51 protein-coding genes (1 of these 51 running past the window's edge) are annotated in these 57,671 nt (G+C 37.9%); 12 read left to right on the top strand and 39 right to left on the bottom strand.

All coding sequences use genetic code 11. The features are described 5' to 3' along the window. Positions 1 to 123 precede the first annotated feature (123 nt). Positions 124 to 1,476 carry an allantoinase gene (locus ADA55_RS26605; protein WP_048689595.1) on the bottom strand — a complete coding sequence of 451 codons (1,353 nt, stop codon included), beginning with the start codon at positions 1,474 to 1,476 and terminating at the stop codon, positions 124 to 126. Positions 1,477 to 2,211: 735 nt separating this feature from the next. On the opposite strand from ADA55_RS26605, the gene ADA55_RS26610 reads away from it, so the two are divergent. Beyond that, on the top strand, positions 2,212 to 3,864 hold the full coding sequence (locus ADA55_RS26610; RefSeq protein ID WP_048689596.1) for a PucR family transcriptional regulator: 1,653 nt from the start codon (positions 2,212 to 2,214) through the stop codon (positions 3,862 to 3,864). Between the two features lie 343 nt (positions 3,865 to 4,207). Here ADA55_RS26610 and ADA55_RS26615 read toward each other — a convergent pair whose 3' ends face one another. The 14 genes from ADA55_RS26615 to ADA55_RS30190 form a co-directional block, all read right to left on the bottom strand. Then, positions 4,208 to 5,452 (bottom strand): allantoate amidohydrolase, encoded by a 1,245-nt coding sequence (locus ADA55_RS26615; protein ID WP_048689597.1) that lies wholly within the window; start codon positions 5,450 to 5,452, stop codon positions 4,208 to 4,210. Between the two features lie 201 nt (positions 5,453 to 5,653). Further along, positions 5,654 to 6,592: a sugar phosphate isomerase/epimerase family protein gene (locus ADA55_RS26620; protein ID WP_048689599.1), complete on the bottom strand. Its 939-nt coding sequence runs from the start codon at positions 6,590 to 6,592 to the stop codon at positions 5,654 to 5,656. A gap of 125 nt (positions 6,593 to 6,717) precedes the next feature. After that, the gene (locus tag ADA55_RS26625; RefSeq protein WP_048689601.1) at positions 6,718 to 8,475 is read right to left on the bottom strand and encodes a thiamine pyrophosphate-binding protein; all 1,758 of its coding nucleotides are present in this window, start codon (positions 8,473 to 8,475) and stop codon (positions 6,718 to 6,720) included. Further along, positions 8,476 to 9,930: a four-carbon acid sugar kinase family protein gene (locus ADA55_RS26630; protein ID WP_048689604.1), complete on the bottom strand. Its 1,455-nt coding sequence runs from the start codon at positions 9,928 to 9,930 to the stop codon at positions 8,476 to 8,478. Positions 9,931 to 9,963: 33 nt separating this feature from the next. Next, positions 9,964 to 10,911 (bottom strand): transketolase family protein, encoded by a 948-nt coding sequence (locus ADA55_RS26635; RefSeq protein WP_048689607.1) that lies wholly within the window; start codon positions 10,909 to 10,911, stop codon positions 9,964 to 9,966. Between the two features lies 1 nt (position 10,912). Next, positions 10,913 to 11,737, bottom strand: a complete 825-nt coding sequence (locus tag ADA55_RS26640) for a transketolase (protein ID WP_034314956.1) — start codon at positions 11,735 to 11,737, stop codon at positions 10,913 to 10,915. Between the two features lie 272 nt (positions 11,738 to 12,009). Beyond that, positions 12,010 to 12,765, bottom strand: a complete 756-nt coding sequence (locus ADA55_RS26645) for an IclR family transcriptional regulator (protein WP_048689611.1) — start codon at positions 12,763 to 12,765, stop codon at positions 12,010 to 12,012. A gap of 167 nt (positions 12,766 to 12,932) precedes the next feature. Then, positions 12,933 to 14,315, bottom strand: coding sequence for an allantoinase AllB (gene allB, locus ADA55_RS26650; RefSeq protein ID WP_048689614.1), 1,383 nt, complete (start codon positions 14,313 to 14,315; stop codon positions 12,933 to 12,935). Between the two features lie 132 nt (positions 14,316 to 14,447). Next, positions 14,448 to 15,845, bottom strand: a complete 1,398-nt coding sequence (locus ADA55_RS26655) for an NCS1 family transporter (RefSeq protein ID WP_048689617.1) — start codon at positions 15,843 to 15,845, stop codon at positions 14,448 to 14,450. Positions 15,846 to 16,189: 344 nt separating this feature from the next. Beyond that, complete coding sequence (locus ADA55_RS26660; RefSeq protein ID WP_226990553.1) at positions 16,190 to 16,855, bottom strand: GntR family transcriptional regulator; 666 nt, start codon at positions 16,853 to 16,855, stop codon at positions 16,190 to 16,192. Positions 16,856 to 17,438: 583 nt separating this feature from the next. Continuing rightward, positions 17,439 to 17,969 (bottom strand): thiol peroxidase, encoded by a 531-nt coding sequence (gene tpx, locus ADA55_RS26665; RefSeq protein WP_048689622.1) that lies wholly within the window; start codon positions 17,967 to 17,969, stop codon positions 17,439 to 17,441. A 148-nt stretch (positions 17,970 to 18,117) separates the two neighbouring features. After that, positions 18,118 to 19,035, bottom strand: coding sequence for a class II fructose-bisphosphate aldolase (locus tag ADA55_RS26670; protein ID WP_048689625.1), 918 nt, complete (start codon positions 19,033 to 19,035; stop codon positions 18,118 to 18,120). A gap of 300 nt (positions 19,036 to 19,335) precedes the next feature. Continuing rightward, positions 19,336 to 20,640 carry an MFS transporter gene (locus tag ADA55_RS26675; protein ID WP_048689630.1) on the bottom strand — a complete coding sequence of 435 codons (1,305 nt, stop codon included), beginning with the start codon at positions 20,638 to 20,640 and terminating at the stop codon, positions 19,336 to 19,338. A gap of 1,058 nt (positions 20,641 to 21,698) precedes the next feature. Then, the gene (locus ADA55_RS30190) at positions 21,699 to 21,839 is read right to left on the bottom strand and encodes a hypothetical protein (protein WP_153246179.1); all 141 of its coding nucleotides are present in this window, start codon (positions 21,837 to 21,839) and stop codon (positions 21,699 to 21,701) included. A 593-nt stretch (positions 21,840 to 22,432) separates the two neighbouring features. Between ADA55_RS30190 and ADA55_RS26690 the strand changes: the two genes are divergently transcribed. Next, the gene (locus ADA55_RS26690; RefSeq protein ID WP_048689638.1) at positions 22,433 to 23,656 is read left to right on the top strand and encodes a chromate transporter; all 1,224 of its coding nucleotides are present in this window, start codon (positions 22,433 to 22,435) and stop codon (positions 23,654 to 23,656) included. A 482-nt stretch (positions 23,657 to 24,138) separates the two neighbouring features. Here the strand turns inward: ADA55_RS26690 and ADA55_RS26695 are convergent, their stop codons facing one another. From ADA55_RS26695 to ADA55_RS26760, 13 genes are all read right to left on the bottom strand, one after another. Continuing rightward, entirely contained in the window at positions 24,139 to 25,038 is a 900-nt protein-coding gene (locus tag ADA55_RS26695; RefSeq protein WP_048689900.1) for a carbon-nitrogen hydrolase, read from the bottom strand. Positions 25,039 to 25,072: 34 nt separating this feature from the next. Further along, positions 25,073 to 26,698, bottom strand: coding sequence for an amidohydrolase (locus ADA55_RS26700; RefSeq protein ID WP_048689642.1), 1,626 nt, complete (start codon positions 26,696 to 26,698; stop codon positions 25,073 to 25,075). Positions 26,699 to 26,725: 27 nt separating this feature from the next. Next, the gene (locus ADA55_RS26705) at positions 26,726 to 28,081 is read right to left on the bottom strand and encodes an APC family permease (protein ID WP_048689647.1); all 1,356 of its coding nucleotides are present in this window, start codon (positions 28,079 to 28,081) and stop codon (positions 26,726 to 26,728) included. A gap of 502 nt (positions 28,082 to 28,583) precedes the next feature. Further along, positions 28,584 to 29,927, bottom strand: coding sequence for an MFS transporter (locus ADA55_RS26710; RefSeq protein WP_226990554.1), 1,344 nt, complete (start codon positions 29,925 to 29,927; stop codon positions 28,584 to 28,586). Between the two features lie 375 nt (positions 29,928 to 30,302). Continuing rightward, on the bottom strand, positions 30,303 to 31,082 hold the full coding sequence (locus tag ADA55_RS26715; protein ID WP_048689651.1) for an IclR family transcriptional regulator: 780 nt from the start codon (positions 31,080 to 31,082) through the stop codon (positions 30,303 to 30,305). Between the two features lie 146 nt (positions 31,083 to 31,228). After that, positions 31,229 to 31,690 (bottom strand): flavin reductase family protein, encoded by a 462-nt coding sequence (locus ADA55_RS26720; protein ID WP_048689908.1) that lies wholly within the window; start codon positions 31,688 to 31,690, stop codon positions 31,229 to 31,231. After that, positions 31,690 to 32,511: an FAD synthetase family protein gene (locus ADA55_RS26725; protein WP_048689654.1), complete on the bottom strand. Its 822-nt coding sequence runs from the start codon at positions 32,509 to 32,511 to the stop codon at positions 31,690 to 31,692. Before ADA55_RS26725 ends, ADA55_RS26720 begins: the two co-directional genes overlap by 1 nt. 485 nt (positions 32,512 to 32,996) lie before the next feature. Continuing rightward, a complete protein-coding gene (locus ADA55_RS29775; RefSeq protein ID WP_105718789.1) occupies positions 32,997 to 33,713 on the bottom strand; it encodes a hypothetical protein in 717 nt (238 codons plus the stop codon). Between the two features lies 1 nt (position 33,714). Next, the gene (locus tag ADA55_RS26740) at positions 33,715 to 34,392 is read right to left on the bottom strand and encodes a DUF2848 family protein (protein WP_194719360.1); all 678 of its coding nucleotides are present in this window, start codon (positions 34,390 to 34,392) and stop codon (positions 33,715 to 33,717) included. Then, entirely contained in the window at positions 34,389 to 35,180 is a 792-nt protein-coding gene (locus ADA55_RS26745; RefSeq protein WP_048689657.1) for a carbon-nitrogen family hydrolase, read from the bottom strand. The genes ADA55_RS26740 and ADA55_RS26745 overlap by 4 nt, the downstream gene beginning before the upstream one ends. A gap of 28 nt (positions 35,181 to 35,208) precedes the next feature. Next, a complete protein-coding gene (locus tag ADA55_RS26750; protein ID WP_048689660.1) occupies positions 35,209 to 36,675 on the bottom strand; it encodes a 4-hydroxyphenylacetate 3-hydroxylase family protein in 1,467 nt (488 codons plus the stop codon). Between the two features lie 486 nt (positions 36,676 to 37,161). After that, positions 37,162 to 37,833 carry a GntR family transcriptional regulator gene (locus tag ADA55_RS26755; protein ID WP_048689664.1) on the bottom strand — a complete coding sequence of 224 codons (672 nt, stop codon included), beginning with the start codon at positions 37,831 to 37,833 and terminating at the stop codon, positions 37,162 to 37,164. A 282-nt stretch (positions 37,834 to 38,115) separates the two neighbouring features. Further along, positions 38,116 to 38,478 carry a group I truncated hemoglobin gene (locus ADA55_RS26760; protein WP_048689667.1) on the bottom strand — a complete coding sequence of 121 codons (363 nt, stop codon included), beginning with the start codon at positions 38,476 to 38,478 and terminating at the stop codon, positions 38,116 to 38,118. 384 nt (positions 38,479 to 38,862) lie between these two features. Here ADA55_RS26760 and ADA55_RS26765 point away from each other — a divergent pair, with 384 nt between their 5' ends. Both ADA55_RS26765 and ADA55_RS26770 read left to right on the top strand, forming a co-directional pair. After that, on the top strand, positions 38,863 to 39,609 hold the full coding sequence (locus tag ADA55_RS26765; protein WP_235443539.1) for an ABC transporter ATP-binding protein: 747 nt from the start codon (positions 38,863 to 38,865) through the stop codon (positions 39,607 to 39,609). Beyond that, complete coding sequence (locus ADA55_RS26770; RefSeq protein ID WP_048689670.1) at positions 39,606 to 41,570, top strand: ABC transporter permease; 1,965 nt, start codon at positions 39,606 to 39,608, stop codon at positions 41,568 to 41,570. Before ADA55_RS26765 ends, ADA55_RS26770 begins: the two co-directional genes overlap by 4 nt. A gap of 21 nt (positions 41,571 to 41,591) precedes the next feature. Here the strand turns inward: ADA55_RS26770 and ADA55_RS31605 are convergent, their stop codons facing one another. Both ADA55_RS31605 and ADA55_RS26780 read right to left on the bottom strand, forming a co-directional pair. Then, a complete protein-coding gene (locus ADA55_RS31605) occupies positions 41,592 to 42,590 on the bottom strand; it encodes a sensor histidine kinase (RefSeq protein ID WP_048689674.1) in 999 nt (332 codons plus the stop codon). Beyond that, positions 42,587 to 43,261 (bottom strand): response regulator transcription factor, encoded by a 675-nt coding sequence (locus ADA55_RS26780; protein ID WP_048689676.1) that lies wholly within the window; start codon positions 43,259 to 43,261, stop codon positions 42,587 to 42,589. The genes ADA55_RS31605 and ADA55_RS26780 overlap by 4 nt, the downstream gene beginning before the upstream one ends. A 466-nt stretch (positions 43,262 to 43,727) precedes the next feature. Here ADA55_RS26780 and ADA55_RS26785 point away from each other — a divergent pair, with 466 nt between their 5' ends. The 4 genes from ADA55_RS26785 (at position 43,728) to ADA55_RS26800 (ending at position 46,914) form a co-directional block, all read left to right on the top strand. Then, positions 43,728 to 43,937 carry a hypothetical protein gene (locus ADA55_RS26785; RefSeq protein ID WP_048689679.1) on the top strand — a complete coding sequence of 70 codons (210 nt, stop codon included), beginning with the start codon at positions 43,728 to 43,730 and terminating at the stop codon, positions 43,935 to 43,937. Between the two features lie 547 nt (positions 43,938 to 44,484). Beyond that, positions 44,485 to 45,357, top strand: a complete 873-nt coding sequence (locus ADA55_RS26790; RefSeq protein WP_048689680.1) for a DMT family transporter — start codon at positions 44,485 to 44,487, stop codon at positions 45,355 to 45,357. Positions 45,358 to 45,775: 418 nt separating this feature from the next. Beyond that, on the top strand, positions 45,776 to 46,363 hold the full coding sequence (locus ADA55_RS26795) for a chromate transporter (RefSeq protein WP_048689682.1): 588 nt from the start codon (positions 45,776 to 45,778) through the stop codon (positions 46,361 to 46,363). Continuing rightward, positions 46,363 to 46,914 (top strand): chromate transporter, encoded by a 552-nt coding sequence (locus ADA55_RS26800; RefSeq protein WP_048689685.1) that lies wholly within the window; start codon positions 46,363 to 46,365, stop codon positions 46,912 to 46,914. Before ADA55_RS26795 ends, ADA55_RS26800 begins: the two co-directional genes overlap by 1 nt. A gap of 34 nt (positions 46,915 to 46,948) precedes the next feature. On the opposite strand, the gene ADA55_RS26805 is transcribed toward ADA55_RS26800, so the two are convergent. Then, positions 46,949 to 47,425 carry an Lrp/AsnC family transcriptional regulator gene (locus ADA55_RS26805; protein ID WP_034315019.1) on the bottom strand — a complete coding sequence of 159 codons (477 nt, stop codon included), beginning with the start codon at positions 47,423 to 47,425 and terminating at the stop codon, positions 46,949 to 46,951. A gap of 1,018 nt (positions 47,426 to 48,443) precedes the next feature. On the opposite strand from ADA55_RS26805, the gene ADA55_RS26810 reads away from it, so the two are divergent. From ADA55_RS26810 to ADA55_RS26820, 3 genes are read left to right on the top strand one after another with little or no spacing between them, the layout of a single operon-like run. Continuing rightward, positions 48,444 to 49,769, top strand: coding sequence for a HAMP domain-containing sensor histidine kinase (locus ADA55_RS26810; protein WP_250697464.1), 1,326 nt, complete (start codon positions 48,444 to 48,446; stop codon positions 49,767 to 49,769). Further along, on the top strand, positions 49,747 to 50,424 hold the full coding sequence (locus ADA55_RS26815) for a response regulator transcription factor (RefSeq protein ID WP_048689691.1): 678 nt from the start codon (positions 49,747 to 49,749) through the stop codon (positions 50,422 to 50,424). The genes ADA55_RS26810 and ADA55_RS26815 overlap by 23 nt, the downstream gene beginning before the upstream one ends. Before the next feature lies 1 nt (position 50,425). Continuing rightward, the gene (locus tag ADA55_RS26820; protein ID WP_048689694.1) at positions 50,426 to 50,980 is read left to right on the top strand and encodes a TVP38/TMEM64 family protein; all 555 of its coding nucleotides are present in this window, start codon (positions 50,426 to 50,428) and stop codon (positions 50,978 to 50,980) included. A gap of 84 nt (positions 50,981 to 51,064) precedes the next feature. Here ADA55_RS26820 and ADA55_RS31135 read toward each other — a convergent pair whose 3' ends face one another. Next, on the bottom strand, positions 51,065 to 51,493 hold the full coding sequence (locus ADA55_RS31135) for an HD-GYP domain-containing protein (RefSeq protein WP_048689696.1): 429 nt from the start codon (positions 51,491 to 51,493) through the stop codon (positions 51,065 to 51,067). Positions 51,494 to 51,870: 377 nt separating this feature from the next. Between ADA55_RS31135 and ADA55_RS26830 the strand changes: the two genes are divergently transcribed. Continuing rightward, positions 51,871 to 52,647 (top strand): SurA N-terminal domain-containing protein, encoded by a 777-nt coding sequence (locus ADA55_RS26830; protein ID WP_048689699.1) that lies wholly within the window; start codon positions 51,871 to 51,873, stop codon positions 52,645 to 52,647. An 84-nt stretch (positions 52,648 to 52,731) separates the two neighbouring features. On the opposite strand, the gene arsC is transcribed toward ADA55_RS26830, so the two are convergent. The 7 genes from arsC to ADA55_RS26865 form a co-directional block, all read right to left on the bottom strand. Further along, complete coding sequence (gene arsC, locus ADA55_RS26835) at positions 52,732 to 53,151, bottom strand: arsenate reductase (thioredoxin) (RefSeq protein WP_048689701.1); 420 nt, start codon at positions 53,149 to 53,151, stop codon at positions 52,732 to 52,734. A gap of 32 nt (positions 53,152 to 53,183) precedes the next feature. Further along, entirely contained in the window at positions 53,184 to 54,482 is a 1,299-nt protein-coding gene (locus ADA55_RS26840) for an arsenical efflux pump membrane protein ArsB (RefSeq protein ID WP_048689702.1), read from the bottom strand. Positions 54,483 to 54,499: 17 nt separating this feature from the next. Next, positions 54,500 to 54,841, bottom strand: a complete 342-nt coding sequence (locus tag ADA55_RS26845; protein ID WP_048689705.1) for an ArsR/SmtB family transcription factor — start codon at positions 54,839 to 54,841, stop codon at positions 54,500 to 54,502. A gap of 187 nt (positions 54,842 to 55,028) precedes the next feature. Beyond that, the gene (locus ADA55_RS26850; RefSeq protein ID WP_048689707.1) at positions 55,029 to 56,402 is read right to left on the bottom strand and encodes an FAD-dependent oxidoreductase; all 1,374 of its coding nucleotides are present in this window, start codon (positions 56,400 to 56,402) and stop codon (positions 55,029 to 55,031) included. A 61-nt stretch (positions 56,403 to 56,463) separates the two neighbouring features. Then, complete coding sequence (locus ADA55_RS26855) at positions 56,464 to 56,919, bottom strand: MarR family winged helix-turn-helix transcriptional regulator (protein WP_048689710.1); 456 nt, start codon at positions 56,917 to 56,919, stop codon at positions 56,464 to 56,466. Between the two features lie 72 nt (positions 56,920 to 56,991). Beyond that, positions 56,992 to 57,189 carry a hypothetical protein gene (locus ADA55_RS26860; RefSeq protein ID WP_048689713.1) on the bottom strand — a complete coding sequence of 66 codons (198 nt, stop codon included), beginning with the start codon at positions 57,187 to 57,189 and terminating at the stop codon, positions 56,992 to 56,994. 22 nt (positions 57,190 to 57,211) lie between these two features. Continuing rightward, positions 57,212 to 57,671, bottom strand: partial view of an arsinothricin resistance N-acetyltransferase ArsN1 family A gene (locus tag ADA55_RS26865; protein ID WP_048689716.1) — the 3' portion only. Its footprint extends 26 nt past the window's final position; the window shows 460 of its 486 coding nt (coding positions 27-486); its start codon lies beyond the right edge, outside the window; it ends in the stop codon at positions 57,212 to 57,214.

A 57,671-nucleotide genomic window follows, 5' to 3' on the forward strand; every position in this document is an offset into this window, starting at 1 on the left:
CGCACTTCCGCTCCAATCAACCTTAAATAGTTTCGTTTTAAAAACAACAACCTTTACGAAAAGAGCCTTTGCTTTTAAGATTGTGCAATAAGATTTTCCCCAGTCCTTTATAGCTTAACAATCCTAGATTTTAATTTTTTCCACAGTGGTAATGCTGCCATTTTCAAAAACAATAGCCCCATTGACGATCGTTGTTGTTACTTGCCCTTTAAATGTCCTGCCAACATAAGGCGACTGTTGATGGCGGTAGAACAAATCTTCCTTTTTCAGCTCGAAGCTTTTGTTCAGATTAACTATCGCCAGATCAGCGTCGCTATCAACGGCTATTATCCCTTTATGGGGATAAAGGCCAAATAACTTAGCTGGATTCGTTGATGTTAATTCAACAATTTTCCCCAGAGGAAGATTACGGTTGAAATGCCCCTCTGTCAACATAATATTGAGCGTAGATTGGGCACCGGAAATCCCACCCCAGGCACTGAAAAAGTCATCATTTATTACTTCTTTCATAGAGGCAGGTGCTGGTGAATGGTCGGATGCTATTACGTCAATTTCACCGTTTGCTACAGCTTCCCATAATTGTTCCACTTCTTCATCATCACGCAGTGGAGGGCAGCATTTTGCCAAACCTCCTTTTTCCTCTAAGTCTTTTAATGTCAAAGATAAATAATGAGGGCATGTTTCTACCGTAATATCCAGGCCTCTTTGCTTTGCCTGATTGATGACTTCCACTACTTTGCGGCTGCTCGCATGAACAATATGCAGCTTACACCCTGTAGCTTCTGCATATGAAATTATTCTTCTTACCGCTTCAATTTCGGAAATTATCGGTCTTGATTCGACGAAGTCTTTTGCAGTCGTCTTATTTTGTCTTTGTTTTTCTTGTGCAAGCTGATCACAAATGACTGTACTTTCAGCATGAACGGCTAAAAGTGAACCTACAGAGGCTATTTCTCTCATCCCTTTAAAAATCGTAATATCATCGACATGATTGAAATCGACAATTCCGCTCGGTGACATAAAAGCTTTAAATCCAATTACTCCATTTTCATCAAGTTCCTTAATATTCTCGATATTTTCTGGTATAAGTCCACCCCAAAAGCGGCAATTGACCACCGACTTTTCTTCTGAGCAAGCTCTCTTTAATGCCAAATATTCTTTATTGATTGTTGGCGGTGTACTGTTCAATGGCATATCAAAATAGGTTGTCACCCCACCTGCCGCTAAACTTCTGCTGCCAGTTTGAACACCTTCCCACTCAGTTCTGCCTGGCTCGTTGAAATGAACATGAGAATCAATTAATCCTGGGAGGATGTGCTGCCCCTCAGCATTAATTTCTCTTGTTGCTATAGCATCAATATTTTTTCCGATAGTCACTTCTTTAATTTTCCCTTCCTTAATTGCAATATCTCCTTGAACAATCGAATCAAACATTACAAGATTTCCATTTCTAATGAGTAAATCATATGTAGCCATAGGTTCATTCCTTTCTATGGGAAATCAAATTTTATAAAAACTACAAGGCCAATCCTCTTTTACAGTTGCATAATGAAGAAACGAACATCTTGCTTTGGGCTGTTGGAACGTAAATATTTGGAATGAAATACACCTATTACATTCTGAACATCGTTTTGAGATTTAGTAGATTCCACTTTCTATCAAGCAATTTTGGAAAGAATCGCATCCACCTTTATGAACAGGAAGCGAGATGCGCAGCCTTGGCTGTTATCTTGTTTTGTACGGCATTTCCTCGCCAAGGCAAAAGTGATTTTTAAATATTCAGACTCTTTTACTGACCATTTCACTTTTCCATCAATTAAGCCCCTTTAACCACATCCTCTCGTTTCTGTTGCACTTTTTAAACAAAAACAATATAGATGAACGAATGCGAGCATCGTACCTGAGAAAAATGATAGAGCAAATAATAGCTTGAGAGCAGGCAAAAACTGGCGAATTGTATGCGCTCAAAATATAAATATAGTTTCTAAATATAATAAAAAACTTGGGATTTATGGAATGTAAAAAAAAATCTTGAAAACAGTTTCATTAACCTTCAATCCTCTATACAATTGATTATAAGCGGATTCATTCACAAAATCATTATGCGATGTAAACAATTTCCATTTAAATTTTTGTCCAAATTTAACAAGATTCGTTTGCTTCCCTTTCTAGTAATAAAAACTGACAAAATGTAGAATTAGAAGGTGTATGATGAAAAAGGTAGAAGATTTATTTATCGTTGATGTGTTTCAAGAAGCCAAAATTATTGCTGGACATGCCGGACTTAAAAGGAAAGTAGAATCAATTGAGATTTCAGAAACACCAGATGCCATCAATTTTTTAGCTAAGAACTCCCTATTATTGACAACAGGATACGCTTTTAAAAACGACCCCCATGCATTATGCAATCTCATTTCCCAAATTAATGAACTTCCATGTGCAGGGATTGCCATTAAACTTAAAAGATTCATTGATAAGATCCCGCAGGATGTAATCGAATTGGCTGACTCATTAGAATTTCCAATCATTCAAATTCCAGAGACATTAACATTAGGTGCGGTTGCTCATCAATTATTAAGCTTTATATGGGATAACCAAATTGAAGAGTTATTCTATGCGATGCATATTCACAAGGAATTTACCAATATGATGATAAAAGGCTACAGTCTGAATTCTTTAATTGAAAATCTTGGCTCCCTATTAAAATGTCCTGTTCTCCTACTTGATCCTATTGGTGATGTGACATCCTTTTCTCATCATTTTCGTACAGGAAATATGAAAATCGTTATGAAAAATGTTCAAGAACACATTAAACGTGATATAGAAACATACCTAGAGAAAAACCAGCTCACAATCGACATCCAAAATACGGATATTTCTATAAAAATGTTTCGGGTGAAAACAATGCGTCCCTATCCCTATTTTCTATTAATTCTTGACCCTGAGAAGCTTTCATACCCATCATCACAATTAGCTATAGAACAAGCATCAACAGTCATTTCATTCACGCTGCTTAAAAACGAGGCTATTAGAGAAAACAGCCGTTTGTTAGAAAATAACTTTTTTGCTTCCCTTGTTGATGGAAAGATTTCTAACAAACAAGAAATTATTCATAGGGGAAAACAGCATGGCTTAATCGACAATATGAAATACGTATGCATTGTATGTAAGATTGATGATGATAAACAAAACGCTTTACAAAAAAGTGCAGACATAATGAATAGATTATACGACTATTTATATAAATTTTTACATAAATCATTTTTAAAAATAGATACTAACAACATCGTTTTTATGAAAGATGGATATTTTGTTATTTTGATGCAAGCTCCTCTGAATATTAATGATTCGATTAAAAGCATAATAGAAGAAAGGCTGAAGGAATTTCAGAATGAGGCTTATTCAAATCTAAAAATTTCGTTGTCGTTTGGAGTTGGTAACTTTTCTAATGACCTTACCTATATCCACCTTACATATGAAGAGGCAGTGGAAGCATGGACAAATGGGGCTGAACTGTTTCAAAATAAATTTATCAACTTTTACGAAACCAAGCAATTAATCGAACTGATTCGGTTAATTCCCGAAAAAGATTTAAAAAAATTTTATGAAAATACTTTACGTTCTCTATCCTACCCGAAAAATAAAGATGAAAAAGACTTAGTTAATACCTTATTGGTATATTTGGATAATAATTGTGAACTTGCTATTACATCCAGGAAACTGTTTGTTCACCGTAATACCGTTAAATACCGAATTGCCAAATGTGAGGACATGTTGAATTATTCCGTTCATGATTCAAAAAACTCACTTCATTTACGTATAGCTTTACTCATGAGTTCAATTTTCAGGGGTAATAGTGATTAATAAGATATTGTAATTACTACTAAAGTAGATATTGACTGAAGGTAAACTGCCCACGCAGACAGAGATCAATATAAAGAGTAAATCTAGACTTTATTTTCTGGAAGTGTCTTGGATTATGGAGGAATCCAGGAATTTCAGTGGCTTTTTTATGAACATACAGAACTCCTTTTATTACATTGGATCATTGTCGATACGCATGACTATTTCATCGAATGAAGGCTCTCTGTCCTAAAATTGAAATGTATTCATTTTGAAAAAACTCGTGATCCGATACAGTCGGATCACGAGTTTTTTTTGTAAGTTCTCTTTTAGTTGATAGCCAAAACTTATAAGTTCCTCAATATTATTTTGTGGCTATCTTAATCACTGTAGAGTAAAGGACTCTAGCTCCTGCACCCATATCCTCTACAGTCACGAATTCATCAGGGTGATGACTAAGACCATCTTTACAACGAACGAAAATCATTGCAACATTCGTTACATCCGCCATAGCCATTGCATCGTGACCAGCACCGCTTACAAGACTGATGGCACTGCCTTCCAGTTCGCTAATGGACTCCTCGATTACTTTAATCAATTGTTCATCACAGTATACAGGATCGGCTTCCATGACCTGTTCAAAATGAATTTGGAGTCCTCTAGCTTTTGCTACTCTTTCACTTTCAGTTAATATGGCATCAATGGCTTTTTTCTTACGATCCACATTTAAATCACGGATATCCAGCGTTCCTGTTACAAGGCCAGGTATTACATTACTAGCACCCGGGCTTACAGTAAGTTTACCGATGGTCGCCACTAATGGTTCATTTTGGATAGCGATGTTCTCAATGTAGGAAATGAGATCACTAGCTCCTAAAAGCGCATCTTGTCTAAGGGCAACAGGAACTGTTCCTGCATGTCCAGGTTTCCCGATAATTTCAAAATAGAATCTTGTAGCACCAGCAATCCCACGAACTATGCCGACAGGTTCATTCTCCTTCTCAAGCACAGGCCCCTGTTCGATATGAAGTTCCAAATAAGCGAGAAGTTCTTCTGGAGTACGACTAGCGTTTTTATAAGCATATGGGTCAGCAATACCAATTCCTTTTAACGCTTCAGCAATTGTTATTCCTTGTTCATCTGCTCTTTCTAAATCTTCAGCAGTAAAAGTTCCTGCAATTGCTTTACTACCAAGGAACGTTGAGTGAAACCTTACTCCTTCCTCATCACAAAAACCTACCACTTCGATTGGATTGTATAATATAATGCCATTATCCTTAAGAGTTTGAACAACTTCTATTCCAGTTATAACTCCTAAAATACCATCATATTTACCTGCTTCAATCACGCTATCTAAATGTGAACCAATCATTAAAACTGGAGCTGCAGGATTTTTCCCTTCATAACGTCCGATTATATTATTAAGAGCATCTTTTCTTACCGTCATCCCAGCTGCTTTCATCCACTCTTCAACTAGACTTTCTGCTTTTAAACTTTCCACTGTGAAAGGTAGTCTAGTGACACCAACAGATGTGGATGAACAAGCTGCAAGTTCTTCGGTTCTAGTGTTGATTCTTATAGCATCAACATCCTTCTGAAGTTTAACCAATCGATCACTTCCCTGCCAATTTAATCTCTAAGAAAAATTTTTGTTATTTAAATCCAGTTATTTAATGCAATGTCATATTAACACCTTATTTAGTCGTTGCTCAATAGGAATTCTGCATGATAAGCTAATTAAAAGTTAGATTAAACGGTGACAAGCAAAAGCACTTGTCACCGTTTAATACATATCGTACATATATATAGGCTAACTAACTAAACGCCCTTTTTTCGAATGTAATAATGACCATGCATCAACGAGAGTACGTTTTGACTGTGCAATTACAATATCAGATGATTCTGTACCGACAGGTTTTACTTCAAAAGCGACTATATTCTTTATACCTTCACCGATGTAACCAATATCTAATAGAGATCGTAAATACTCCGCTAATTCAGGAACATCAACTTCACTTCCTGGATATCCGAAACGCGGATGCTGATCGCCGTAAGCAGGATCAGAAGTATCTTTAATATAGCAATTTCCGATATGGGCATGGTTAATATAATCACGAGCTACCGTTAATGCATCATGAGACGTTTCACGTTGCATTGGTAAATGACTTAAATCAAGCATTAAACCGAAAGTGGGATCTACCTTACGAACTTCTTTTGCAACTTCAACAGCAAGTTTATTCGAACCGATTAGACATTTCTTATCAGTTTCATCATCAAATGTTTCAAGTGAGAGTACTAAATCACCTTTAGATTTTGCATAATCGCATAATTCTTTGATAGAATTCGTTAGTAATTGTAAGGCAACATCTTGTTGAGTATCTGGTTTAGCCCCACTTAAGAAACCAAGTTTAGCAGCATTTACTTCGTAAGCCTGGTCAATTCCGCCTTTTACTAAATCGATAGCCCTCCTACGCTCAGCTTCATCAAAAGAATTAAGGTTTCCTTTGTTTCTTAATAGAATCGGTTGTGCACCAAATCCTACATTCATTCCACCGGATTGTAAAATTTGAGCAGCCTCTTTACGTTCTTCAGGATTATTAATAGAAGTAATTTCAATTCCAGAGAAAAAATCATCTTGTACAATTTTCTTAATTGTTTCAACAGCTGGGCCATCTCCACCCATTGTTTCCGGATAAGCCATAAAGTGAACAATTCCGACTTTCATAGAATTATGAAGATTTGCTGACATAGTTTCGCCGATTTTTCGGCTTCCCTCCTTTAATAAACCCATTATTTAAGTACAGTCAATATGTCTTTTGAAGCAATAGGTTATATCCCATTGCTTCAAAAAATCACTTCCATCAAGAGTGATGATTATTTAGAATAATCAATTTTTTCAGAGTATTTGAAGCCGTTAAGTGCACCGTTATTAGAGAATTCACATGCGTTCTTAGGATCTGGATCAACTATAACTTCGATTAAATATGGTTTACCTGAGTCTACTGCACGTTGCAGAGCTGGTTTGATATCATCATAATGTGTAACAAGCTCACCACGAACACCCATACCTTCAGCCGTTTTAACAAAGTCGATTCCTCGCTCTTCATTATCACATAATTCATTTTTGTAAATTAAGTCCGTAGAAATTTGACGTTCATTATAGAACCAGTTTTGTTGTTGACGAATTAATCCCATTAATGAGTTATTCATACAGAAAATAATGACCGGAATATCATGCTTTGCAGCTGTAGCAATATCTTGTAATGACATCCCTAAGCTTCCATCACCAAGGATGTTTACACTTTGTCTTTCAGGAAATGCAAGTTTCGCTGCCATTGCTGCACCAAGGCCCCAACCCATTGTCCCCGCACCACCAGTTAATAAGTATGTTCTTGGTACATACGTTTCAAATAATTGAGAGGACCAGATTTGGCTGATACCGCAGTCATGTGATACGAAGGCATCGCGATCTAAGAATTCACGAAGCTCTCGCAATGCACGCTCTTGTCTGATTGGAAGTGTTGTGTAATCCGTTTTACGTGCCCATTTCTTACGCTCTTCAGTTAAGTTAACTCTAGTACCTACTTCGGCAGTTGCAGCTACATGAGCACCAAGTGCTTTATGGGCTTCTGCAAGTTTAACCATGAATGTTTTAACATCAGAAACGATACCTAAAATCGTTGGTACAACTTTACCAATTTCCTTATTATCAAGATTTACATGGATGATTTTCTTACCGTTTTGTGTGAATACCGACACATTACCAGTTGAACGATCAGCGAAACGTCCGGCAAGGTTGATGACTAAGTCAGCTTCAACAATTGTTTTGTTACCGAATGGAGTATCAAGCATCGTTCCCATACGTCCAGCGAATAAAGGGTGATCGTTAGGGAAAGTATCCATCCCCATGCCAGAAGTTACTACAGGGATTTGCAGTTCTTCAGCTAACGCTTTCAATTCATTGGTAGCGTTTGCAATGTTGACCCCTCCACCAGAAAGTAAGACCGGTCTTTTGGCATCTTTTAATAATTCCAATGTTTTCTCTATATCAGCGTCAGAAGCTTGTGGTAAGTTATCGACTGGAGTAGAACCGATAAGCACATCTAAGTCGACTTCTATTTCAACTTTTTGTTGATCAACTGGTAAATCAAGAAGAACTGGACCTTTTCTGCCAGTAGTAGCTGTTACCCATGCTTCATGGATAAATTCAGCAGCTTTCGAACCGTCAGTTAAACGGTACGCAGCTTTCGTTACAGGCTTTGCCATTTCAACGATAGGCGCTTCTTGGAATTGCATGGTTCCAATTAAACTATTTTTTTGTTGACCGGTAATGGCTATCATTGGAATGGAATCCATCCATGCACCGTAAAGGCCGGTTAAGAAGTTAGTTCCGCCAGGACCTGAAGTGGCAGCACATACGCCCACTTCACCAGTTGCTCTTGAATAACCATCAGCCATGAAAGCCCCCGTTTGCTCGTGACGAACTATATATGATTCAATTTTAGTTAATTCTTTAATTGCATCATAGAATGGTAAAATTGCAGCTCCCGGTACACCGTAAACATGTTTCACCCCTCTTTTTTCTAAATACAAGGCAATTAACTCAGCAGCTGTCATTTTTTGTTTAGCCATTTATATCTCTCCCTTTTGATCCTTTTTTATATTTTCAAAGATTTGAGCAATTGAATCTTTATCCCCAACGTTGCCTGGAAATACGATATAAGGTGTATCTTTGAACTTAGCTTCACTTCCGGTTAACCATACTGGAACACCGGCGATCGCTTGCCCTAAAATTTTTGCATATTTAATATCTAAGCCGTCAGTTGCCACATCACTCGAAGTTATACCGCCTTTTGCCATGATGAATTTCGGCTTTACTTTTAGTGAGCGAATAACTTTAACTAAACAACTTGAAACAGTTTGACTAATCTTCAAGTTTTCTTCCTTATCTTTCGCACTAATTAAATCTCTACTCGTATATACAAGCGTATCGCGATTAGAAGAAATATTTTGATCTACTAATTGACATACTCGTGTTAGCTCTTCAATTCTTGTTTCTTTATTTAGAACTTTCACAACATTCATTTCGATTTGTTCAATCGGGTATTTATTCATTAGTTCCTTAATTTGTTCCGTAGTTTTATTCGTGTGAGAACCTACTATAATAAATCCACCATTGTTTTGGCTTTCATCATTTGAAACAATCTCATTAGCTGATAAATATGGACGATCCTGAATTCCCGCAATCGATTTTACAATGGATGCTGCAGTTCTAAACAAGAATTGCTTGCCAGAATCAATTGCTTTAAGGACAGCTAATGATACGATGTCTAAATCATAGTAAGATATAGCATTTACTATAATAGGAGTATTATTGTTAGCAGATTGTAAAATCTCATAAACTCTATCAATGCCGCCATTGTGAATATCTTCCAGTGAAATGATCAATGCTGACTCTGAAGCTACGCTTCCATTTGTCTTTTCTTCAATCCATTTCGGCAAATTAGCGGTTTTGAAACCGAAAACGGAATCATTCGCAAATTCTGTTTCATTTACTGGGACAAGCTGGCCTTCCATACCTAAATAATGAATATTATCTATGGTGTAACGATGTGCTTCAAAAAAAGCCGGAATGATTAAATGACCTGAAATTTGTACATCAGCAGTTTTTAATAATTCATCTTGGAGCACATTAATTTCAAGTGGATAATGCCCTCTTAATGTTGAGTCACTTCTACTGATAATTGAATAATTGATTCCCATTTCCTGAGTAACGTCAACAATGTTTTGGACAATCTCCCTATTGATCTTTTCCGTCTTTTCTGCATTATAACTTCTTGTGTTTGTTAAAATATAAAGTACACTTCTCTCATCAGATAATCCTTTTTTAATCCAGTCTTTTCCCCAGTCCGTGATGACAAAAATATCATGTACCGTTTGGACACCGGTTGGATCATCATCTAAAACGATAAACTTATGTTTTGTTTGATTTAAATGTGCTTTGATTTCAGCACGAAGGCTGTCATCCGATTTAGAGAAGAGGTCTAAAGTATCCTTTAAACTTAGATATTGGGTTGCGTTTGACAAAAACCCTCCCCCTTTCATTATCTAAAAATGTGATTAGCTAGTTACTCTATGCCCTAATAATTCATTTGCAGTAGAAATAATACGGTGTGCTCTTAATTCAAATAAATCAAGTAATTCATCCATTTTTCCAGAAACCCCAAAACGGTCATTTGTACCGATTCTTCTTAATTTAGCTGGTTGGCTTTCCGACAATACTTCAGCAACAGCACTACCTAATCCACCTATAATTGAATGCTCTTCAACTGTGATGACATGTTTTGTTTTCGCAGCAGATGCAATAATGGCTTCTTTATCAATAGGTTTAATTGTATGGATGTGTAAAAGTTCGGCGCTTACGCCTTGCTTTTCCAATTCACCTGCCGCTTTTAGTGATTCATCAAGCATTATCCCAGTACTGATGATTGTAATATCAGATCCTTCACGGTATTTAATTGCTTTACCTATTTTGAATGGTTCTTCTTTTTTGGTAACGATCGGTACTGGTAATTTGCCAACTCGGAGGTAAATTGGTCCTTCATGGTAATAAGCAGCTTCTACTGCTTTTTCCATTTCCACCGCATCAGCTGGAACAATTACAGTCATACGTGGAAGTGATCGCATTAAAGAAATATCTTCAAGCGGTAAATGTGTTGCACCTTCTTGAGCAGCTGATGTACCAGCGTTATGACCGACAATTTTCACATTGTTATTTGAATAACAGACTGAAATTCTCATTTGATCAAATGCGCGCCCAGTAAGGAAGTTTGCATAAGCATTGGCAAATGGTACTTTACCCGCCACTGCCATACCGGCTGCGGTACCTACTAAATCACATTCAGAAATACCGATGTTGAAAAAGCGTTCTGGAAATCTATTTTTATATAGATTTGTCATATTCGATTTTGCGCAGTCCGCGTCAAGTACCACTAAATTGTCATGTTTTTCTCCAAGTCTAATTAGTGCATCAGCAAAACCTTTACGTGGTGCTTCTTGATTTGCCATCTTAAGCCAACTCCTTTAAAGCGATTTCTAATTGCTCATCATTCGGAGCCATTCCATGCCAATCATGGGTATCTTCCATAAATGAAACTCCCTTGCCTTTAACCGTATGAGCTAGAATTGCAGTAGGTCTGCCTTTAGTGCGTTTAGCTTCTTTATACGCTTCATTAACTGCATGAATATCATGACCATCAATTTCAACAACGTGCCAACCGAAAGCTCTAAATTTATCACCAAGATTTTTTACACCTTTTACATTTTCAACAAAATCATCAAGTTGAATTTTGTTCCAGTCAATAATCGCACAAACGTTATCAAGATTGTAATGTGCAGTTGTCATTGCCGCTTCCCAAACTTGACCTTCTTGTAATTCTCCATCACCTATCATGCAATATGATCTTCTATTGCTGCCATCCAGTTTTGCAATTAATCCAACGCCATTAGCTACCGATAATCCTTGACCAAGTGATCCTGAAGATATGTCTACACCTGGAATATGCTCTCCACATGGATGTCCATGTAACCTACCGTCAACATCCCTGAAGGTCATTAACTCTTCAACCGGGAAGAAACCTTTTTCAGCTAATACTGAATAAAATACAGGTGTACAATGCCCCTTAGATAAGAAGAAACAATCTCGGTCTTGCCAATCTGGGTTGTCGGGATCAACATTCATGTGTTCAAAAAATAGGACGGACATTAATTCAGTTGCCGATAAAGAACCACCGGGATGACCACTTCCTGCATGGTTCGTCATTTTAACTATGTGCCGACGAATTGTTTTCGTTAGATTATTATAAAATTCGCCTTTCTCTTTAGAAAAATCCATTATTTACTCCTCCTTTTAGTCGCATAATAAGCAACGCAGTTCCATTAAATGATTAAAAAAATAAAAATAAGTAATTTGTTGCTTATTAACTAACCTTGTTTCTTATTTTGATATTATCACCGTTTTTTGAATATTTCAAGTATTTTACCATTAAATTTTTTATAAAATTTTCGTAGGACAAAACACCAATGTTCCTATTCGAAGATAAACTTGATTCAATAAATTTCCACAAAAAAAGAATTGGTCTTATACCAATTCTTTTTCACATTAATTTAATTATCTGTATAACCAAGCCTCTTGGAAATCTTTTTACCAATATCCATTATAATTGGTTTAATTTCAGTTAATCTTTCTTCAGTCATTCGGATGCTTGGTCCTGATATACTAACAGCAGCGGTAATTTTCTTCCGATTATCAAAAATTGGCGCTGCAATACAGGTGATTCCTTGTTCATTTTCTTCAATTTCCATACCAATACCTTCGTTCCTTATTTTTCCCAATTCTTTAAAAAAGGATTCTTTATCGGTAATCGTTTGTTCAGTATGTTTTGGTAAACCATGCTTGTCAATTATATCTACGATCTCATTTAATGGCAGATGGGCCAAGATTACCTTCCCAACTGCCGTACAATGCATTGGGGCACGTCTCCCTACTTGTGAATGTGTTCTAAGGGTTTCACTTCCCTCAAGTTTTTCAATATAGATTACCTCTCCTTGATCATATACGGTCAAGTGGATCACTTCATTAATATGTGATTCTAACTCTTCCAGAAATGGTTTAGCTTGAGTTCTCAAGTCAATAGATTCAAGCAGCATCGAACTTAATTCTAAATATTTATAGCCTAATCTATATTTTTTAGTTTCAGGATTTTGTTCGATGAATCCATGATCTACAAGAGTACTTAATAATCTGAATATAGAGCTTTTATTTAAATCTAGGTTGGAGGCCAGCTCAGTAACCCCAATCCCTTCTTTACGCTTGCTCACTAATGAAATAATTGTTAATGCCCTATCTACTGACTTAACCATTTATATTAACCTCCGATTAAATCCTATATTACTGATCCTGTTTCTTTATTTTACCACAAGAGCAATACCTAGACATAATACCAGTCAAAAAATAAACCAAAAAAGAAGGTATGACGCCATTAAGGGCAACTAAAGTGCCCTTTTGGGTCAACCTTCTTTACATAACTTTATGCTTGTACGAAACTATTTTTTGCCGAAATGAACTTCCCAATTGGATGACTAACAATCCCTTTCTCAAAATCAAATACTAGTTGTCCTCTTACAAACGTTTTCGTCACTCGACAGTTAATCTGTCTTCCAACATAAGGGCTATGTTGATGACGGTAATACAAATCTTCTGGCTGAATGGTGTATGATTTATTTGGATCAAGAAGAATGATATCAGCGTCATAGGAAACTTTAATGCTTCCTTTATTTCTTAAGTTGAATATTTCTGCAGGTTTTGTCGCAATCATCTTTGAAAAATCACTTACAGAAACCCCACGTTTCTTAACAGCCTCGTCAAACATTAAATCAACATTATTTTGGCAACCACTAATCCCTCCCCACACTTCAAACATATTATTGGTGTTGCTCTGCTTCATTTCTGGAGGACATGGGGAATGGTCTGAGGCCAGGATATCAATTTTCCCTTCCTTAAGAGCTTCCCATAATTTATCTTGTTCTGTTTTAGTACGAAGCGGTGGGGCGCATTTCGCAACAGGTCCTATCCTTTCAAAGGTTTCCATATCCAACGTGAAATAGTGAGGACACGATTCTATCGTAACCTCTTGGCCTAGTTTACGTGCTTTAAGGATTTCTTCAACAGCCTCTTCACTGCTAATATGAACAAAATGTAATTTGCATCCAGTCTCTTTACCCAATAACAAAGCACGTTTTACAGCATCAACCTCAGTAAAAATAGGGCGGGACTCTAAATAATCTCTTGCTGTTGTCTTCCCTTGTTTTTTCTTTTCAATTGCCAGTTTATCAGTAAGCTCTGCATTCTCAGCATGTATAGATAAAATATGCCCCAATTCCGATAGTTTTTTCATACCTTGATATAGAGTAAAATCATCAACATTTTTAAAATCTCCAATTTCCTCACTGCCACATGTTGCCATAAAACATTTGAAGGCCACAACACCTTCGTTAGAAAGGTCCTCTAAATCTTGGAGATTATCAGGAACTAATCCACCATACAAAGCATAATCAACATACGCCTTATTTTCAGCAGATCTTAATTTTAAATGCAGTGAACTCTTTGTAGTCGTTGCCGGCAAAGCGTTTAATGGCATATCTACAAATGATGTTGTCCCTCCTGCAGCCAGTGCTTGAGTTCCTGTTTCAAACCCTTCCCACTCCGTTCTGCCTGGCTCGCAAATATGGACATGGGCATCTATCATCCCAGGCATGACATATTGATGAGCAGCATCTATGATTTCAGCAGATTCTCCGGCTATTTCTTTTGAAATTTCTGCAATTTTACCATGAAGTATACCGATATCTAGTTGTTCCACTGTATTTTCAATTACTACATTTCCGTTCTTTATAACTAAATCAAACTTCATTCTCCCAACCCCTTTTTGCAATTTTCAGTATATTGACATTGTTCAATTGCCTTGTTTATTTCATCCTCAGATTGCATCAATCCATTATAAATAGACAGAGAGAATAACCCCCGGAAACATAGAAATACAGGTTTACTTTTCAAAAATAGTACCCTTTTTGAATTTTGAATCTTTAAATGCAAATTTCATCAAAAGCAAATATGCACTGCCTCCCACAACAACGCCGATAATCCATGCCAGCTCCACTTTCAAACAAGCTGCACCGGCGCCGATTAGCAATGCAAGCACCGCTGCTGGATTATACCCGGCAAATGGACCGTCTTCCTTATACAAATCTGCAACATTCACCTTTTGCTTCCTTAATATATAATATTCGACTAATAATATAGAAACAATCGGTCCTAAAAATGCGGAATATATAAGAATGAAGATTCCAAGACCCTTTGCCGAAGAATCCTGCACAAGAACCCAAGGGAATGAACAAAATGCAAGCAGTCCGGTTATGGTAACTGCAGGTTTATATTTCATTTTTGTAAGCAATGTAATAACATAGGTTGGCGGAATAATATTGGCAACCATGTTTACTGCCACCGCACCCAAAACAATGAATGCGGATACAAAGAGGGTAATATACGAGTTATCCACCACGACCGCAAACGCTTTCACAGGATTGTTGATGCCGGTTGCGGAAGCAAGCATTCCACCGATTGTAAGTGTCAAGCCGTATGCTGTTAAAATAGGAAGAAAGTACAATAAACCGCGTTTTTTGTCGCTAATACCGGTTTTTAGCTCTCTTGAATAGTCCGCTGCACTTAAAAAGATAGCCGCATAATTCCCCATAAACATCATGATCAATGCAAAGAAAGGTAAGCCCCATGATCCTTCTGCATGAACCCATTTTTCTGCAATAACATCGCTATAGGAGGTAAGTAGAACGCCAAATACATAGAGAAGCGCAAGTACAATAACAATAGACGCAAGCGTTTCCACCCATTTAATGGCATGGAATCCATACAGCGAAAGCCCAATTTGCACCAACTGCAGCACGACAAAGCAAATGGCAACATTATCAAAGGCGCCGCCCGTCATAATCTTCGCAATTTCATTTAAGGCAGTACCGCCAATCCAACTTTGAAAACCGTACCAAACGATGGCGGGAATACCGCGCATCAGTGATGATATTACGGAACCTTTCAGGCCAAAGGACATTCTAAGCTGTACAACATATGGGATACCCGTTCTGTATCCGAGCCTATCATTTAAAGCAAAAACAGTTGAAATGATACCAATTGCCATGATAGCTGCGGCAAATGTCTGAAAGATGTTTAACGTAGCGATTCCCGCTACAATCATACTGGCTCCAAGCGTCATATTACCTAGATTAACACCGTCACCAACCCACATGAAAATATAGTCTACCGGACTTACCGTCCTACCTTCCTCGGTTTTCGGATTAAGTGATTCATCCACACCCGTATCATGTTGGATCTGCGTTTCTTGTGGAACGTAACTTTCTAAATTTGTAGACATGATACATCCAACCCCTTTTTTATTGTTTGCCGCATTTTAATGCATTGGTTAACAAGTTAGGTCTTAGATGTTTGCCAAGGCTATGATATGATACAAACTTCCTTCTAAGTGGTCTTTTCTGTTCATCATTCACAGGAATTAAAATGCGAATTTGTTTTGTTAAAAGTACTATTTACCATCGAACACCCGATGGCTCGTCGCACATTAAGCAACAGCGTTTCAGTTAAATTGCAAAAAAAACCACATGACAACACTTTAAATTTGAAAATGCTTTCGAAGGACTGTATCACCTCCTTAAAAACCTTACCGGTAAGCGCTTTCAATAACTGAATATCAAATTACAATTAAAGAAATATATCTGACAAGGAAGATGAGATCTGTAATTCCTCATTAAAATGCAGATTCGACTCAATTTCACTAAGATGAATGAGAGATAAGCGTTCTGCAAGATCACCATCCCTTTGCTTAATGGCATTAAAAATTTGCAAATGATCGTGAGAACCACATGTTTCCATTTTACCTCTTCCATAGATTGCTATAATCACATAAGTTAGGGAAATTAAGTCTTCCAGATATTGATAAAAATACGAATTCCCTGCGATTTCAGCTATTTTCAAATGAAAATCCCCAGATATTTTTAAAGATTCATAAAAATCCAGACTACCATAAATATGTCGTTCTTCTTCTACCAGAGTCTCTAGTTCTTTTAATTGTTGCTCGTTATAGAGGCTGCATGCTCTTCGCACTGCTTCCCCTTCTAAGATTCTCCTCATTTCAAATACTTCTTTTGCTTCTTCAATTGTTGAACAGGAGACAAAGGTACCTTTATGCTCTTTAATTTTCACTAATTTTTCATATTCCAATCTGCGCAGAACATTTCGAACAGGGGTACGGCTTACGCCAAACGATTCAGCAAGATCCTTTTCTATGAGTTGCATATTTGGCCGAAGCTTTTGCTGGATAATAGCTTGCTTGATTTTTTTATAGATATCTATTTCTAAACTATTCAACACTTTATACCTCCCCTCAATGAAGAATTCAAAATTGAATGCAGTATTGTATACAATACTGGGTAAAAAAATTTGAACTGGATGATTGTACTAAATTTTATAATCCTGATCATTTAAATTAAGTTGTTTAAAATGCTTCAATCTGTCTGTTTTCAAAGAACATTGCCAAAAATCAAAAGATCTAGTCACTCTTCCTGCCCCTCAATAAGCAACACCGTTTCAATCAGTGAGTAAAATATAACATTTTATTCTATATTTCACTTTTTTATACTATCACCACTAATTTAGTTTTTCAACAAAAAAATGTAAAATTCAGAATATTCCCATCTCCTTATTAACATAAAATAAATACTATTATAGCAGGATGCAATTTTTTAACTTAAACCTATTCCTTTAAGGTAATAACAACTTTTGCACCTCACCACCCCATTATTACATATAGGAGAAGAGGCTGACCTTGTGTATGTGTAAGGCAGCCTTTCTACTGAGAAAAAAAGATTTTAATGCAGTAACATTTTACTTCTTAGGATTAATGAAAAAACAATATGCGTTCTTTAAATCATGAGTATATTGTTTACTTATATCACTTTTTAACTTTTATAAATGACTTAATTGCTTGTATAGCTGCTTCATAGTTCGGATGTTCCGTAATTTCCGGAACGTATTCAACATACTGTACGACATCATTTTCATCTACAACGAATACTGCACGGCATTCTAAACGATGTTCCTTTATATATGTGCCATAAGCTGTTCCAAATGACATCTTAAAATGATCTGAAAGGGTTTGGGCTTGTTCTATTCCTGCTGCTCCACACCATCTTTTTTGTGCAAATGGAAGATCTACACTAATTGTTAACACTTCTACATCATTTCCTAGATTGCTAGCTAATTGGTTAAATTGCCGTGTTTGTGCGTCACATACTCCTGTATCAAGAGAGGGAACACATGAGATAAGGCGGACTTTCCCTTTTGAATCTTCAAGTGTAACTTTTGAGAGATCGTTTGCTAACACTTCAAAATTTGGCGCTTTATCCCCAACACGAATTTCACTCCCAATCAACGTAACTGGATTTCCAGCAAATGTTACTATTCTTGATCTTTCTATAGACATATTATTTTTCCTCCTATTACCTTAGCAATTCTTCTAAAAAAAGTTATCTTCAACGATAAGCAGTATAGCCATAAATTATGTGGTTAAAGGGTTTATCCATGTGTATAAAATATGGGGTACTGTTCAAAGGTTGGTATCATATTACTTCTTAAACATAGTAAGAAGCACTATCACTACTTATTAAAAAGTTTTCAATTTTTTCTTTTACTACGTTCTGAACTGCGTTTTGGACTAAAGTCACTGTTTCAGTCGGTAGTTCCGACCACTCTTTTTCTGTAACATGATTTTCTCGATCAAGAGTTTTTATCATCATATGTTCTAAATCTGTTGCAATATTCACTTTACTGATTCCACCATTAGGAATTTGAATTGCATTCTTTATCATCTCTGAAGGAGTGCCTGAACCGCCATGTAACACTAAAGGTACAGATGTTAAAGCACGAATCTCCATTAAGCGTTCAATATCAATTTTTGGATCTTTAACGAGATAAACCCCATGTGAAGTTCCGACAGAAACCGCTAATGCATCAATACAGGTCTCTTCAACAAACTGTTTTGCTTCACCAGGCTCTGTAAATAACTCTTCATCAACGTCGGTTTCAATAAAGTCGGTTGTCCCTATCTTGCCTAATTCAGCTTCTACAGTTACGCCTTTTGAATGTGCATACTCAACAACCTTTTTTGTTATCTCAATATTTTTCTTAAATGGTTGCTCCGATGCATCAATCATAACGGATGTAAAACCAACTTCGATGGCTTCAGCAATTACATTGAAATCCTTCGTATGATCTAAATGTAACACAGCAGGGATCGTAATATTCTCCTCTTGGATCACACGATAAAACTCTCGGCTAAATTCCGCTAAATTAATTCCATATCGTTCCTGCTCCCTCTCAGAAGTTTGAACAATAACCGCAGATTTCTTTTCTTGGGCAGCTCTAAGTATAGGAGCTATCATCTTTGTAGCTCTTGGGGTAAACGAACCGACAGCAAATTGATTTTGCGTAGCTACTGCAAGTACCTTTGTTAATGCCCTAACATTGTTTGGTTTTAAATTTACTTTCATTCATTCAAACTCCCTTAAAGATGATTTAACTTATTTCGTTCATTCACGCCCTTACGTTACCTAATAAGCAACGGTGTTCCATTTTAATTTTAAATACTTTTCTGAAAATCCCAACATTCTTCCCCTCTTTCTTACCCACTATCTGAAAAAAAGCGTCTGTATTTCAATGTACGAGGATTCGGCATCTGACAGCCTCTTATCAACAAGGGTTTTCTAAATATAATCCTATTACCATGTAAAAAAACATTCTCAACAAAGATAAATGAATCCATTTACTTACTGATAAATTGGCAATTCAAATTAAGCCTCTATCATTTTCTCTGCATTCACCGAATCTTCTTTTTCGGTATCATTGCCAATCGTTAGGGCGATGATTGCTGCTATAATGATGGCTGCAATCATTAATATGAAAGATGAATTGTAAGAACCACCGCTGCTTTCAATCATATATCCCATTAAAAACGGGGCGATAAATCCTGCAATTGATCCGAAACAGTTAACAGTAGATGAGCCTGCAGCCATTATTTTCGCAGGCAGTGTGTCAACTACCAGACCCCAGAATGCTCCTTGAGCCAAGAACATGAAGAAGGCTGCAACACATTGATACGTAATGACCATTGCAGTGGAAGAAGCTTGAAGCATTAATAATAATGCCAACCCACCAATTACAGCATTAGGGATGAACACCCATTTTCTCTTTCCTTTTACTTTATCTGACAAGTACCCACCAAGAACAATGGAGACTGTACCTACTAAATACGGTAAGGCACTGAAAATGCCAGTATCCATTAAAGAAAGCCCTCTAACATTTATCAGATAAGATGGGAGCCAAGAAGTGAAGCCCCAGAAAGTAATATCAAAGAAGAACCAAATAAGCGCCATTTGCCATAAAATTGGTTTTCTTAAAAGTTCCTTAAAGGAAACTCCTGATTTCTTTTCTTCTTTCGATTTTTCAGTATCAATGTCTTCCTCTAATTCTGCAAGCTCTTCTTTCGTCATTTTAGGATGATCTTTCGGATTATCCTTGAATTTAAACCAGATATACAGGCCGAGTATAATGCCCGGAATACCCATTACGATAAACACTGTACGCCATCCAAATGCCCCAATAATTGCTGCAGCAGCAATAACAGCAATAGCCGGTCCCAACGTATTAACTGTTGACTGAATTCCTGTAGCTGTCCCGCGTTGCTTACTGGGAAAATAATTAGCTATCCCTTTGTAAGCAGCACCTGGTAAACATGCCTCACCTAAACCGAATACAAATCGAATGAGTAACATAAGTGGATAAGAAAAAATCAAACCAGTCAATGATGTGAAAATTGACCACCAAACAATCGCAATGCTCATCACACGACGAAAGCCAAATTTATCTGATAACATCCCGCCCGGAATTTGGAACAGCGCATACCCCGCAAAGAAAATACTTAACAGTAAACCTTGAGCTGTAGCCGTTAAATTAAGATCTTCACCAATATAAGGCAATGCAATAGTGGTAACCATTCGATCCAGGAAAGAAAACAGCCAACATAACCATAATACGAATAAGACAGTATAACGAACTTTCCATTTAGATTTCTTTTTCAGCTGAAGTTGTTTGTTCATTAAACAAAAACCTCCTCATGTAAAGTTGTGCCTTTTCTAAACTAGGTACGATGTTACAGTCTAAAACACGGGACATTACCAACTGACAAGGTTTATATAAGCGCTTACATTTCTTCCATACCAAAAAATAAATCATTAGCATATTTACATCGCATAACTTTTATTGCTGTAAACTAATTTTATTACATATTATTTCCCGTCCAATGAAGCACTTCAAATCAACTTACTCACCCCCTTATAAATAGATTTGAAGAATATTAAAACTGAAGATGTTTAATCGGCACTCATAGTTTCTCAATAAGCAACATCGTTTCTTACTATAACCAAAAAAATTTGTATAAAAAGAATGATTAGTTATGTCGAAATGTATAACAATCATTGCACTGATTCATGATGTTTTAAGGTAATATGTAAGAAGGCGTCGTTTAATGTTTCAAATTCCCGTAGACTGTATTCCCTACATAAATCCTTTAATCCTTCATTATTGGTTTTTCGTTGTTTATTAGGGAACAGAGTTTCACCATAATTCCAATAACATCTTATTTATAATATTCTTACCTGAAATGAATTCTAACATGCGTATGAACTCATTTCAAGAAAATTCTGAATTTTATATTTTCACCCACTCTTTTACTAATAATGTAAAAGTGATTGATATTTTATTGTTTTGGTTTTATAAGAGCAGATGCAGTTTATAAAACACCAGCAATTACAAGCTGCCTATTTAACAAAGAAACCATAATGGCTTTATCCTATACACGTCCTCGAACAAAAGAAGGTTCTTTCGCAAACATGACCATGAATACGATGAACATATTGATAGTAACCTTTCTCTTCGGGCGAGCTATTAAAGTGCTCAACAACAAATAAAGAGGGCCATCGCGAGTATAAATCGCCAAAACATATCTGTGCAACTGCCGAGTTATCCTATTAATTAAAAATAAGCTCTTAAAACACATGACAAAACCCCACCTGTTCATAGCAACTGGTGGGGTTTCTAACTGGCTTCTACATCTACATCAACCGGGAGGTCCATCTTTGCAATCACGTCCTTTCGTTTAAACGGCTAATTTACTGTATTCATCCAACTGATCTTTAGTTAAATTTTTGATGAAATGGTCAATGTTTATTGACTCGATTTCATACCTTTCACAAATCTTTAAATAACTTTCATAAGCTTTATCATAAATGTTCATCATCTAGATTCCTCCTTCTGTTATATAACAATAAATTTAACTTATTAATAATATATAACAACCTTAATTTCCCGTCAATGCATTTTTCTGAAAATTCGGTAAGAATTTCATTCTCTTAGTATTTCCCATATTGTTCTTAGCTAACCGTCTCACTTAACAAAAAAAAGAGTACGCTAAGTGTTAAATACCTCATCTTTTTAAATACTGCTTTTTTTCTCCAAAAGAAAAGAAGCTGCTGATCAGCTTCCGGTAATGAACTTCATTATGGATTTACCTAAACACTAAAAGTTGTAGACGTTTCAACTTTTTGATAAACAAGATTAACTTGAGAAAATATTAAGAGTGTGTAAATTAATTGTTGGAATTAGAAACTAAATATGTCTAAATAGTATACTTCATTATAATAATCGATTTTGGTCTTTGGATGTTCGAAGAACTAAAATGCCATGGATAAACCGTCAATTCAGGTACTTTATACACAATGGAATCTGATGGACTTTTAATAAATGAGGAACGAAACGTCGATGGGAAAATAAGAAAATTATTTATTCGACCACTGAAAAAGGAAATATTTATGGAAGCCGGAAAGAAAGCTTATGAACTTAAATAATAGGAGGACTATTTTAGTGGATCAAAACAAAACAAACAGAAGTTTTAAGTCACTGATTGAAATACTATTAGTTTCAACAAGGCTTGGTTTAACATCGTTTGGTGGGCCAATAGCACATTTAAGTTACTTTCATGATGAGTATGTTAGACGAAGAAAATGGATGGATGAAAAAAGCTATGCTGATTTAGTTGCTTTGTGTCAATTCTTGCCTGGTCCAGCTAGCAGTCAGGTTGGAATTGGAGTCGGAGTTATGCGGGGAGGTTTCTTCGGTGGAATTTTAGCTTTCCTTGGTTTTACACTGCCTTCGGTGATAGCGTTAGTAATATTAGCATCATTTTTCAAAGGAATGGATGTTTCAAATGCAGGCTGGATCCACGGATTAAAAATAGTAGCAGTAGCAGTAGTTGCACACGCCATTTTGGGGATGTCAAAAAATTTAACTCCAGATATAAAGAGAAAGACAATTGCATTAATAGCCTTGGTTGGGACCTTGATTTGGCAGACTGCCTATGTGCAAGTTGGTATTATTATACTGGCCGCATTTATTGGTTTTCTAATTTATAAACAACACGACGAAAGTTATGAATCTACCGTTCATTTTCCGATTTCGCGTGGTATCGGTTTTGTTAGTTTAGTTTTATTTTTCGGATTACTGTTTCTACTTCCAATTTTACGAGAGGTTACTTCATCAAATTGGATTGCTCTGTTTGACAGCTTTTATCGGTCTGGTTCTTTAGTGTTTGGTGGTGGACATGTAGTCTTGCCATTGCTTGAACGTGAATTTGTCCCTACTGGATGGCTAGAGAAAGAGGCATTTCTTGCCGGGTATGGTGCAACACAAGCTGTACCGGGTCCGTTATTTACGTTTGCAGCGTACATAGGTGCCGTGATAAATGGATGGCAAGGTGGCTTATTAGCAACAATTGCTATTTTCTTACCTGCATTTCTTCTTATACTAGGGACATTGCCATTTTGGGACACATTACGCCGTAATCCTAAAGTTAAAGGGGCATTAATGGGAGTTAATGCAGCAGTTGTAGGCATCTTGATTGCGGCTTTTTATAATCCCATTTGGACCAGCTCCATCTCAGCTCCTATAGACTTTGCTTTTGCTGCCATCTTATTTAGTATGCTTGTGTACTGGAAATTGCCTGCTTGGTTTATAGTGATAATCGGTGCTACTGGAGGCTCACTTATGACGCTAATTTGAATCGAGGTAGTTTATCCATTTACCGTTTCACCCTTTATTGACACATTTTTATCTCATTCATTCTATTTTATTTTAAATTTTGAAAAAGCTGCTTGTAAAAACAAAAACGCTATACCTTTAAAGGCATAACTCACAGTTGGCAAAAAAGAAATAACAGGTAGTCCCACCTGCTATTTCTTTTAAATATATTCCGCTATAATCGACTGAACTCCATTATTTCCATTGCATAATTTGTTACGCAGTTAGCAGAAACGGTTATTATTTTACTAATGTATTCGCCTGAACATAAACAACGTGTCCACCAACAATCGTTCGTTTAAATTTCAGGCGAAGTATACCAAATTTTGAGAAGAAGGATTGCACAGCCTTAATTACGATGTGGTAAGCGTAAAATAAGACAGCAATCCCTACTTTTTAAAAACAGAATTAGCTTGATGGGTACGGACCTCCCAAGAGAAAACACATGCATTACTTTTTAATGACTATCTAAACAGCGCTTTGTTTGTTCCCTTTTTTGAAGGGGATGGGGTCGGTAGTATTTCTTTTTGTAATATAGGGCCGTATGTATCGACACGACGGTCTCTAAAGAATTGCAGAATTTTTCTAGTCTCTTCTATTTCTTTTAAATCAATTTCTTGGACAATAATTCCTTCTTCCTCATCAAGTGAAGCTAAAATATTCCCGAATGTATCGCTAATGAATGAACCGCCGTAAAAATTCATGTCCTTTTCCTGGCCCACTCGATTTGTCGCAGCAACAAATACACCATTAGAAATGCCATGAGCGGAAATTGCCTTTTCCCAGGATGATCTTGTTGATATCTCGGGATGATCTGGCTCTGAACCAATAGCAGAAGGATAGAATAATATTTCTGCACCTTGTAAGCTCAAAATTCGGGCAACTTCTGGATACCACTCATCCCAGCAAATCCCAACTCCTATTTTTCCATAAGCCGTTTCATAGACAGGATATCCAGTATTGCCTGGAACGAAATAATATTTTTCATGATACTGGGGACCATCCGGAATATGATTTTTTCTTGTAATCCCTAAACATTCCCCATCAGCATCAAATACAGCTGCACTATTAAAATAAATACCAGCACCTGCTCTTTCGTAAAAAGGGACAATCAAGACAATGGCCAATTCCTTAGCTAATTCACCCATTGCGGCCAATGTACCACTATCTACATCTTCTGCTAAATCATAATTTTTCACGCTAACCGTTTGCGGAAAATATTGCGAAGAAAATAATTCCTGTAAGCAAACGATTTGTGCACCTTTATTTACTGTTTCTTTTATTTTCTCTATCGTTTTTTGAATATTTTCAGCAATGAATTCTCCGCAATGAATTTGAATTAGCCCAACTTTCACTTTTGACATTTTCTCACTACCTTCCTTTTTATCATTTTTTATCTTATACAGTTGTGATGACCTGGTTTTCATATACGATCTTTCCATCCATGATCGTCATCTTCACTTCTGTTTCAAGAATTTCCTCTGTTGATATGCTAAATAAATTTTTATTTAATACTGCGATATCCGCTATCTTCCCTGCTTCCAATGTGCCTAATTCCTTTTCCCTGAAAGACCCGAATGCCGGTGTAGCCGTGTAATACTTTAACGCTTGTGCTAATGTTACTCCTTCCGACTCTTGCCACGCCTTCCCGGTTAGATCTTTTCTCGTGATTGCCTGATAAATGCCCATCATGGGATTTAGGGGCACTACAGGAAAATCTGTACCAAAGGCAATTTTTGCACCAGTATCCACGAGTGTTTTGATAGGATAATAGAGTGGTTGTTGTTTTTCACTGATTCTGGCCGTATATGCCTCACTTTCCATTAATTCAATATGTTTAGGTTGAAATGAGGCGATTACATTTAATTCCTTAAAGCGATGAACATCGTCTGGATGCAATACCTCCACATGTTCAATGACATGTCTGGCATCTCTTACCCCATTTACGTTTCTCGCTTCTTCAAATGCATCCAATGCTAAGCGGACAGCACCGTTACCAATAGCATGGAAACGAATTTGAAATTTTTCCTTATCTGCCTTTTTTACTAATTGTTTAATTGTTTCAGCTGGATAGGTGGTCCCGCCTTTTGTTTCAGGACGGTCTTTGTAATGATCCAATAAAAAAGCAGTATGACTAGTCACGACACCATCTATAAATTGTTTTAATCCAGAAAAGGTAAGCTTGTCTGACTGATAATTTTTTTGTAATTCCTTGGCGGGAGCTACATCCATTTTTAACTCCGGCGAAAAGTGAATTCTGGTTGTTAGTAACCCTTCTCTCTCAAATTCCTTAAAAATTTCAAGGTCGTCTAATGGATTCGGAGCAATTTTAGCTCCGTATAAATCATTAACGGATGTGATTCCCAACCTTTTTGTTTCATTAAGAAAATCTTGGAATAGGTTTACACGTTTTTCTTTCGGCAATTTGTATGCATGTTCTGATGCATACCCAATTGCCTGTTCAAATAGAAGGCCTGTCAGTTCCCCATTTTCATCTTTTCCAATTTCTCCATATTCCGGATCTGGGGTATCCTTCGTTAATTGGATCATTTCCATCGCTTTACTATTGATCCATGCGTAATGCACTTCTGCATTGAATAATAAAACGGGACGATCACAAATATATTTATCCAGTGTTGTTCTATGTGGCAGCACTTTATTCTTCCAATTGGTATGATCCCAGCCAACACCGAATATCCACTCATCATTTGGTCTCGTTTCTGCAAATTCGGCTACTATTTTGGCTGCATCTTCTTCTGAAGCTGCATCAAATAATTTGGCACTATCCTTCTGTAAAATGCTTCCCATCATAATGTGCATATGAAAATCATGAAATCCCGGAATGATCAGCCCCTCTTCGAAGTCATACACCTTTGTTTGATCTCCAAGGAATGACATTATATCTTCTTTAGAACCGATTTTAATCATTTTATTATCTTTAATAGCGATAGCTGCCTGTATAGGCTCATCTTGTAATCCAGTAAAAACATGTTGACCAGAAAGAATGATGTCTGCATTTACCATTATTATCCTCCTTGATGCATAAAGCTTTTATGCTTTAATTTCTTTTTCAATCGCACTATCAATGGAAAGCTCTGGCGGCCGCTTACTAAACATTTTCGTATTTGAAAGCAGCATGATGACACCTATTCCGAACCACCCTAGTCCGAGTAAGAGTGCCTTTGAATCAAGACTGGTCCATAACCAAATTGTGAAGCTCGTACCAATCAGCGGCAATATTAGGTATTTCAATGCATTAATTCCGTTTCGCTGTTTTTCTCTAATAAAATAATGGGAAATAACCGAGAGATTGACAAATGTAAATGCAACAAGCGCCCCAAAGTTAATAAAGGATGATGCTGTCACTAAATCAACAAATAAAGCAGATAAAGCAAAAATACCAACTAAGATGATGTTGTGTGTTGGAGTTTGAAATTTTGGATGAATTTGACCAAATATTTTCTTTGGAAGAACTCCATCTCTCCCCATCGCATACAAAAGCCGCGAAACACTTGCATGAGCTGATAAACCGGAAGCCAGCCCACCGGTAATGTATCCTGCTAGAAAAATAGATTGAAATAAATGACCCCCGATGTACATGGCAATTTCCAAGGATGCGGAATCTGGATCTTTAAAGGCTTGGAAATTTGGGTAAACAAGGTGACTGATGTATGAGATGGTGACAAACAGACCTCCTCCTATTAATGCGACGAGGAAAATGGCCTTTGGTATCATTTTTTTAGGATTAATGGTCTCCTCCGAAAATGTGGTAACAGCGTCAAATCCTAAAAAAGATAAACATAAAATGGAGGATCCTGCCAATACTAAAGATAGCGGTATATCGCCATTCACGAATGGAGAACTCATGAATAATGTTCCTGAACCCATTCCGTTAAGTACCCCTTTAATCGAGAGGAATGTAAATATAACGATTATTAAAAATTGAAAGGCAACTAATAATAGATTTATTTTTGTTGCTATTTTCACTCCAATTATATTTACAGCGGTGATTAAAATGACAAAGGCAATTAACCAGACGGAAAAAGGAACGGATGGAAAATACGCGTTTAAGTAAATGGCGATCAATAATCCATTGATCATTGGCAAAAATAAATAGTCCAATAGGATGACCCATCCCACTAAGAATCCAAGGTGAGGATTAAGGGCCTTTTGAGTAAATGTATAAGCAGAACCGGCAACAGGGTAGGCCTTGACCATTTGACCATAACTATAGGCTGTAAACAACATACCAACCAAAGCTATGATATAAGCAGCCGGCACCATCCCTTTCGTTATTTCCGCAACAACTCCATAAGTAGAAAAAACTGTTGTAGGTGCCATATAGGCCAATCCAAATAGCACTAAAGGAAATACTGTTAACGAACGTTTTAACTTTGCATTCTCCATGTATCACTCCACCCTTATTCGTGATTAATTAACTTATATGCAAATACCATACCAAGTGGGGATTAATCGTATTTTTCCAACAATTTCAATATACAGATTATTCGGTTAATTAAAAGGTTTATGCAATTCTACATCAATTATTTAATATTGCATAATCAGTCGTCCAGTGACGGGATATGGCGACCCATTATTCAATACTTTTCTTCTTCAGCTAGCCGTCCTCGGCGCCCACTATCGGATATGTAAGAAATATCTATTCATTAGGTCATATATTAATGGAAAAAAATTAGCTGGGCCGTTTATTATTTTACTAATGCCCTCGCCGAACAGAGTCTACGTGTTCATAGCACATTAATGGTACCTTCTGCCGCAAACACTTCAAGGGACTTCAATTAAAGAGAGCGATATCTGAAGGCTTCCCTACCTCAGCCGCTCTCCATTAACTGTGAAAACGTCACCATTTTTAAAGATCAATCTATTTCCCTCTTAGTAAGACAATCCATTACCCGCTTATTTGATTATCTGTATCCTTATCATCTAGTGTCCTTTTTTCAGAGAAAGGGTTACTTTCACTTTGACTATTGCGGACAAATAATACTGAGATAAGAGATGCGATACAAAGAAATACTAAAAATGAAGCAAGCGGAATCCAAGAATTATTGTAGGCGCCCACTAATATAGTCGCAATCATTGGGGCCGTTCCACCAAATAATGCAGAGCCTGTTTGATAACCAAGCGTTATTCCTGTATAACCAACATTCGTACTAAACATTTCAGTAAACATTGTCCCGATAGTCGCCGCAATTGGAGGCCAAAGTATTCCTAAGCCCACTATTGAAATAACGTATAACCAGGGAGTGGATTGTAAGGAAAATAAATAAAAGTATGGAAAAGCAAAAAGAGTTATTCCGATGGTACCAATAAGAAAAACACGTTTACGACCAATTTTATCAGATAACATTCCCATAAATGGCATGCAAATCGCTGTAACGACTGTTGCCACCGTAACTACATTTAAAGCTGTAGTCCTTGAAAAACCTTGTGTTTCCGTAGCATAGGATATGAAAAATGTAGAAAATAAATAGAACGGGCCCACTTCAACACATTTTGCACCTAAAGAAATCAATACCGCTCTCCAATGATATCGCAGTGTCTCAAAGAGTGGGATTTTTACGACGTTTCCTTTTTCTATCTCTTCTTTGAAGGCCGATGTTTCCTCAATCCCTTTTCTTATCCAAATACCAATAACAACCAAAATCGCACTTAGGACAAATGGCACTCTCCATCCCCATGATAGAAATTGTGATTCTGGAAGTAAACTCATTAATGAAATGGAAAATGTCCCAAGTAACATCCCAAGAGGGATACCCATTGCAGGAAAGCTTCCAAAAAAGCCACGTCTTTCTTTAGGCGCAGATTCAACCGCCAGGAGTATCGCTCCCCCCCATTCTCCGCCAAGCCCGATACCTTGAACGAGACGAAAGAAAACAAGGAGAATTGGTGCCCAAAGCCCTATCATGCTATATGTTGGAAGAAGTCCAATACAGACGGTAGAAACTCCCATTAATAAAAGTGAAAGCACGAGAGTATTTTTCCTGCCAAACTTGTCTCCCAAATGACTAAATACAAGCCCTCCAAGAGGTCGTATAAAAAAAGTGATGCCAAATGATGCATAAGCAAGCAATAAACTTACAAACGGATCATCATTAGGAAAATACAGTTTATTAAATACAAGTGCAGCAACGGTTCCATAAAGAAAGAAATCATAAAATTCAATGGTACTGCCAAGTAAACTCGCTAATAATATCTTTTTTGATTTCTTGTCCAGTTTCTTTTTCCCACTCAATTTAACACACCTCCGGATTAGTTACTTTCCTGGATGTGGATTCTTGGATGTGGATGGCTTGCTGATTATTAATAGAAGGTTAAAGGTGCACCATCATTAATGAAGAACTAGGTTACTTCCTGATATAGAGAGTCTGACCTCCTGCCATTCGCTTACTTTGCTCCTTATATGCGAGGTCAAATTCTACCCCTTTCCCCTTCTTTAGTTTTGCCTGTAAGATACATCGTCATCAGCTGGAATATCCAGTTAATGAGCGCCCAAATCCATAAGTATTATGTATAATGTATTGTGTATACACAATACATTATACAAAGCCGTCAATAAGGGCAATAATCGTTCTTGTGAAAAAGCATAAAGACTATCGGAATTGATCTCTCAACCGTGGACATATTCAGCTTCATTATCGGCATATCCAAATTCCCGTGAAATCTCGAGGGCTGCACTCTTCACTTTTTCAACCAATGGAGGCAACAACTCGTTTCGGTAACCCACCTCAAGACCAGTAACACTGATCCCCGCAATGATATAACCTTTGTCATTAAAAATAGGAGCGGCTACTGCAGATATATAATTTTCAAGTTCCGAGTGACTGACCGTATATCCCGTTTTCCGAGATTCTTCTAGAAGAATCCGAAGTCTCTCTTTATCAGTGATCGTTCCAGAAGCAATCGACTTCAGTTCGATTTGCTCTAAATATTGTTCGCGCTCATACTGCGGCTGAAAAGCGAGAATGACACGAGAACACGCTCCGGCATAAAGCGGAGTTCTCCGGCCAATTGCCGTATTAAGCCTAACACGCTGTTTTGTATCCAGTCTTTCGATATAGATGGCCTCTTTGCCATCTTGTACGACGAGATTAACAGCTTCCCCTACCTTGTCATGCAGTTTTTGCATTATCGGCAAAGCTACCTGCCGAATATCAAGCCGTTCGGCTACCAAATGGCCGAACTGAAGAAATAACAGGCCAAGTGAATATTTTCCATCTCTCCCCTTATCGAGAAGACCCATCTCTTCAAGTGACATGACCATTCGATAAACAGATGTTTTCGGTATCCCTGAAATATTTGCGATTTCATTTAAACTTAACATTGAATGCGTAAAAAAAAGATTAAGGATTTCCATTGATCTGACGGCCGTCTTATTTTTGCTTTGCATGAGTTTCCCCTCCTAAACAAAACAAGACCCTCTCAAGAAAGCTTTACAGTCTATTAAGGAACCAGTAAGCTCCACGTTCGGATTCGTAACTTTTCAACATAACTTTAATGATCAAACTTAAATAATAATTTTCCGCCTTAAACAGCTTAGCTGAGTATTTTGCCGTATTTCCCTTCATAAAAGGCCAGTGGTGCCCCTTCGCTAATGACGAGTTCAGTTACTTCTCCAATAAAGAGTGTGTGGTCCCCAGCTATTTGTTTACTATGGACCTTACATACGATGTTTGCTAAAGCATTTTTTATTACTGGGAGTTCATTTATCCAGCCAAATTGAATCTGACGGTTTTCTTTAATCTGCCCCGCAAAGTGCATGGATAACTCTTTTTGAGCTTCTGACAATATATTTACAGCAAACTTTCCAGATTCATTAATTTTATCTAGCATTCTGGCTTTTTCGCCTATGGATATTAAAACCAATCTTGGATTAAGGGAAACCGACATAAATGCATTCGCCGTCATACCATGTACTTCATCTTCTAAATATGTTGTAAGTACTGTTACGCCTGTTGCAAATTTCCCCATAGCGTTTCTAAAATTTCTATCATCCATCATTTTATAACCTCCTTAAAATTTGAACTATACTCAGGCATTGACCCAAAGGGTATCTTGTTTAAGAATTTAACTGTCAACTCTTCGGCAACACCTCCCTTCAGCATTTCTATAATTTGACCGCTTATTTCATCATTCCTCTTGCTGGACCCATATCTTATAAATAACCCCTGACAAGCTTTGTTCCCGTTTTTGATTTCTACACGATATACACCTGGTGCTGGCAGGATATACTTATTTTCAATATGAATTTCCGATTTTTTCTTTTTCTCATGTTTATGTCTATTTGAAATATAAACAAAGCCTTTAACTTCTAATTGATGTCCCATATAGTAAGGTACAAGGTGGACATCTCCGTCCCTTACTATTTTTCTAATTAAAGTTGAACTTATTTTTTCTCCATTATGTGCCTGTTTTGAAATGACGGTTACATCAAAGGCGTTGTTTTTACTCACTTTTTGCAAATAATCAACATTACCCTGAGCTTTATTTCCAAAGGTAAAGTCGAATCCTACCACTATATGTTTAGCTTGAAGACCTAAAACATATTGTTTAATAAAATCGGATGGCTGTAAGGAAGCCAATGATAAATTAAACTTTATGACAAAAAGCTTGTCCACTCCAAAAGCAGCCATTCTTTCAATCTTTAAAGCTAGGGGAGTTAAATACCGCAAATCTTTCTCCCATTTGATTACTTCATTTGGATGTGGATCGAAGGTCATTGCCGTGAATTTAAGCTTGTTCTTTTCGGCTATTCTCTTGGTTTGCTTTAACAAGGATTGATGACCTAAATGAACACCGTCAAAAAAACCTAATGCCATTACGTGGGGCTCCCTTGGATATAGGGATTCCTTTAGTGGATGTGCTAAATGGAAAACTTCCAACTTGCTTCACCTTCTCTGTCATCAAAATAATGACTTTTAAAATGTTTAGTCGATATTATTTAGTGCAATACTACTTCAAAAACCTTGTTTCCGTTTGGTACTAAGGACCATGTTTCGTCCCCAGTCGATAATCAACCATTAATGGAGTGCATTTTAAGTCAATTTGAACTTTTCATGAATGTGCACTCATTGTTTACCGAATAGAGTTTATGTGTAATGAACTCTGTATACATAATCCATCAAACGGAACATTCACATACCTGCTTCCTGTGATACCCAATTATCAAATTGAGCATTCAGCACGTGGTCCCTGTGGAAGAATATATCAGAGATAAAAGGCTCCTCGTTGTTTGATGTCACGAGAAGCCATTTGATGGATTGCCATATTGCTATAGGAATGCAGAAGTCCGGTACATACCTCTTTATTGTTCCGTGGAGTAATAGCGGACCTCGAAAATCTTACAGCCATCTGGTGATTTCCACGGTCCATGTTCCATACCGGGAGGGCGGCAAGCAACCATTCCTGCTGTAAATTCCTCATTTAGACGCAAATCGATTAAAGATCCTTCAATAATATATAATTCTTCCCAAAAATCATGGACTTGCACGCCATTAGGAGATGTATCTGTCCCTGGACCGTTATGAAGAATTCTTGTAGCGACCCCTGTAGTAGGGTCAGAAGCAATGATTCTTTCAGAAAGGCTCTTAACTTTACTAAAAGGCTGCGCTTCAAAAGTGGTATGATCGACAAATTCATGTTCTTCTTTTTTCTGATCTGCATAATAGCGAACTTCGAAAATCCTGCAGCCATTAGGTGATTTCCATGGACCATGCTCCATCCCTGGAGGACGGCATGCAACCATTCCTGCTGTAAATTCCTCATTTAGACGTAAATCGATTAAGGATCCTTCAATAATATATAATTCTTCCCAAAAGTCATGGACTTGCACGCCATCAGGCGATGTATCAGTACCTGCTTCCAGTTCAAGGATACGAGTTGCTACATTAGTATCTGGAATCTGCGCAATGATTCGTTGAGATGCACCTTCTACAGTTTTTGAAGGAACGGCCTCAAAGGTTTTATACTCAACAAATTCCAACTCTGGTTTTCTATCAATTTTCATTTTTGATTTTTCCATTTCAAACTACCTCCGCATCCACTAAAATATGAACCTGATAATTCAATTGAATTTTGTTATCTGTTAATCGATCATATAATTCTGCTGAAAATGCTTCCCCATAAATGAATTCGCCATTTATAATCGGTAATGTTCCGCAAAACACAATCATATCCTCACTATCATAGCCACGTTCTTCGATAATTTTGAGCAATTCTTCAGGATGCAAGAATTCTCCTAGCTTGCCTGCTTGGTACTCGTTTTTCACCCCATCGACGATCATCCAGCTTCTCATTTCAATGTCATCCCATCGATCTTTTACGTCATCCAAGGCCCAAAATTGTGTTGAAATAGGTTTGCTGCATACTTGTTTGGATTTCTGAATAGACACTTTTTCAAGCCCGCGGTCCGTGTGGTCACTGCCTAGTCCTAAATACCATTTCCCTTCAATTTTCATGATGACCACTTCTGCTTCTCCGCTACTGCTTTCTTGGATAACTGAAATTGAGTTATTTGTCGTAATGAGATTTGTTGAAAGATCGTAAATCATCGGAACTTGTGGAGGAGCCGGAACGCCGATCTCCTTCAATTCATCAATATGTTTTTTTACAGATTCCTGGTCTTTTCCCGTATAGCCGGCAATAAGCAATCGTTTAGGGTCTGCGACAATATTTCTTCCACAAACATTAATATTTATCAACTGAATTCCTCCTGCCTATCTAATACCCGGTGCTTCAAATTAGGAAATACATCACGAATTTTAGCAACCTGAGCTGGATCAATCTCTGTTTTAATAATAGTTTCTTCATCTCCTCCAGCAGCCACAACAATCCCCCATGGGTCAACCACTTGACTATGACCAGCTAAAAGGACGTCATTAGTATTTCCAACACAATTACTCGAAATCAAGAAACACTGGTTTTCCAATGCCCGAACTGAATTGAATAATTTCCAATGCTCCAGTCTTCTATGCGGCCAAGCAGATGTAACAAGAAGTAACTCTGCTCCTAAATCCACTTCTGCACGGTACAATTCAGGAAATCGCAAATCATAACAAGTTGATAAGCCAACTTTCCCGAATTCTGTATCGACTACAGTTGTTTCATTTCCTCTCGTCAATATTTGACCTTCTTTTGAACCATAACGAAATAAATGCATTTTTCGATAGGTTCCTATTAGTGTCCCATCCGGAGAAAATAGAACACTTGTGTTGTAGTATTTTCCATTATTTTTTTCTATAAAACTACCTGCAAATATATATGACTTAACTTCTTTGGCCTTTGCAGAGAAACGTTGGACAAAATCGCCATTCAATTCTTCTGATTCGTCCATATAACGATCAAAAGAAAAGTACCCCGTTGCCCACGTTTCTGGTAAAACTATTAAATCTTGTCCTTTTAATCCATCAATCATTGACTCCACACGATCTATGCGAGCAGATTTAGATTCACTATCTTTAATCTCCAATTGTATTGATGCAATTTTCATTTCTGCAACACCCTTTTCTATATATTTTTTATATTAATTCTTTCACTTGAGTGGGAAGTGAATAGCTTCCTAAAAATTTATCCACCATTTGAACCGGCTCATCATAGCCGTAATTTCTAAATGAAAAGCCCTTCGTGACGAATGGTGCACCATTATAGAACATTTCATACTGTTGATGCCTGCCACCGAATTCTGAACCAATGATATCCCATACTAACTTAAATAGTTTAATTTTCTCCTCAGCCCCAACTCCCGTAGAACGTATATATTGATACATATCATCTTTCGTTTCAGGATTGATGAGCTCTTTATATGAAGATGGTAATTGTAAAACGCCTCCACCGCATAACTCCCGTAAAATTTTAATAGTGGAAGCATAGATTGTTTCCTGTTGACCGACTACACCATAGAGAAAACGTGGATTCGGTCGTGCCACACCGTTTTTGTCGATGATACAATTATATTCCGAAGCTAAAAGATTACCTTCTACAGAAGCCGCAATAGAAGCGAGTTCCCCTAACTTCTCTAGGACTGATGGGATTTTATCAATTCCATTCATAGCAGCAACTTTTCGGGCAGCACCAATCAAAAATTTCAATTTATTGCTAAATCTTATTTGCGCTTGATTATTGCCTAATACGTGAGCTGGTGTTTCATGGAACTGAGCCCTCACGATGTCAATATTTTTGTAAACAAAAATATCTTGCCAAGGAATAAATACATCGTCAAAAACGACTAATGAATCACTTTCATCAAAACGGGAGGACAATGGGTAATCAAATGTGCTTGGTGATTTTTCAGCATAACCAGGCCTCGCATAAAATTTTAATCCTTTTGCATGAATCGGCAGGACAAAAGACAAAGCATAATCTTCATCACCAGGTCTGAGTGGTGTAAGGCAACTTACGAATAAGTAATCGGATACGGCTGATGCAGTACCGAGCATTTGAGAACCTCGAACAATAATTCCATCCTCCCTTTCTTCGTACACTCCAACTGGGAGAAACTTATCTTCCTGCTCATGAGCTGCTTTACTTCGATCAATTTGTGGCGGAATAATAACGTATGTTACATATAGATCTTGATCTCGTACATGTTTATAGAAATTCAAAACATTATTTCCATAACCTTCTCCTCCACGATCAAACACTTCGGGTGAACTGGCAAAAGCAGCCAAAAAGCTGGCAACGTGATCAGGGCTTCTTCCGACAAATCCACAAGTTGCTTCAGACCATTTAGAAATCGCCAATCTTCTCTCTTCAAGTTCTTCCCGACTCCTTGGAATCATATAAATTTTATTTGCTAGTGTACCGTCCTCAGTTTTGTATGTCATATTCTGAGATTCATCCCATGCTAGGTCGTATAAGCCTGCAATGGTTTGGGTAATTCCCGTAAAAGCTGGGTGGGTCGTCACATCCTGTACTCGTTCCCCATTTATGTAGATTGCCCTATCATCTTTCAATGTCTGTAAATATTCTTTACCTGTTCTAACCATACCTGATTCCTCCTATATGTTTGAATAAGTACATGTTTTAAAAACAAGAAACGATTTAACAGCTTAAAGGCGAACCTTAATTGTATTTTGTATGATGTATTATGTATTGTGTATACATTAAAGGCTTTGCCAATTCCTATCATGTAATTATGGTTGGTAAAGTCAAAGTGAATTTAATGTTTATCCCTTAAATATTCTCTACTCTTTACCTATGAACATCAACGACTGGTAAACGCTTTCATTTGCAATGAACTATAGACGGTTCTTTCAACACCATGACTTACTATCTAAGCAAAAACCCAAGAAAAAGCATTCGGAAGAATTTCTCCAAGGCTTTTGCTCTAAACGTGAGAATTGGTTTGACCTTGCTGTAAATCTTCCATTTCATAGGCAAGTTTATTCAAAACCGTTAATTTTTGTCACTATAAATATAGTAAACTACCTTTTACTAGGAGCAATCCCTCCCTTCAAGCATTTGGTGGAAAATCAGGAATTATCAACCATAATCAATGTTTCTTTTGTTTTTTCCAAATGGTTTAAAATCGCCTGTGAAGCAAGTTCGGGATTTTTCTCCTCCAAAGCCTGGATAATCTGAGTATGTTCCATTAAAACATTTTTCATTCTCCCAAGTTTACTGACTGCTTTTAACCCCATTAGCTGAGTAAGGTTATGAAGATTGTTCAAAACTTGCTCTATTATGGTGAAGTTTGCCAGTCTTGTCAAAGAGAGATGAAACTCATGGTCTAGCTTAATAAAACTAATAGCATCATCATTTTGCAATGCTTCTTCTTGCTGCTTCAGAATTAATTTAAGCAGCCTCAGTTGTTCAGGTGATGTAATTTCTTTTGTTAGTTTTTTCACTGATTCAACTTCAATAGCACTTCTTAGTAAAAAGATTTCATCCTGTTCCTCTGGAGTAATCTTTCTTACAGTTAAACCCTTCCTTGGAATGGAAACAAGTAATCCTTCCTTCACCAAATCTTGAATAGCTGCCCTTACCGGAGTTCTTGAAGTATCTAACCTTTCCGCTAATTGAACTTCTGTAAATATTTCATCACTGGTAATACCACCAAATAAAATGGCTTTTTTTATTTGATTATAAACTTTATCTTGTGTTGTTCTTTCCTTTTCGATTGGTTTTAAATGAATTCCTGCCATATTAATCCGTCCTTTTTGATAAGTCTTTACAATATGAACAACTTGAATCTATATGATTGGCTAAATTCTCATATGTGTTATGTATACATAATACATAATACTCCAGACATAAGTCAATAATATATTTTCCATTTTTCTGAATTTTACAAAACGGTCATTGTCTTTGTAATTTTCTTAAAACGCAACTTCATTTAAAAATCATTCTTTTGGAAGTCAAAAACATGTAACAAAAGGATAAAAAATCCAAATAAAAACCCCAGATAATGGGGGATGGATCGATATTCATTTATACAAAATATCATCTTTTAGTGAAGCAACTTTAGTCAAAGCTGTATCTATGTCAGCTTCATTCACTCCAAAGTGAGCAAGTGCATCGTTAAGATGTTTGACAATGGCATTGAAATGGTCTGGTTGCAGATTCAATCCTTGGTGCGCCTTTGCCATGGATTGTCCAGAATATTGTTTTGGGCCGCCTAATGCAAAACTAATAAATTTTGTCTGATGACTCCGTTGCTTTTCCATATCCGTTTTTTCAAAAAAATGATTAACTGTCTCATCTTTAAGAACCAATTCGGAGTAAAAATAGTCCACAACTTTTGCTATCTCTTCTTCTCCGCCAACTTTTTCATATAGTGTTTGTTCCATATCCACACTCCTAATTTGTAATTAATAGAAGTATTCTTTGTAGAAAATTTGATTTTATTCCTTATCTTTCAATAATATCTCCTTCTGCTCTAGCATCCTTGCAACTAACCTGTCCCCTTAAATTCCGAAAGTGAAGTAAAGAACCGGTTAGTTCATTAGAAAATGATCGTAATCCATTTAACCCCCATTATTTCAACTTGTTGCCACTAAGTTGCTGAAAATGCATAATTGATATAGGTAATTTCATTTATTACATTCACTGTTCAAGCTGTTATTTTCATTTTCAAATTGTAATGTGACAAAATTGTAATCTTACTTCCTGTTACATCTATGGTGGGGAAAGGGATGAATTTTATAGTATGTAACATGAGGAGGAGATTTACGTTGAAAAAAGTATTACAAACTAAAAATTTATCAAAATCCTATGGAAAGGCACAGGTTTTAAAAAATATTGACCTGATCATAACTTCGGGTGAATTTACAGCTATTATGGGGCCTTCCGGTTCAGGAAAAACAACACTGATGAATGTGTTATCGACAATTGATAAATTTTCTGGCGGGGAAGTCTGGCTTGAAGAGCAGGCCCTGTTGGATTTGAACAAAAAAGCATTGCGCACATTTCGCCAAGAACGAATGGGGTTCATCTTTCAAGATTACAACTTGCTTGATACTTTAACGATTAAGGAGAACATTCTTCTGCCTCTTTCATTAAGGAAATTCTCATCGGATGAGATGGAAAGAAGGCTGAGACCAGTCATTCAGGCATTGAATATTGAAGAAATTCAGGATAAATACCCTACAGAAGTTTCTGGCGGCCAGAAACAACGGGCCTCATCGGCGCGCGCCATTATTACAAACCCTGCGATAGTTTTTGCAGATGAACCTACAGGCGCTCTTGATTCGAGATCGGCCACACAATTATTGGAACAGTTATCGGGCTTGAATGAAACGTTTCAAACGACGATCCTCATGATTACACACGATTCCTATGCAGCAAGCTTCTGTAAACGAGTCATCTTCCTGCGTGATGGGGGAATCGTAAACGAGCTTTATAAAGGTGACCAAAGTCAAAGTGACTTCTTTGATCGGATCCTTCACATCCAGAGTGCCATGGGAGGGAATCAAAGGTGAACTTACTGAATATGACGTTCCGGAACGTTCAGCGCAATTTCCGAGTTTATACGATTTATCTGTTTGCCATGATTACAGGTGTGATGGTCCATTTCACCTTCTCATCACTGATGTATAACCAGGATATATTGGATGTACTCAATAATAAGGAGAGTTTTCAAACGGGGGTGTCGATTGCCTCGGTGGTCATCTTCCTCTTTATCATTTTCTTTATTCTTTATGCTAACTCTTTCTTTAAGAAGCAAAGAAAAAAGGAATTTGGACTCTATTTGCTGCTAGGTATGAAAGAAAGCCAGATTACTCGAATGGTATTCGTTGAAAATCTGCTCATTGGATCATTCTCACTTGTAATTGGAATACTCCTTGGCGGTCTGCTGTCCAAGTTTTTCGGTATGGCATTAATGAATTTAATGCAATACGAAAATGTCATTACGCTGAATTTTCCTTATCAAGCGATCGGGTCGACAATCTTCCTGTTTCTCTTGTTAGCCATCATTGCAAGTATCCAAAGTTTCTTCATGATCAATCGCGTACAACTCGTGGAGTTGTTTCATGCAAAAGAAAAAATGGAAAAACCTATACCCTCTTCGGTCATTATGGCAGCTTTATCGTTAATGTTATTAGCAACGGAATTCTTTCTGATAAGCCGGGGCAAAGAATCAAGCATATGGCAAGATCACTTAACTTTGGCCATGATTGCCGTCACAGTCGGCATGATTGGCGGAACGTATTTGTTCTTCCGTCAGTTCTCCGGCTGGCTGCTGCAAAAAATCCGCCAGAAACATAACTTTCATGAAGGCAATCGGGTATTGTGGATCTCGTCATTACGCTTCCAAATAAGGTCGAATACGTTAAACCTTACCTTCATCTCTTTGTTCAGTGCGACCATCATTTTCTTGATTGGATTCGTTTCGATCAATTACGCTGTCCAGTTTGAAGCTGTCGGCAGGAATCTACCGAATGATATTGCGTTCCAATCATTGGATAAGGAAACTAACGAGAAAATTGATGCTAAGATAAAAAATTCCGACCACTTAATTGAATATCATAAAACTCTGGAAGCCTTAGTAGGAAAGCCGAATACAAACATGGACCTTGCTTTTGAGAACCCTGAGTATTTTTCAAAGGACGTTTTTCTTTTTCCAGAAAAAGCATATAACGAAATCATCTCATTGCGCGGAAATCAGGAGGAAATCCATTTAGAAGATATGGAAGCTGTAACTCTGTCACAAGGAACAGATTACCCAAAACCCTTCCCCTCCGATCGGCTTCCACGTTTTAAAGTGAATGTAAATGAAGATATCACTCTAAAACTAATAGAGAAAAAAGATTACGCATTATTAGGCTGGTCCAGCGACCCTGTTCGATCCATGATATTAAAGCCCGCAGTCCTGATTATTTCAGATGAGGCTTATCAAAACTTAAAAAGCAAAGCCAAAACGGTACATTTTGAAATTTATGAAATCGAAAATGAGAAGCAGGCTGAATCCTTATCAACTGATATACATGCCATTGTTACGAAGAAGCCCGACACTTACTATTCTTCGTTTGCCGATGTGTATTCAAAGCAAATAGAAGGTTCATCTTTAATGTTATTTGCAGCTGCTTTCCTGGCTGTCATTGCCTTGTTTGCATTGGCCAGCGTCATTTACTTTAAACAATTGCGGGAAGCAACGGAAGAACAAAGGCAGTATTCCATTCTGCGGAAGATCGGAACCGCAGACCGTGAATTGAAAAGCGTGATCCGTAAACAACTTCTCTTTGTTTTCTTCCCTTCGCTAGTTTTAGGCATTTTACACAGCTGGCTCATTTTAAAATACTATATCCTGGATTCAGTACAAGATTTCCCGCAGCTTACCTCCATGCTCTGGTTCATCTTTGCTATATACTTTGTGATCTATGTATTGTTTTATCTATCTTCCGCGAATCTCTACTACAAAATCGTAAATCAGAAATATTAATAAAAAACGCAATGGCCTTCATCAAGGTCTCATTGCGTTTTTTTGCATATTGAAATAGGGATCGACATTTTTGGGAAAGTGCATGGCAAATTCGGTATACAAACCCGTTTCAGAGGTACAGGTGATATAGTGACCAAGCTTATTGGATAACTGCTGTGCTAAATATAACCCCATCCCTGTGGATTTTGTGTAGGTACGCCCGTTGGATCCTGTAAAACCCCTATTAAATATCCTTGGTAAATCAGTTTTTTCTATACCAATTCCATTATCTCTAATGATCAGCTGCTTTTCTTTTAAATCAGAACCTGTCTCAATCTTTATTTCCCCTTCTTCTTGCGTATACTTCAAGCAATTTGAAATTAATTGATTCAGGATGAATTGCAGCCACTTGGGGTCACTTTGGATGGTGGTTGGTTCAATCTGTAACCGAAGGCGGATTTTCTTGGAAATAAATGTTTTGGAATGAGTTTTTATGACCTCTTTCACCAATTGGTCCAAATCACAATTCTTGATGTCATAATCCTGATTGAAGTTATCCAACTTTGCGTAATAAAGTGCCTGATCCACATAATGCTCTATCCTTGATACCTCATCATGAAAAATCTTGGCATCGATTTCTGTTTGCTGCATCAATCGCAGCACTGAGATGGGTGTTTTAATTTCATGAAACCACGAAACAATAAAATCATAATACTCGTTTTGCTTCTCATGAATCTGATTGAGAGACCTAATATGTTCCCTTTCCTTCTCTTCAAACAAATGCTGTAAAGAGGCTGCCTCCAAAGAAAGGTTCTCATGATCTTCGTCACCCCTTGCCCGGATTGCACGTAAACTTTGCTGATACCGATACAAAAAGAAAATAATCAATACGAATAGGGTTAATGCCCCCGCATATAGAAAAGTGTTCCAGCTCCATGTCATATTGGGGTCCGTGTAAAACACGGCAGAAACCATGCAAAAGATAAAAACGAATAAAACGATATAAGGCTTCTCATATTTTAAAAATTGGATGAACCTCATTCGATCAGATACCCCATTCCTTTACGTGTCACAATAAAGTCTTCTAATCCAATTCCAGTAATCTTACGCCTTAACCGATTTACATTAACAGTCAGTGTATTATCGTCGACAAACTGTTCATCATTCCAAAGAGCTTGCATCAAGTCCTCTCTGGGTACAATTTTCCCTATTCTGCGCATCATCAACTGCAAAATGATGAACTCATTACGTGATAGTTCAATGGATTGTTCCTCAAATTGGATAGTTGAGTTTGTTACATGCAAAGACAAGTCCCGGTGCGTCAGTTTTAGGTTATGTCCATATTGATAGGTATAATTCCTGCGTAGCAATGCACTGATTTTTGCTACAAGAACATCTAAATCAAATGGCTTCTGGATAAAATCATCCCCTCCCATATTAATGGCCATGATGATGTCCATGTTTTGATTTCTAGAGGAAAGGAACAGTATGGGCACACTTGAGATTGCACGGATCTGCTGACACCAATAAAAGCCATCAAAGGTTGGCAAGTTTATATCCAATAGTACCAAATCAGGCTGGAATTTCTCAAAATCATCTAAAATGTGGTCAAATTCCATTATCCCCACAACGTCGTATTTCCATTTTGTTAGCGTATCAGCCACAATTTTTCTAATTTTTTCATCATCTTCAACTATCATAATTTTAAACATAACAATCTCCTATTCGAATCGATAAAGGTTTACATGTTCTTTAATATCATTATGCTAATTATTCCAAACTCCTGTCATTTGTACAATACATCACTCAAGAATATGACTCAATTAAAGTAACTATAGAGAAGGAATGAGATAGTGACACCCTGCCCCCCTTTTAGGGAATGTACAATTTGAACGTTGAATCCAGGCACTCGCTTTCCGCGGGCGGTCCGCCATCCGTACCAATCAGCTTTGTTTTAACTTTGAAGCGAATAGTGTTAGTCGACAATATTTTTTCAGCAATTAAATAACCACCAATGGGTAATGACATATCCTATTTTTCGACTTTGCACTCAAACAGAAGGATACCCAAAAAAACTGAAGACATTAATTTTAAGATAAAAAAGTTACCAGTTTGGCCAAAAAATAAGTATAAGAATGTAATAGATTGGATAAACTAATAAAAAAGGAGTGGGAGATTATGGAGACTAAACTTAAAGAAGGAACGAAAGAAATGTGGAGCGAAATTAATGAATGTATAACTCGGAAAATCAATGAAAAGCATGATTTATCTTTTCAAAAGAAGAGCAATGATAATTATATGAATCTATATATTCAAACAGCCGTCTTACACACGTTATTTGAACTATCGGATGAGTTCAGGAAAATCGAAAGAAAATATAACGGATAGTGATGCTTCCGGAAAGGACATGCACTGAATTCACCATAACGGTGGATTAGGATTAAACTCTTTAAGGGAGCCAATTAATCCTAATCCACCTTTTATTTCCAGCATCATTACTGTACCATCTGTTTCCCTTCCCTATAAATCCCTCTTTCTATTCCAACTAGAATCCATGAACCAAATAGAAACCCCACCAGTTTTTAGGGTTGGGTTTTTTCCTGAATTTTACGTTTTAGTATAATGCGAATGATTTTAATGGTACGCTAAGTTTAATACTATAATTTGTTGTTTTATTAATCTGAAATCTTGTATATTTAAATGAGTATGGTAATAACTTACTGACGTTTGAAACGAATGATCGGTAGCAGCTCCGAATAGCTTTTTAATTAGCTAACATCATTGAAAATAAATATTTTTGGAAAGAGAGCTGAAAGCTGATGTTGTGGTCACCACTATTCGAAAATGATGTACCTGCAGTTTTTCTTCCTTAACGGCAGAAAACTTGCATCTCCGTTAGGGACTGGAATGTTTAGTTAAAACGGAGGGTACAAAAATGAAAAACACTATAATAGGTTCTTTATATTTATCACTCGCTGCCAGCATTTGGGGCGGGATGTATGTTGTGGTAAAAGTTGTGGTAGACGTTGTTCCGCCGCTTGAATTAGTATTATTACGATATGTAATTGCGATTTTAGCATTGCTGACAATTGGTTTAATAACAAAACAATCTTGGCGGATTGACAAACGGGACTGGCTTTTGGTTTTCATTATAGGACTTGTTGGGAACACCATTTCCATCGTAACCCAGGAAGTCGGTACGCTGCTATCCACCGCACAAATGGGGGCCATCATCACTTCAACAACCCCTGCATTCATGGTGATATTTGCACGTATCGTTTTAAAAGAAAAGATCACTTTAAAAAAATCTATTTCTGTTATTTTAGCGACACTCGGTGTCGGTATCATTGTCGGAAATGCCCATATTGGCTCATCTCACCAACTTGGGGGCGTATCACTGCTTATTGCTGCGTTAACTTGGGCCCTTATGTCTGTTCTAATCAAACGTGTACCAGGGCAATATTCACAAATTGTTATTACGACCTATGCCGTGCTTGTGGCAATTGTCTTTTTAGCACCTGTTACGATTAGTCGATTGGATGAGCTTGACTTTCAAGCCATCATGCATCCATCCATATGGGGCGGCATTCTATACTTGGGCGTTATTTCAACAGCATGTGCCTTTTTACTGTGGAATCGCGGACTGCAAATGCTTACTGCTTCAAGTGGCGGACTATTTTTCTTTTTACAGCCTATAGTCGGTACTTTTTTAGGTTGGTTAATGCTAGGTGAACAAATCGGCTTGTCTTTTTGGATCGGTACGATCTTAATTTTTACCGGTGTGCTATTAGTCATTCGGGAAGAATGACCCACATTAAGTTTATTAGAATTATATATTAAAAAATGTACCTTATAGAGCAGTCACTCTGAAACAGGCTGCCCATAGGGTACTTTTTAGGTTTATAAAGGGGGCTTGTAGAAAAGTTGTTTTTTTGTTTATAATTTCTCCTTCTTATCCCCCATAAGGCGGAATCCAATAATCCATCGCACTAATGGGAAAAGCATTATACTTGCTTGTTTGTCTAATGTAATCCAAACTTCCTTCCTCAAGGCAAAAAGATACTTTCTTTTGTTTATTTCAACCCATTATATCGAAAACCCCCAAAAATACATTCATTACGTAATTATTATCATAATTTTTTGTACATTTCGAAAGAATTTTTGTTATCATTAATTCATAATCTTGGAAATGAATGCTGAATTTTATAACAAAGGAGGAATCGTTTGTGAAAAATCCATATACGGAATTGACGATTGGAATGATGAGAACGGGGATATTAGGATTCGGCGGCGGGCCATCTGTCATCCCGCTCATCCGCCACGAAGCAGTTTCCCGTTATCACTGGCTTGACGATGATGAATTCGGGGACACATTGGCAATTGCCAATATACTCCCAGGACCGATTGCCACGAAGATGGCAGCATATCTAGGTTATAAATTAAAAGGCTGGCCGGGAGCCATCGTAAGTGTGGCGGCTCACGTATTACCTTCATGCATTGCGATGGTTTTCTTGATTGCGTTCATTAATGTTCTAAGTAATTCGGCAATGATCATTAATATGATCGCTGCTGTCATGCCGGTTGTCGCTGTCATGCTTGGTCAAATGGCTTATGAGTTTGGCGAAAAGGCGGTAAAAGGGTTAGGAAAAGTGCTCGGAATCACCTTTTTTGCGATTTCCTTTTTGCTTCTGCAGGTCATTTCCCTGCATCCGGGTATCGTCATTATGATGTTTCTTTTATATGGGGCGTTTCATTATAAATTAAAGGATAGATTGAAAAATAAAAAGACTGATAGGAAGGAGGAATCCGCTTAATGGGTATTATCATCCCAATAGGAGTTACTGTTTTTCTAGCGTTTTTCATTGCCAATATTCTTGGTTACGGCGGAGGTCCAGCTTCGATTCCGCTTATGTATGATCAAATCGTCACCCGTTATGGCTGGCTTGATAATACCGAGTTCTCACAAATGCTCGCGTTAGGAAATTCACTCCCTGGACCCATCGCCACGAAAATAGCCGCATATGTCGGATATGATGTATATGGCTGGCCAGGTTTTCTAGCTGCATTGGCAGGCACGATCATCCCTTCAGCCGTGGCTTTGATCTATCTATTAAAAATCCTGCGAAAATACAAGCAATCGCCTATCGTAAAAGGCATGTCACTACTCGTACAGCCCGTGATCGCGATCATGATGTTATTGCTCACCTGGAATATGGCCGCGGACGCGGTCGGGTCCATCGGCTACATCCATTCAGTCTTCATCGCTGGATTGGCCTTCTTGGCTTTAGGTAAATTCAAGATCCACCCTGCATTCATAATCATTCTTGCCTTTACGTATGGCGGCTTTATCATCCCGCTCACATAAATAAAAAATCCGCCTGTATAGGGGGATTTTTTTATTAAAGCTTCATGCCCATCCGGCTTTTATAACGTTTAATGAGAATTTGGCAATCAACGCTGACAACACCGACGACCGCATACAGTTTCTCATTAAGAAAGCGTTCCATCTCTTGATTATCAGTAAAGATTCCGTGCATATGGAGTTTACTCGGACCGGTCATATGATATAAACTCGTAACAGCCGGTTCACTTTCTAATTGCTGCGCGACCGATTCCAGATATTTTGGCTCAACCTCCACGTTAAAGAATGCCGAAACATGGATGCCGACCTTAGCTGGATTTATGACCGCAGTGAACCTCTCGATCACACCGTTTTCAACTAGATGATTAATTCTCATCTGAACCGCAACTCTGGAAAGCTCCACTTTCTTCGCTAAGTCGGTATATGAAATTCGTGCATCTTCATGTAAAACCGATATGATTTTCTTATCAATCTCATCAACTTTCAAGCTGGGAATCTTAAAGTCCTCCGCCATCTTACGTAACTCCTTTTCAATTTCTTTACTCCATTATCGCAGAGAACACCATCGGATCACAACAAACTTCCTTTTCACTACTCATAATGCAAGAAATTTTTTCGTATCCCTTTTCAATGAACTCCCTCCTACTTGCCAAGAAATGTCCATCGTTTATGTAATTTTCAAACTTAAGGTGATCAATTCAACCAGCTGGGTGCAGCCGCCAAAAATATCGATAGACTTAGAGCCCGACAAATTGACAACATCGCCCACACTTCCTTGATATCCTAATAGTCTGCAGTCCCCCTCCTTTTCTAAGATTGAAAGGCGGGGGTTTTACAGACCGTATACTGCAGGATAAAAGTTTATGAATATCCAAGGGACACTTCCTCAACCCTTTGATTGAAAGGTCTTTGCGATATTTTTGTATTCCTCATCATTGAGAATGCCCATTTTTTTGAATAAAGCGGAATATGCCATTATTTTTTTCTGCGTACGGTTTGTACAATTCATATGGATCAGCTCCTTTTTTACATAGTATTCATTCACGACAAAATGTTTCCTTAATACAAAACATTTTGTATAAACTAAGTTAAGAAACGGTCCATTTTCACGGCAGTTTCCATTCGTTAGAGGTGTAATTAAAATAAGTTCTATATGAATAATTAGTAACAACTTCGAAAAGTGTTATGTTTAATGGTTTCGCGTGGAAAATTATGTTCTTCCACGGTTGCCGCATAGCAATCCTACGTATATGTTTTGGGAGAAGTGGCTAAATACAACCTGATTCCCCCCTGCACAGGACTTAAAAAAGTGACAGTTTTGGCCCATTAAACGGAATGTCTCTCTTGCAACAAGTCATCATTCGGATTATCGTTGTTTAATAGATGCGAAGAAATTGAAATAAACTGCATACTTTCTTCATACTTTTTCGCTAAACTGACTTTATTCAATAAGAAGGTGAATAATCCTGAAAATCTCCTTTAAACTCGGACTATCTATATTTATTTGCATTTTTTTGATGGAAACCGTCTCCATGATTTACTTGCATAATAAAGTGATCCATTCCCGTATCAATCAAGAATTGGAATCACTGAAGGCCCGTGGCAATAGTCATCGTGATGTGTTGGAAATCACGTATTCCGACTCTACCCTTAAGCATATCGGCCTGATGGAATACCATACCGATACAGATGTCGTGATTACGAATACAAGAGGAGATATTCTGATATCTTCCGCAAAGGTAAATGGGGGAATGAACAAAATCTTGGCAAAAAACATCCCCCAAGTACCCCGAAAAGGTATGGTCCTCCAATCAAGTTGGAAGGATGAAAGATATATAGCCACCGTTACGCCATTTATCAGTGATAAAGAAAAAAAAGGCTATGTTTATATGTTCAAAGATACTAGAGATGTTGAGGATTTAATCGCACAATTGAATAGGCATTTCCTTTTTGCGACTGCATTGCTCCTTTTATTCATGCTTATCACCATCTATTTTCTATCAAAAGCTTTGACTAGACCGCTTATTTCGATGAAGGAAGCGACAACCAAACTCAGCAAAGGGAATTTTTCAGTGGCTGTGCCGGTACGATCACATGATGAGCTCGGGGAGCTTGCCCAATCCATTCAAAGCTTGGCTAATGAATTGAACTATTTAAAGAAGGAACGCAATGAATTTTTGGCAAGTATCTCCCATGAACTGCGCACGCCGCTAACTTATATCAAGGGATATGCTGATATAACCCGACGGAAAGATTTGGATGCATCCGAACGAACAAGATACTTAGAGATCATCCATGATGAATCCGAACGATTAAACAGATTATTGGACGAACTATTCAATATGGCTAGAATGGATGTAAATACATTCACCATATCAAAAGAAATCGTCCAGCTCTCTTCATTCCTGCAAAACATTCATGAAAAAGTGCTGCCGGCTTTTGCAAATGAAAGAATTCAATTGAATCTGGAATGCAAGGATGACTTATTTATAGATATAGATCCCTCACGGTTTGAGCAAGTCATTCTTAACCTGTTGGATAATGCACTGAAGTACTCGAACGAATATACAGTCACCACCATCAAAGCCACTGAATGCAATGGCTGGATTTCCATCTCCATAATCGATCAAGGGGTTGGCATTCCACCTGAAGATGTCCCCCATATCTTTGATCGTTTATATCGTGTCGAGAAATCACGTGCCAGAGATACCGGCGGATTCGGATTGGGGCTCTCCATTGTCAAGCAATTAGTGGAGATACAAGGTGGAACCATTTCGGTTAAAAGCAACTTGGAGCAAGGAACGTGCTTCACTATCACATTTAAGGAGAAAACAAATGAAGACAGTAGTTCTGGTTGATGATGAACAGAGAATGCTTGATCTATTAGAGCTATACATTAAACCTCACGGATATACATGCCTGAAGATGAAATCTGGACTTGAAGCCTTACAGTTCTTAGCGCGTGAACATGCGGACATAGTACTTCTTGATGTAATGATGCCTGAGATGGATGGGTGGGAAACGTGCGAAAGGATCCGTGCGTTTTCCAGCATTCCCATAATCATGCTCACCGCCCGGGATGCTGCACAAGAAATGGTGAAAGGGTTGAAAAAGGGTGCAGATGATTATATTACGAAACCCTTTCATGAAGATGTTTTACTCGCCAGAATCGAAGCAGTGACGCGGCGGGTGCATAATCAGGATGATTCTTTGACCTTTAGGGGGCTAAAATTAAATGAATCTGCTTATGAAGCACATTATGATACCAAAACAATTCCATTAACACCGAAAGAGTTCTCACTGCTGTGCTTGTTTTTAAAATCCCCAGATCAAGTGTATTCCAGAGACCACCTGCTTTCGACCATATGGGGTTTTAAAACGGATACCGAAGATCGGACAATCGATTCCCATATTCGAAATATTAGAGAGAAATTGCGTCATGCCGGTTTTCCAGCAGATCAACATTTGAAAACGGTCTGGGGCATCGGGTATAAATGGAGTTCTGTGGATTGATATGAATTTCATTTCTGAGGCATTACTATCCAGCGGCCCTTTCTCCATTGGTGTAAGTTTAGTATTCAATATATTGATCAGCGTGCTTGGTTTTATTCCAAGTGTATTCATCACGGCCGCCAATATCAGCGTATTTGGATTTGAAAAGGGATTGATCCTTTCTTACATGGGAGAAATTGCCGGTGCAGTGGTCAGCTTTTGGTTATATCGAAAGGGCTTTCAAACATTCAAACCCAAGTTCATGAAGAACCGGTGGGTCAAGAAGCTGCAAAAGTCACAAGGGTTCCATGCATTTTGGATGATCCTGATGCTTAGGCTCCTTCCTTTTATACCATCCGGCGTAATCAACCTAACAGCAGCATTAAGCAAGACGGGAATGATGATTTTCTTCCTCGCCACCTCCATCGGAAAACTGCCTGCCCTCCTTGTCGAGGCATATTCGGTAACACAGGTATTGAAGGCATCGGACGATGTAAGAATTGTTTTGATACTGTTGATTCTCGTAATCGCAGTCGTTTATTATTTTAATAGAAATAAGAAAAAAGGAAGGGAGTAAAAAGCTTCACTACTTTTTTGGTAAATTGAAGCGATCCATTTACCATTTTACAAACTCCTTAGTTTTTTCAAGAACGTTACCCCTTTATCTCCATGGGTTAACGACCAGATCCAGAAGGCGACCAGTTCGCAATTTACTATATCCCTGTGCTGCGAACAGTATCGCGCCTTTTTTTCTGTGCCGCCTTTCATCAAAATAGCAAAAGTAAGACATCACAATGGATGGGTCGAAATGCTTTCCTTTTTGTTCGTTTATGAAAAATAATGCCCGCTCCACTGACCAGGAATCTTTATAAGGCCTTATGCTGGTCAATGCATCAAACACATCCACACTGGCTACGATTCGAGCTTCCAAAGGGATTTCCTCCCCTTTCAAACGGTGGGGATATCCCGTTCCATCCCTTTTTTCATGATGATGGAGGATGATGTTTTCAGCCACTTCCAGGCTGCTGATCACATCATTGTTGATTTCCCTTTCAAAATCTATACCTCCAATAATCTGCTGGATTTCCAACTCTGTCTCTTAGTCACTATTCTCATTGTCACGGCTCACTCCGTTCATGATTTGGAAGATAGGTTAAATGAACTATATCCGGATGATAAGGTATACAATACCATACAAGTTTTATATACAATAGTTACTAAGCATCGTTTTGTGAGTAAGAGATAGATGACAAGTTTCTGTCTGCACCAGGTCCTTTTAAGCATATTGCATGACGAAGGGTAAATGGGTTCATTTCCGCGAATGTTACACTTATATAATGAGATGATGCCTATACTATCTTCCTGTTTTCTGGAAAAAAGAATGAATTTATTGTGTTTTAATGGGAAATTCCTTTATAATGCGCATTAGATGATTTTTTAGCATTGAATACGAGAGGAGACTGAAATATGAAGAAACTATTGTACCCAATCATCATTGGATTATTGGCAGTTGTTCTAACGGCTTGTGGTTCGAACGATGAAGCTGATAAGAAAAATGACGAGAAAGAGACTAAAACAACTGAGAAAGAAACGGCTAAAGCAACTGAGGAACAGCAAAAACAGATGGAAGAAATGCAAAAGAAACTAGACAAGCAAAAGGTAGATGAAAAGAAAACGGTAGCCATCGTCAATGACGAAAAAATTTCAGGTGCGGAATATAATACCGTGTTGTCCACCACACAAATGCAGATGCAGCAATTCGGACAAGACCCAACATCCAAGGAGGGCGCCAAACAAATTAAAGAGCAAACGCTCAACTCTTTAGTGGGGCAAACATTGCTGCTTCAAGCAGCTGATAAAAAGGGCTACACAGCTTCCAAGGCCGAAATTGAAAAGCAACTTGCCGAAATCAAGAAGCAATATGAGAGTGAAGAAAAATTCAAGGCGGCATTGAAGCAAGCAGGTCTGAACTCGGAAATGCTGAATGCCCAGATCGCAGAGAACATCCCATATACGAAGTACGTTGAAAAAGAGATTAAAGTGGAAGAAGCAACTGATGAAGAAATCCAAAAGTATTACGACCAGGTTGCGGAGCAAGCTAAAACAAGCGGACAGAAGGTACAGAAACTCGAAGAAATGAAGCCGCAAATCAAGGAACAACTAGAGCAGCAAAAGAAACAAGAAAAGCTTGTGAAGCATGTCGAAGAACTTCAGAAAAATGCTAAGGTCGATATTAAGATTTAATGATGAAAAGAGCTGCCGAATTTGGCAGCTCTTTCTTTATGGTCTTTGGTCCGCCTGCTAACATCCACGGCTTTTCCATTTCATTTATTCACCGGTTCTAGAGAAACGTGCAATTCTTTCACCTATTTCATCTCGAACACGTTGGAAGGTTGCCCATTTCTCTGCATCAGTTCCTTCCGCTTTTGCCGGGTCATCAAAGCCCCAATGTTCACGTTTAACATGCGGTGGTGTCATAGGACATTTGTCAGCCGCATCCCCACATAATGTAACGACAAAATCAGCATTATTCAATATATCTGGGTCAATGATATCCGATGATTGATTGGAGATATCCAACCCAACCTCATTCATTGCTTTTACTGCTTTGGGATTTAACCCATGGGCCTCGATTCCTGCACTAAGCACCTGCCATTCGTCACCTAAATATTTCTTCCCCCATGCTTCTGCCATTTGGCTTCTGCAAGAATTACCTGTACATAAAAAGTATAGCGTTTTCTTAGCCATGCGGTTTCTCTCCTTTGTTTGTAAAGTAAGGTTTAATGAATAATTTGCAGCCATATATATAAGCCGACCAATGTGATGAACAACGTTGGGATGGTTAAGATGATTCCTGTTTTAAAGTAGGTTCCCCATGAGATTTTCACGCCTTTTAGTGAAAGGACATGCAGCCACAATAACGTAGCCAAAGAACCAATCGGTGTAATTTTCGGTCCCAAGTCCGAACCGATGACATTTGCATAAATAAGGGCTTCCCTAATCGCACCAGTTGTATTGGTACTATCAATTGCAAGAGCGTCTATCATGACCGTCGGCATGTTATTCATAAGTGATGAAAGAATGGCTGCGATGAAGCCCATCCCGACAGTAGCAGCGAATAATCCTTGATCGGCGGTAACTTGGATAAGGTCAGCTAAAATGTTCGTCAATCCAACGTTTCTCAATCCATACACCACGACATACATACCAATGGAGAAAAACACAATCGCCCATGGTGCGCCTTTTACAACGGTCTTGGTATTTACAGCTGGACTTCGTCTTGCCATAAACAAGAAGAATATGGCGATAATACCTGCAATGATGGATACAGGAATGTTCAAAAATTCACTGATAAAGTAGCCTACCAACAGAACACCTAAAACAATCCCAGACACGCGAAACATTTTCACATCCCGAATGGCATCGACTGGCTTCTTCAATTGAGCCATATCATAATTCTTCGGAATGCTCTTTTTAAAGTACAAATATAATACCAGGATGCTTGCTGCTAATGAAAATAGGTTGGGAACGATCATTCTAGAGGCGAATTCAATAAACCCGATATCAAAAAAGTCAGCAGAAACAATGTTGACCAGATTACTTACCACAAGCGGTAAGGATGTAGTGTCCGCAATAAACCCACTCGCGATGATAAATGGGAAGATCATTCTCTCTTCCAACTTCAGGTTCCGAACCATTGCCAATACAATCGGTGTAAGGATAAGAGCGGCTCCGTCGTTTGCGAAGAAAGCAGCGACTAAGGCTCCGAGAATGCTCACATACACAAACATCCTTACTCCATTTCCCTTGGCCGCTCTAGCCATATGCAAGGCTGCCCATTCAAAAAATCCAATCTCATCTAAAATAAGGGAGATAATAATAATAGCAATGAACGCCAACGTCGCGTTCCATACAATACCCGTAACGGTTATAACATCCTTGAAGTCAACGACCCCAACGAGTAAGGCAAGTACCGCCCCCCCGCATGCTGACCAGCCGATTGACAATCCCTTTGGTTGCCAGATGACGAATGTCAATGTCAGCAAAAAGATGATACTAGCTAATATAACTGTACCCAATTATGTTCTCCTCCTCGTTAGTCACAACAAATTCGTTTTCCTTGTGCAGTTAATTCTTCTACTTTAAATGCTTGACTTGGCAAATCCTTGATAACCGTTTGAATAAATGAGTAATACGAGGATGTTTGATTTAACGAGTAAAATATCCATTGTCCCCTTCTCGCTTCATTCACGATCCCGCCATCTTTCAACTTTCGTAAATGCTGGCTTATAGCTGGCTGGCTCATCTCGAATAGATCCACAAATTCACAGACACAACATTCATGCTCAGACATGATCTTAATCATGGTCAAACGGGTTTTATCACCTAGTAATTTAAGAATGTTTGCCGTGGTTTCTATATCCAACGCCTCATTCATTGCATTTCATCCCTCCTAGCCCAAGTTAAATAAGTATATGCTTATGTAATTATTCAACATTATTGTATAAGCATATTCTTATTTAATCAAGCATTAAATATTCAACCATATAATTTCCTTACTTTAATATTCAGCACTTCAAAGAAATTATAAAAGACCAGCCTTGTTTTAGACTGGTCTTTCTATTTCATTCACAACAAGAATTATTTTTGATCTCCAATCTCGCTAGAACGGGGCTGCCACAGCAAGAACCATCCTTCGTTTCATTTGCAGGAAGATCAGAATCGCAAGAATTAGATGCAAGATTCACACTGCAAACTCCTGTTTCAGGGAGTTCCAAGTGTACTTCTTTTGCCGCCTCTACATCCCCTGTGAGATAAGCCACTACCGAACGGACTTGTTCGTAGCCTGTCGCCAATAGGAATGTAGGTGCTCTTCCATAACTCTTCATGCCAACAATATAAAAATTCTTTTCAGGGTGCCTTAATTCTTGTTCACCATGCGGTCGCACGGTTCCACAGCTATGAATATTGGGATCAATTAGCGGAGCTAGCGCTTCTATGCTTTCCACAGCTGAATCAAGGTTTATCCTTATTTCATTTAAAAAGGATGTATCAGGTCTGAAGCCCGTACTCACAACGATTTCATCGATATCACTGAGTGTGAATTCTTCTCCGTCAAGTTCTCCCACCACTGTGATTTTATCGTTTGTTGGGTACACTTCATTAATATGAAAGGGAATAAGAATATTGATTCGTCCAGACTCCACTAATTGCTGAATTCTTATGCCCAACTCTCCACGAGCGGCCAAGCCGTCGTTTTCTTGTCCACCGTACACTTCATGGATTTGTTTTTTACGAAGAACCCAGTAGATCTTGGTATCCGTAAATTTTTGCTGTAAAATGGCCAGATCCAATAAGGCATTTATGGCAGAATGGCCGCTTCCGATTACCACGGTGGTTTTATTTTGATATCTGTTTTCCAGTTGTTCGATGTTCGGGATGCCATAGTGGATTTGATTGTGTAATTTTCTCTCGGCATTCGTCCAGATACCGTTGGAAAGGATCGGGTTCGGATTGGTCCAAGTACCTGATGAATCAATCACTGCTTTCGCTTCAATCACTTTTGTGTCACCATTCACTTCTACATACAATTGAAAGGGAACCGTGTCCCGTTTTCCTGTTTTCAACTTATCGTGAGCCTTTTTGGCAACACCGACTACTTTTGCCTGTAACATAATCCGTTCTTTTATTTCTGGAAGGTTACTTAGCGGCAGAAGATACTCTTCTACCAATTCGCGACCTGTCGGCAAAGCTTCTTTGTTGGGTGAAGCCCAACCAGCGTTCTCCAGTAATTCCTTTGCTGTTTGATCGATGTTATACTGCCACGGAGAAAACATTCGGACGTGTCCCCACTCCAGCATGCTCGAACCAACGGAATCCCCCGCTTCCAATACGATAAACTTCTCGCCTTTTTTTAGTAAGTGGGCGGCAGCGGCCAGCCCCACAGGACCTCCGCCTATAATTGCTACGGGTAATGCATTTTTATCGAATTGAACCATGATTATTCCCTCCTAAATCCCTTTAAAAAGTTGTAATTTACAAGTATTATCGAAAATTATACTACCCCCAAGGAGTAGTACAGCATACGGAAGACTTCAGCATTTTATCATTAAGCAATTTCAGGGAACGCACGACGGATTCCTTTTCAAACTCATTCATCGTCTTGAAGATTTCATTCAAATAATCATTCATTTGCTGATCGATGGTTTGATTGATTTTCACGCCTTCATCGGTCAAAGAAAGGATAGAAATTCTCCGATCTTTTGCATCAGGTGTTTTAGTGACCAAATTCAATTTTATTAGCGATTGGATTTGTCGACTGAACGTCGTAATATCCGTTCCCAATGTTTCTGCAATTTGCTGGATGGAAGCCTTATTTTGTCGGTTTATTTCATACAGGATATGGCTTTGAACGAGGGATACCTCAATTCCATCAGCGCTGCAGCAATTTTTATTCAATAATCCAAAACGTCTAGTTAAGAGTTGGAAGAGACCTCTAAGGTTTTCATTTTCCATTACTTTCACCTCACTTTATTTATACGCTAATTATTTGCATTTTGCAACTATTCGATTCAACTATTTTTTCTTTTATTTTTTTAGCTTGTTAAAAGCCGTCGTGAAATTTCGGTGAGTTTGCTCGCCATAATAACACGCTTCGCCTTTAAAAAAGTTGGTTTTAATGAATTCTTTTGCCTTTTCCACCACAGGTTCACGAGAAGCTAAAACCAGCTTGAAATAGGCATCAAAATAGCCAACAGACAATACGCTTGAATGGTTAACTGTCATAATCCTCTTACCCCCTAATTGTTTACAGTAATTTCTCCATAGCCATCACATCGACAAATTCACCGTCTAAAATTCCCTGGTTCTTAAACACTCCCACTTCTCTATACCCCCGTTTTTTGTACAATCCTTGCCCCATCTGGTTAAAGGGAAAAGTGAATAACACAATTTTATTGAAGGCATTTTCTTTTGCGAGCTTTTCGATGGATTGCAGCAATAAACCGCCAACCCCTTTTCCACGATGATCTCTTGAGATATAAACGGATAAATCGGCAACCCCTTTATAAGCATCACGACTGTTATATGGATTCAAGGAAGCCCAACCGACAATTTCCCCATCTTGCTCGGCGACAATCAGCTTATATCGCCCGATATGCTTGGCAAACCATTCCTCCATGTAGGCTTGATCCTTCGTTTCCGTTTCCAACGTGGCAATTCTATCCTCAATCCCTTGATTGTATATATCTTTGACCGATTCCAAGTCT

The organism is Bacillus sp. 220_BSPC (genome assembly GCF_001054655.1).
Taxonomy (GTDB): domain Bacteria; phylum Bacillota; class Bacilli; order Bacillales; family DSM-1321; genus Peribacillus; species Peribacillus frigoritolerans.

Bases quoted from the DNA above. Each gene is read 5' to 3' on its own strand.
- ADA55_RS26610 (WP_048689596.1), top strand. From the start codon at position 2,212: ATGAAAAAGGTAGAAGATTTATTTATCGTTGATGTGTTTCAAGAAGCC.
- ADA55_RS26750 (WP_048689660.1), bottom strand. From the start codon at position 36,675: ATGGTTAGAACAGGTAAAGAATATTTACAGACATTGAAAGATGATAGG.
- ADA55_RS26820 (WP_048689694.1), top strand. From the start codon at position 50,426: ATGAATTTCATTTCTGAGGCATTACTATCCAGCGGCCCTTTCTCCATT.
- ADA55_RS26725 (WP_048689654.1), bottom strand. From the start codon at position 32,511: ATGGCATTAGGTTTTTTTGACGGTGTTCATTTAGGTCATCAATCCTTG.
- ADA55_RS26695 (WP_048689900.1), bottom strand. From the start codon at position 25,038: ATGTCAAAAGTGAAAGTTGGGCTAATTCAAATTCATTGCGGAGAATTC.
- ADA55_RS26675 (WP_048689630.1), bottom strand. From the start codon at position 20,640: ATGAACAAACAACTTCAGCTGAAAAAGAAATCTAAATGGAAAGTTCGT.
- ADA55_RS26830 (WP_048689699.1), top strand. From the start codon at position 51,871: ATGAAGAAACTATTGTACCCAATCATCATTGGATTATTGGCAGTTGTT.
- ADA55_RS26745 (WP_048689657.1), bottom strand. From the start codon at position 35,180: ATGAAAATTGCATCAATACAATTGGAGATTAAAGATAGTGAATCTAAA.
- ADA55_RS26805 (WP_034315019.1), bottom strand. From the start codon at position 47,425: ATGGCGGAGGACTTTAAGATTCCCAGCTTGAAAGTTGATGAGATTGAT.
- ADA55_RS26635 (WP_048689607.1), bottom strand. From the start codon at position 10,911: ATGGCAAATCAAGAAGCACCACGTAAAGGTTTTGCTGATGCACTAATT.
- ADA55_RS31605 (WP_048689674.1), bottom strand. From the start codon at position 42,590: ATGAGGTTCATCCAATTTTTAAAATATGAGAAGCCTTATATCGTTTTA.
- ADA55_RS26755 (WP_048689664.1), bottom strand. From the start codon at position 37,833: ATGGCAGGAATTCATTTAAAACCAATCGAAAAGGAAAGAACAACACAA.
- ADA55_RS26705 (WP_048689647.1), bottom strand. From the start codon at position 28,081: ATGGAGAATGCAAAGTTAAAACGTTCGTTAACAGTATTTCCTTTAGTG.
- ADA55_RS26855 (WP_048689710.1), bottom strand. From the start codon at position 56,919: ATGGAAAATGAAAACCTTAGAGGTCTCTTCCAACTCTTAACTAGACGT.
- ADA55_RS26720 (WP_048689908.1), bottom strand. From the start codon at position 31,690: ATGGATGATAGAAATTTTAGAAACGCTATGGGGAAATTTGCAACAGGC.
- ADA55_RS26700 (WP_048689642.1), bottom strand. From the start codon at position 26,698: ATGGTAAATGCAGACATCATTCTTTCTGGTCAACATGTTTTTACTGGA.
- ADA55_RS26785 (WP_048689679.1), top strand. From the start codon at position 43,728: ATGGAGACTAAACTTAAAGAAGGAACGAAAGAAATGTGGAGCGAAATT.
- ADA55_RS26670 (WP_048689625.1), bottom strand. From the start codon at position 19,035: ATGAAAGTAAATTTAAAACCAAACAATGTTAGGGCATTAACAAAGGTA.
- ADA55_RS26760 (WP_048689667.1), bottom strand. From the start codon at position 38,478: ATGGAACAAACACTATATGAAAAAGTTGGCGGAGAAGAAGAGATAGCA.
- ADA55_RS26605 (WP_048689595.1), bottom strand. From the start codon at position 1,476: ATGGCTACATATGATTTACTCATTAGAAATGGAAATCTTGTAATGTTT.
- ADA55_RS26640 (WP_034314956.1), bottom strand. From the start codon at position 11,737: ATGGATTTTTCTAAAGAGAAAGGCGAATTTTATAATAATCTAACGAAA.
- ADA55_RS26655 (WP_048689617.1), bottom strand. From the start codon at position 15,845: ATGTCTACAAATTTAGAAAGTTACGTTCCACAAGAAACGCAGATCCAA.
- tpx (WP_048689622.1), bottom strand. From the start codon at position 17,969: ATGTCTATAGAAAGATCAAGAATAGTAACATTTGCTGGAAATCCAGTT.
- ADA55_RS26625 (WP_048689601.1), bottom strand. From the start codon at position 8,475: ATGGCTAAACAAAAAATGACAGCTGCTGAGTTAATTGCCTTGTATTTA.
- ADA55_RS26645 (WP_048689611.1), bottom strand. From the start codon at position 12,765: ATGGTTAAGTCAGTAGATAGGGCATTAACAATTATTTCATTAGTGAGC.
- allB (WP_048689614.1), bottom strand. From the start codon at position 14,315: ATGAAGTTTGATTTAGTTATAAAGAACGGAAATGTAGTAATTGAAAAT.
- arsC (WP_048689701.1), bottom strand. From the start codon at position 53,151: ATGGCTAAGAAAACGCTATACTTTTTATGTACAGGTAATTCTTGCAGA.
- ADA55_RS26850 (WP_048689707.1), bottom strand. From the start codon at position 56,402: ATGGTTCAATTCGATAAAAATGCATTACCCGTAGCAATTATAGGCGGA.
- ADA55_RS26715 (WP_048689651.1), bottom strand. From the start codon at position 31,082: ATGCAAAGCAAAAATAAGACGGCCGTCAGATCAATGGAAATCCTTAAT.
- ADA55_RS29775 (WP_105718789.1), bottom strand. From the start codon at position 33,713: ATGGAAAAATCAAAAATGAAAATTGATAGAAAACCAGAGTTGGAATTT.
- ADA55_RS30190 (WP_153246179.1), bottom strand. From the start codon at position 21,839: ATGATGAACATTTATGATAAAGCTTATGAAAGTTATTTAAAGATTTGT.
- ADA55_RS26800 (WP_048689685.1), top strand. From the start codon at position 46,363: ATGGGTATTATCATCCCAATAGGAGTTACTGTTTTTCTAGCGTTTTTC.
- ADA55_RS26780 (WP_048689676.1), bottom strand. From the start codon at position 43,261: ATGTTTAAAATTATGATAGTTGAAGATGATGAAAAAATTAGAAAAATT.
- ADA55_RS26690 (WP_048689638.1), top strand. From the start codon at position 22,433: ATGAACTTAAATAATAGGAGGACTATTTTAGTGGATCAAAACAAAACA.
- ADA55_RS26790 (WP_048689680.1), top strand. From the start codon at position 44,485: ATGAAAAACACTATAATAGGTTCTTTATATTTATCACTCGCTGCCAGC.
- ADA55_RS26815 (WP_048689691.1), top strand. From the start codon at position 49,747: ATGAAGACAGTAGTTCTGGTTGATGATGAACAGAGAATGCTTGATCTA.
- ADA55_RS26810 (WP_250697464.1), top strand. From the start codon at position 48,444: ATGATTTACTTGCATAATAAAGTGATCCATTCCCGTATCAATCAAGAA.
- ADA55_RS26845 (WP_048689705.1), bottom strand. From the start codon at position 54,841: ATGAATGAGGCGTTGGATATAGAAACCACGGCAAACATTCTTAAATTA.
- ADA55_RS26860 (WP_048689713.1), bottom strand. From the start codon at position 57,189: ATGACAGTTAACCATTCAAGCGTATTGTCTGTTGGCTATTTTGATGCC.
- ADA55_RS26620 (WP_048689599.1), bottom strand. From the start codon at position 6,592: ATGTCAGCAAATCTTCATAATTCTATGAAAGTCGGAATTGTTCACTTT.